The sequence below is a fragment of the Mucilaginibacter humi genome (genome assembly GCF_013087555.1).
Genome location: NZ_JABFCR010000013.1, coordinates 1 through 43,002 on the forward strand (window position 1 = coordinate 1; position 43,002 = coordinate 43,002).

54 protein-coding genes and 10 pseudogenes are annotated in these 43,002 nt (G+C 43.3%); 33 read left to right on the forward strand and 31 right to left on the reverse strand.

All coding sequences use genetic code 11. The annotated features are described in order from the left end of the window. From HK413_RS04015 to radA, 3 genes and pseudogenes are all read left to right on the forward strand, one after another. A partial coding sequence (locus tag HK413_RS04015) for an ABC transporter permease (protein ID WP_217452054.1) occupies positions 1 to 371 on the forward strand: 371 nt, incomplete at its 5' end. Positions 372 to 647: 276 nt separating this feature from the next. Next, positions 648 to 2,183 (forward strand): FtsX-like permease family protein, encoded by a 1,536-nt coding sequence (locus HK413_RS04020; RefSeq protein ID WP_317169273.1) that lies wholly within the window; start codon positions 648 to 650, stop codon positions 2,181 to 2,183. 127 nt (positions 2,184 to 2,310) lie between these two features. Next, a pseudogene (gene radA / locus HK413_RS04025) lies at positions 2,311 to 3,775 on the forward strand (DNA repair protein RadA). A gap of 200 nt (positions 3,776 to 3,975) precedes the next feature. Here the strand turns inward: radA and HK413_RS04030 are convergent. Together HK413_RS04030 and HK413_RS04035 are read right to left on the reverse strand one after the other, a co-directional pair. Continuing rightward, a complete protein-coding gene (locus HK413_RS04030; RefSeq protein WP_217452055.1) occupies positions 3,976 to 4,467 on the reverse strand; it encodes an NHL repeat-containing protein in 492 nt (163 codons plus the stop codon). Further along, entirely contained in the window at positions 4,464 to 5,264 is an 801-nt protein-coding gene (locus tag HK413_RS04035) for a hypothetical protein (protein WP_175269224.1), read from the reverse strand. The genes HK413_RS04030 and HK413_RS04035 overlap by 4 nt, the downstream gene beginning before the upstream one ends. A 496-nt stretch (positions 5,265 to 5,760) precedes the next feature. Between HK413_RS04035 and HK413_RS04040 the strand changes: the two genes are divergently transcribed. Next, a complete protein-coding gene (locus HK413_RS04040) occupies positions 5,761 to 6,081 on the forward strand; it encodes a DUF4920 domain-containing protein (RefSeq protein ID WP_175269225.1) in 321 nt (106 codons plus the stop codon). 4 nt (positions 6,082 to 6,085) lie between these two features. Here HK413_RS04040 and HK413_RS04045 read toward each other — a convergent pair whose 3' ends face one another. From HK413_RS04045 to HK413_RS20680, 7 genes and pseudogenes are all read right to left on the reverse strand, one after another. Continuing rightward, positions 6,086 to 7,012, reverse strand: coding sequence for an acyltransferase family protein (locus HK413_RS04045; protein ID WP_175269226.1), 927 nt, complete (start codon positions 7,010 to 7,012; stop codon positions 6,086 to 6,088). Next, positions 6,919 to 7,146 (reverse strand): acyltransferase family protein, encoded by a 228-nt coding sequence (locus HK413_RS04050; RefSeq protein WP_175269227.1) that lies wholly within the window; start codon positions 7,144 to 7,146, stop codon positions 6,919 to 6,921. Before HK413_RS04050 ends, HK413_RS04045 begins: the two co-directional genes overlap by 94 nt. Before the next feature lie 2 nt (positions 7,147 to 7,148). Next, a pseudogene (carB, locus tag HK413_RS20675) lies at positions 7,149 to 9,967 on the reverse strand (carbamoyl-phosphate synthase large subunit). 257 nt (positions 9,968 to 10,224) lie between these two features. Continuing rightward, positions 10,225 to 10,827: a DUF4397 domain-containing protein gene (locus HK413_RS04060; protein WP_175269228.1), complete on the reverse strand. Its 603-nt coding sequence runs from the start codon at positions 10,825 to 10,827 to the stop codon at positions 10,225 to 10,227. A gap of 191 nt (positions 10,828 to 11,018) precedes the next feature. After that, positions 11,019 to 11,369, reverse strand: coding sequence for an aspartate 1-decarboxylase (gene panD, locus HK413_RS04065; RefSeq protein ID WP_175269229.1), 351 nt, complete (start codon positions 11,367 to 11,369; stop codon positions 11,019 to 11,021). 106 nt (positions 11,370 to 11,475) lie between these two features. After that, positions 11,476 to 12,147 (reverse strand): 4-phosphopantoate--beta-alanine ligase, encoded by a 672-nt coding sequence (locus tag HK413_RS04070; RefSeq protein ID WP_317169274.1) that lies wholly within the window; start codon positions 12,145 to 12,147, stop codon positions 11,476 to 11,478. Beyond that, a complete protein-coding gene (locus tag HK413_RS20680) occupies positions 12,080 to 12,313 on the reverse strand; it encodes a pantoate--beta-alanine ligase (RefSeq protein ID WP_317169275.1) in 234 nt (77 codons plus the stop codon). Before HK413_RS20680 ends, HK413_RS04070 begins: the two co-directional genes overlap by 68 nt. A 151-nt stretch (positions 12,314 to 12,464) precedes the next feature. On the opposite strand from HK413_RS20680, the gene HK413_RS04075 reads away from it, so the two are divergent. From HK413_RS04075 to HK413_RS04100, 7 genes and pseudogenes are all read left to right on the forward strand, one after another. Beyond that, entirely contained in the window at positions 12,465 to 13,289 is an 825-nt protein-coding gene (locus HK413_RS04075; protein ID WP_175269230.1) for a glycogen/starch synthase, read from the forward strand. Positions 13,290 to 13,307: 18 nt separating this feature from the next. After that, positions 13,308 to 13,538: a hypothetical protein gene (locus HK413_RS04080; RefSeq protein WP_175269231.1), complete on the forward strand. Its 231-nt coding sequence runs from the start codon at positions 13,308 to 13,310 to the stop codon at positions 13,536 to 13,538. A 16-nt stretch (positions 13,539 to 13,554) separates the two neighbouring features. Then, on the forward strand, positions 13,555 to 14,490 hold the full coding sequence (locus HK413_RS04085) for a DUF4270 family protein (RefSeq protein ID WP_175269232.1): 936 nt from the start codon (positions 13,555 to 13,557) through the stop codon (positions 14,488 to 14,490). 38 nt (positions 14,491 to 14,528) lie between these two features. Next, positions 14,529 to 14,687, forward strand: a complete 159-nt coding sequence (locus HK413_RS04090) for a hypothetical protein (protein ID WP_175269233.1) — start codon at positions 14,529 to 14,531, stop codon at positions 14,685 to 14,687. Positions 14,688 to 14,809: 122 nt separating this feature from the next. Continuing rightward, positions 14,810 to 16,153, forward strand: a complete 1,344-nt coding sequence (gene glmS / locus HK413_RS04095; RefSeq protein WP_262886782.1) for a glutamine--fructose-6-phosphate transaminase (isomerizing) — start codon at positions 14,810 to 14,812, stop codon at positions 16,151 to 16,153. Between the two features lie 66 nt (positions 16,154 to 16,219). After that, the gene (locus tag HK413_RS19315) at positions 16,220 to 16,645 is read left to right on the forward strand and encodes an SIS domain-containing protein (RefSeq protein WP_317169282.1); all 426 of its coding nucleotides are present in this window, start codon (positions 16,220 to 16,222) and stop codon (positions 16,643 to 16,645) included. Positions 16,646 to 16,832: 187 nt separating this feature from the next. After that, a pseudogene (locus HK413_RS04100) lies at positions 16,833 to 17,769 on the forward strand (LysR substrate-binding domain-containing protein). A gap of 128 nt (positions 17,770 to 17,897) precedes the next feature. Here HK413_RS04100 and HK413_RS16655 read toward each other — a convergent pair. Both HK413_RS16655 and HK413_RS04110 read right to left on the reverse strand, forming a co-directional pair. After that, positions 17,898 to 18,255: pseudogene (locus HK413_RS16655) on the reverse strand (CAP domain-containing protein). Then, complete coding sequence (locus HK413_RS04110) at positions 18,182 to 18,853, reverse strand: CvpA family protein (RefSeq protein WP_175269235.1); 672 nt, start codon at positions 18,851 to 18,853, stop codon at positions 18,182 to 18,184. Before HK413_RS04110 ends, HK413_RS16655 begins: the two are co-directional and overlap by 74 nt. A 231-nt stretch (positions 18,854 to 19,084) precedes the next feature. Between HK413_RS04110 and HK413_RS04115 the strand changes: the two genes are divergently transcribed. From HK413_RS04115 to HK413_RS19325, 5 genes and pseudogenes are all read left to right on the forward strand, one after another. Next, a complete protein-coding gene (locus tag HK413_RS04115; protein WP_175269236.1) occupies positions 19,085 to 19,504 on the forward strand; it encodes a very short patch repair endonuclease in 420 nt (139 codons plus the stop codon). A 69-nt stretch (positions 19,505 to 19,573) separates the two neighbouring features. Beyond that, complete coding sequence (locus HK413_RS21945) at positions 19,574 to 19,750, forward strand: helix-turn-helix domain-containing protein (RefSeq protein ID WP_217452056.1); 177 nt, start codon at positions 19,574 to 19,576, stop codon at positions 19,748 to 19,750. Positions 19,751 to 20,101: 351 nt separating this feature from the next. Next, positions 20,102 to 20,403 (forward strand): annotated as a pseudogene (locus HK413_RS21950) (DNA cytosine methyltransferase); the annotation flags it as partial. Between the two features lie 7 nt (positions 20,404 to 20,410). Continuing rightward, complete coding sequence (locus HK413_RS21955; RefSeq protein WP_394353128.1) at positions 20,411 to 20,575, forward strand: DNA cytosine methyltransferase; 165 nt, start codon at positions 20,411 to 20,413, stop codon at positions 20,573 to 20,575. Positions 20,576 to 20,661: 86 nt separating this feature from the next. After that, the gene (locus HK413_RS19325; RefSeq protein ID WP_262886786.1) at positions 20,662 to 21,027 is read left to right on the forward strand and encodes a DNA cytosine methyltransferase; all 366 of its coding nucleotides are present in this window, start codon (positions 20,662 to 20,664) and stop codon (positions 21,025 to 21,027) included. On the opposite strand, the gene HK413_RS04130 is transcribed toward HK413_RS19325, so the two are convergent. From HK413_RS04130 to HK413_RS04145, 5 genes are all read right to left on the reverse strand, one after another. Further along, on the reverse strand, positions 21,016 to 22,155 hold the full coding sequence (locus tag HK413_RS04130; protein ID WP_217452057.1) for an MvaI/BcnI family restriction endonuclease: 1,140 nt from the start codon (positions 22,153 to 22,155) through the stop codon (positions 21,016 to 21,018). The two genes, HK413_RS19325 and HK413_RS04130, sit on opposite strands and share 12 nt — an antisense overlap. Beyond that, the gene (locus tag HK413_RS14825; protein WP_217452058.1) at positions 22,110 to 22,325 is read right to left on the reverse strand and encodes a hypothetical protein; all 216 of its coding nucleotides are present in this window, start codon (positions 22,323 to 22,325) and stop codon (positions 22,110 to 22,112) included. Before HK413_RS14825 ends, HK413_RS04130 begins: the two co-directional genes overlap by 46 nt. Positions 22,326 to 22,715: 390 nt before the next feature. After that, positions 22,716 to 22,964, reverse strand: coding sequence for a pentapeptide repeat-containing protein (locus HK413_RS04135; RefSeq protein WP_175269237.1), 249 nt, complete (start codon positions 22,962 to 22,964; stop codon positions 22,716 to 22,718). Beyond that, the gene (locus HK413_RS21960; protein ID WP_394353129.1) at positions 22,958 to 23,050 is read right to left on the reverse strand and encodes a pentapeptide repeat-containing protein; all 93 of its coding nucleotides are present in this window, start codon (positions 23,048 to 23,050) and stop codon (positions 22,958 to 22,960) included. Before HK413_RS21960 ends, HK413_RS04135 begins: the two co-directional genes overlap by 7 nt. A 25-nt stretch (positions 23,051 to 23,075) precedes the next feature. Next, a complete protein-coding gene (locus tag HK413_RS04145) occupies positions 23,076 to 23,579 on the reverse strand; it encodes a helix-turn-helix domain-containing protein (RefSeq protein ID WP_175269238.1) in 504 nt (167 codons plus the stop codon). Positions 23,580 to 23,892: 313 nt separating this feature from the next. Here HK413_RS04145 and HK413_RS04150 point away from each other — a divergent pair. The 5 genes and pseudogenes from HK413_RS04150 (at position 23,893) to HK413_RS19330 (ending at position 26,023) form a co-directional block, all read left to right on the forward strand. Further along, positions 23,893 to 24,980 (forward strand): annotated as a pseudogene (locus HK413_RS04150) (Mrp/NBP35 family ATP-binding protein). A 25-nt stretch (positions 24,981 to 25,005) separates the two neighbouring features. Then, positions 25,006 to 25,283 (forward strand): annotated as a pseudogene (locus HK413_RS04155) (NifU family protein). Between the two features lie 116 nt (positions 25,284 to 25,399). Beyond that, positions 25,400 to 25,654, forward strand: a complete 255-nt coding sequence (locus HK413_RS04160; RefSeq protein WP_175269239.1) for a hypothetical protein — start codon at positions 25,400 to 25,402, stop codon at positions 25,652 to 25,654. A gap of 40 nt (positions 25,655 to 25,694) precedes the next feature. Next, positions 25,695 to 25,835 (forward strand): hypothetical protein, encoded by a 141-nt coding sequence (locus HK413_RS04165; RefSeq protein ID WP_175269240.1) that lies wholly within the window; start codon positions 25,695 to 25,697, stop codon positions 25,833 to 25,835. Positions 25,836 to 25,897: 62 nt separating this feature from the next. Beyond that, the gene (locus HK413_RS19330) at positions 25,898 to 26,023 is read left to right on the forward strand and encodes a hypothetical protein (protein ID WP_262886784.1); all 126 of its coding nucleotides are present in this window, start codon (positions 25,898 to 25,900) and stop codon (positions 26,021 to 26,023) included. A 3-nt stretch (positions 26,024 to 26,026) separates the two neighbouring features. Here the strand turns inward: HK413_RS19330 and def are convergent, their stop codons facing one another. The 5 genes and pseudogenes from def to HK413_RS20700 all read right to left on the reverse strand — a co-directional run bounded on the left by def (position 26,027) and on the right by HK413_RS20700 (position 27,848). Continuing rightward, complete coding sequence (gene def, locus HK413_RS04170) at positions 26,027 to 26,599, reverse strand: peptide deformylase (RefSeq protein ID WP_175269241.1); 573 nt, start codon at positions 26,597 to 26,599, stop codon at positions 26,027 to 26,029. A gap of 18 nt (positions 26,600 to 26,617) precedes the next feature. Beyond that, entirely contained in the window at positions 26,618 to 26,854 is a 237-nt protein-coding gene (locus HK413_RS20685) for a hypothetical protein (protein WP_317169276.1), read from the reverse strand. Between the two features lie 36 nt (positions 26,855 to 26,890). Then, positions 26,891 to 27,022 (reverse strand): annotated as a pseudogene (locus HK413_RS20690) (insulinase family protein); the annotation flags it as partial. Continuing rightward, positions 26,968 to 27,186 carry a hypothetical protein gene (locus tag HK413_RS20695; protein ID WP_317169277.1) on the reverse strand — a complete coding sequence of 73 codons (219 nt, stop codon included), beginning with the start codon at positions 27,184 to 27,186 and terminating at the stop codon, positions 26,968 to 26,970. The pseudogene HK413_RS20690 and the gene HK413_RS20695, both read right to left, overlap by 55 nt. 5 nt (positions 27,187 to 27,191) lie before the next feature. Continuing rightward, on the reverse strand, positions 27,192 to 27,848 hold the full coding sequence (locus tag HK413_RS20700) for a M16 family metallopeptidase (protein ID WP_317169278.1): 657 nt from the start codon (positions 27,846 to 27,848) through the stop codon (positions 27,192 to 27,194). A 170-nt stretch (positions 27,849 to 28,018) separates the two neighbouring features. Between HK413_RS20700 and hpt the strand changes: the two genes are divergently transcribed. Both hpt and HK413_RS20705 read left to right on the forward strand, forming a co-directional pair. Continuing rightward, complete coding sequence (hpt, locus tag HK413_RS04180) at positions 28,019 to 28,558, forward strand: hypoxanthine phosphoribosyltransferase (RefSeq protein ID WP_175269242.1); 540 nt, start codon at positions 28,019 to 28,021, stop codon at positions 28,556 to 28,558. 251 nt (positions 28,559 to 28,809) lie between these two features. After that, positions 28,810 to 29,007: pseudogene (locus tag HK413_RS20705) on the forward strand (GIY-YIG nuclease family protein); the annotation flags it as partial. Between the two features lie 97 nt (positions 29,008 to 29,104). Here the strand turns inward: HK413_RS20705 and mfd are convergent. The 3 genes and pseudogenes from mfd to HK413_RS04195 all read right to left on the reverse strand — a co-directional run bounded on the left by mfd (position 29,105) and on the right by HK413_RS04195 (position 33,799). Then, positions 29,105 to 32,447 (reverse strand): annotated as a pseudogene (gene mfd / locus HK413_RS04185) (transcription-repair coupling factor). Positions 32,448 to 32,489: 42 nt separating this feature from the next. Then, positions 32,490 to 32,849: a tetratricopeptide repeat protein gene (locus HK413_RS04190; RefSeq protein ID WP_317169284.1), complete on the reverse strand. Its 360-nt coding sequence runs from the start codon at positions 32,847 to 32,849 to the stop codon at positions 32,490 to 32,492. After that, positions 32,840 to 33,799 (reverse strand): tetratricopeptide repeat protein, encoded by a 960-nt coding sequence (locus HK413_RS04195; RefSeq protein ID WP_175269244.1) that lies wholly within the window; start codon positions 33,797 to 33,799, stop codon positions 32,840 to 32,842. The genes HK413_RS04190 and HK413_RS04195 overlap by 10 nt, the downstream gene beginning before the upstream one ends. 256 nt (positions 33,800 to 34,055) lie before the next feature. On the opposite strand from HK413_RS04195, the gene HK413_RS21965 reads away from it, so the two are divergent. From HK413_RS21965 to HK413_RS04230, 9 genes are all read left to right on the forward strand, one after another. Beyond that, positions 34,056 to 34,247: a hypothetical protein gene (locus HK413_RS21965; RefSeq protein ID WP_394353130.1), complete on the forward strand. Its 192-nt coding sequence runs from the start codon at positions 34,056 to 34,058 to the stop codon at positions 34,245 to 34,247. Beyond that, positions 34,193 to 34,393, forward strand: coding sequence for a hypothetical protein (locus tag HK413_RS04205; RefSeq protein WP_175269220.1), 201 nt, complete (start codon positions 34,193 to 34,195; stop codon positions 34,391 to 34,393). The genes HK413_RS21965 and HK413_RS04205 overlap by 55 nt, the downstream gene beginning before the upstream one ends. 43 nt (positions 34,394 to 34,436) lie before the next feature. After that, the gene (locus tag HK413_RS04210) at positions 34,437 to 34,688 is read left to right on the forward strand and encodes a DUF2752 domain-containing protein (protein ID WP_246229729.1); all 252 of its coding nucleotides are present in this window, start codon (positions 34,437 to 34,439) and stop codon (positions 34,686 to 34,688) included. 267 nt (positions 34,689 to 34,955) lie between these two features. Further along, complete coding sequence (locus tag HK413_RS04215) at positions 34,956 to 35,318, forward strand: TM2 domain-containing protein (RefSeq protein WP_246229731.1); 363 nt, start codon at positions 34,956 to 34,958, stop codon at positions 35,316 to 35,318. Positions 35,319 to 35,436: 118 nt separating this feature from the next. Next, a complete protein-coding gene (locus tag HK413_RS20710) occupies positions 35,437 to 35,589 on the forward strand; it encodes a Nif3-like dinuclear metal center hexameric protein (protein WP_317169279.1) in 153 nt (50 codons plus the stop codon). After that, on the forward strand, positions 35,573 to 35,869 hold the full coding sequence (locus tag HK413_RS20715; RefSeq protein WP_317169280.1) for a Nif3-like dinuclear metal center hexameric protein: 297 nt from the start codon (positions 35,573 to 35,575) through the stop codon (positions 35,867 to 35,869). The genes HK413_RS20710 and HK413_RS20715 overlap by 17 nt, the downstream gene beginning before the upstream one ends. Further along, positions 35,851 to 36,534 (forward strand): Nif3-like dinuclear metal center hexameric protein, encoded by a 684-nt coding sequence (locus HK413_RS20720; RefSeq protein WP_317169281.1) that lies wholly within the window; start codon positions 35,851 to 35,853, stop codon positions 36,532 to 36,534. The genes HK413_RS20715 and HK413_RS20720 overlap by 19 nt, the downstream gene beginning before the upstream one ends. 140 nt (positions 36,535 to 36,674) lie before the next feature. After that, positions 36,675 to 37,424: a zinc ribbon domain-containing protein gene (locus HK413_RS04225; RefSeq protein WP_175269246.1), complete on the forward strand. Its 750-nt coding sequence runs from the start codon at positions 36,675 to 36,677 to the stop codon at positions 37,422 to 37,424. Positions 37,425 to 37,598: 174 nt separating this feature from the next. After that, positions 37,599 to 37,910, forward strand: a complete 312-nt coding sequence (locus tag HK413_RS04230) for a ribosomal maturation YjgA family protein (RefSeq protein WP_175269247.1) — start codon at positions 37,599 to 37,601, stop codon at positions 37,908 to 37,910. A gap of 26 nt (positions 37,911 to 37,936) precedes the next feature. Here HK413_RS04230 and HK413_RS04235 read toward each other — a convergent pair whose 3' ends face one another. From HK413_RS04235 to HK413_RS04265, 7 genes are all read right to left on the reverse strand, one after another. After that, positions 37,937 to 38,920 carry a PA0069 family radical SAM protein gene (locus tag HK413_RS04235; RefSeq protein ID WP_246229741.1) on the reverse strand — a complete coding sequence of 328 codons (984 nt, stop codon included), beginning with the start codon at positions 38,918 to 38,920 and terminating at the stop codon, positions 37,937 to 37,939. Between the two features lie 116 nt (positions 38,921 to 39,036). Then, the gene (locus HK413_RS04240) at positions 39,037 to 39,672 is read right to left on the reverse strand and encodes a response regulator transcription factor (protein WP_175269248.1); all 636 of its coding nucleotides are present in this window, start codon (positions 39,670 to 39,672) and stop codon (positions 39,037 to 39,039) included. After that, positions 39,644 to 39,883, reverse strand: a complete 240-nt coding sequence (locus HK413_RS04245; RefSeq protein WP_246229732.1) for a sensor histidine kinase — start codon at positions 39,881 to 39,883, stop codon at positions 39,644 to 39,646. Before HK413_RS04245 ends, HK413_RS04240 begins: the two co-directional genes overlap by 29 nt. Next, positions 39,853 to 40,143, reverse strand: coding sequence for a sensor histidine kinase (locus HK413_RS04250; protein WP_175269249.1), 291 nt, complete (start codon positions 40,141 to 40,143; stop codon positions 39,853 to 39,855). The genes HK413_RS04245 and HK413_RS04250 overlap by 31 nt, the downstream gene beginning before the upstream one ends. A 291-nt stretch (positions 40,144 to 40,434) precedes the next feature. After that, a complete protein-coding gene (locus HK413_RS04255; RefSeq protein ID WP_175269250.1) occupies positions 40,435 to 40,791 on the reverse strand; it encodes a hypothetical protein in 357 nt (118 codons plus the stop codon). A gap of 330 nt (positions 40,792 to 41,121) precedes the next feature. Then, a complete protein-coding gene (locus tag HK413_RS04260; RefSeq protein ID WP_175269251.1) occupies positions 41,122 to 41,625 on the reverse strand; it encodes a hypothetical protein in 504 nt (167 codons plus the stop codon). Then, positions 41,615 to 42,088: a hypothetical protein gene (locus tag HK413_RS04265; RefSeq protein ID WP_217452061.1), complete on the reverse strand. Its 474-nt coding sequence runs from the start codon at positions 42,086 to 42,088 to the stop codon at positions 41,615 to 41,617. Before HK413_RS04265 ends, HK413_RS04260 begins: the two co-directional genes overlap by 11 nt. Before the next feature lie 220 nt (positions 42,089 to 42,308). Between HK413_RS04265 and HK413_RS04270 the strand changes: the two genes are divergently transcribed. Then, a complete protein-coding gene (locus HK413_RS04270; protein ID WP_175269253.1) occupies positions 42,309 to 42,638 on the forward strand; it encodes a hypothetical protein in 330 nt (109 codons plus the stop codon). Positions 42,639 to 43,002 lie beyond the last annotated feature (364 nt).

Sequence of the window (43,002 nt, forward strand, 5' to 3'; positions counted from 1 at the left end):
CGCAGCTGGAACAAGTGGCCCAGATTTATGCAAGCCATAATGATGAATTACAGGTAGTTGATGCTAACGGAATCCCGGTAAAGAATTTTAAAGAGCAAAGTGGTGTGTTTTATACAGAGCCGTCATTCTTCAATATTTTTAAGTTCCCGCTGCTTGTCGGGTCGTATGCCTCGTTAAAAGATCCAAATAATGTATTACTTACTAAAGAAATTGCGGAAACGTATTTTGGTGACTGGACAAAAGCAATGGGTAAAACCATTAAGCTGACAGGATATTATAGTATGGGGGCAGCATTGTTCCAGTTTCCGCCGATGGCATTAAAAGTATCGGGCATCCGGCAACCATACCCGCAAATACAGACTTCCGCCTAAAACTGGTGATTGCCGGGGAACAAATTTTACCGGTGATAAACAATATGGATTTCAGCAACTTTGGTTGGAAAGGAACATCAGCCGATTTTGGTTGTTATGTTTTGCTGCCCCTAATGTTGCTGTTGATAACCTGAATAAACAGCTAAGAACGTACTCACGAAAAGTACTGCCCCGGATAATAAAGACAGCCATATTTTACAGCCATTAACAGCTGTACATTATGATGCAGAAGCCGGCAATTACAGTAACAAAACAATCAGTCATAAATTGCTTAATGTGTTGTGGCTTATTGCGGCATTCATCCTATTAATTGCCTGTGTAAACTTTATCAACCTATCTACAGCCCGGGCGGTTAATCGCGCAAAAGAGGTTGGGGTGCGAAAAGTTTTGGGAAGCAGTAAATCACAATTACAGATCCAATTTATTGTGGAGACATTTTTGATAGTTACGTGTGCCGTACTGTTTGCCACAGTTATTTCCTTAATTGCATTGCCCTACATTAATCAACTTTTAGAGCTTTCTCTGTCATTTAATATATTCACTAATCCTGCAATTATTTTATTCCTTTTAGCGGTAACTATCGTTGTAACCGCACTTGCCGGTTTTTATCCTTCTATTGTTTTATCGCGTTTTAATCCCGTTAATGCTTTAAAGAGTAAACTAACCGTTAACGAAAATGGGATTTCATTAAGAAGAGGGCTGGTGGTATTTCAATTTATCATCGCACAAGCGCTAATCATCGGGACACTCATCATTGTACAGCAGATGAAGTATTTTATGAATCGGCCGTTGGGTTTTGATAAAGATGCGATCGTCAATGTTCCTTTCCGCCCGGACAGTACCGGCGGCAAAATGACGGATTATTTAAAGCAGCAGTTGTTATTAAAAGGGGCACTGGCGGTAACCTTTAGTTCTAACTCGCCACTTGAAGATGATAATAATAGGTTTACCTCGCTCAAGTTTGACAATGCGTTAAAAGAAGCAGGTTTTGAGGCTATTGTTAAATTCGCAGATCATGACTATGTGCCAACGTATAAGTTACAATTGGTAGCCGGCAAAAATTTGCAGCCATCCGGTTGGACAAAAGAGTTTCTGGTGAACGAAGCCTTTGTGAAAAGCTTAGGATTGAAACGGCCGGAAGATATTTTAAACAAAGAAGTAAGTATAATGGACGGCCTGATAAAATGCCCGGTTGTCGGCGTGCTGAAGGATTTTAATGACCGGTCATTACGCAATAATCTGGCGCCTTTACTTATAGCGACAAACAGCACTATGTACCGCCAGGCGTCCATAAAACTCTCTACCACAAACATGGCTGCTACCATGCTGTCCGTCAAAAAATTATGGGAGCAAACATTTCCGTGTCTGGTTTACGATTACCAGTTTTTAGATGAAAAGATTGCCAGCTTTTATAAACAGGAAAACCAGCTGGCCCAACTATATAAGATTTTTGCTACCATCGCGATATTCCTCAGTTGCCTTGGTTTGTATGGCTTAGCCTCATTTATGGCGGTGCAGCGGGTAAAAGAAGTAGGCATCCGTAAAGTACTTGGCGCAAGTGTGGCCAATATTGTTTACCTGTTTTCAAAAGAATTTATGGCGCTTATTGCCATCGCTTTTGCCATTGCCGCCCCCATTGCCTGGTATTACATGCACCAATGGCTGCAAGCCTACGTTTATCGCATCAATATTAGCCTGTGGCTGTTTGCGGCTGGTGGTATGGCTTCCATCATCATCGCGTTAGCAACCATAAGCTTTAAGGCAATAAAAGCAGCGATAGCCAACCCGGTAAAGAGTTTGAGGAGCGAATAATTGTTTTAGGCTTTATTTAATTTATGGCAGCGTTTTGCTAATTAATTTAGCAAAACGCTTTGCCGTTATATATTAAATCCGCACATTTGCTTAATCGTAAATCTTAATTCTAAAATCGTAAATCAAATTGGCTAAATCTAAGATCGCGTATTTCTGTCAAAGCTGTGGGTTCGAGTCGGCAAAGTGGCTGGGTAAATGCCCATCGTGCCAGCAATGGAACACTTTTGTTGAGGAGGTTATTGAAAAGGATAACAAAGCTGTACCCACGGAAGGTAAGCAGCAGCACCACGCAGCAACGGGCCAATAAACCGGTTGAGTTAGCGAGATCACTTTCCGTGAAGAGGACCGCCTGTTAACACCCGATAAAGAATTTAACCGTGTACTGGGTGGCGGCATAGTCGCCGGCTCATTGGTACTGATTGGCGGCGAGCCGGGTATTGGTAAATCAACCCTGATGCTGCAACTGGCGCTGAATATGCCAAATCTCAAAGTCCTTTATATATCGGGCGAGGAAAGCGAGAAGCAGATCAAGATGCGGGCGGAAAGGCTTTTGGAAGTCGGAAATCGAAATGCCGAAGTCGGAAGTAAAAATTTAAACTCCGCAATCAACGCTCCGCATTCCGAACTCAATAAAGGATGCTTTATTTTAACCGAAACATCAACCCAAAACATATTTAAGCAGATTGAAGAGCTGGAGCCCGACCTGGTGGTGGTCGACTCGATCCAGACACTTCATTCATCACATATAGAATCCACGCCGGGCAGTGTATCGCAGGTGCGCGAGTGTACCGCCGAGCTTTTGCGTTTTGCCAAAGAAAGCGCCACGCCGGTATTCCTGATCGGCCATATTACTAAAGACGGCATGATAGCCGGCCCTAAAATACTGGAGCATATGGTTGATACCGTTTTACAGTTTGAGGGCGACAGGCACCATGTTTACCGCATATTACGCACGGTGAAGAACAGGTTCGGTTCGGCATCAGAGCTGGGGATCTATGAGATGCTGGGCGAGGGCTTGCGCGAGGTGTCTAATCCCTCAGAAATTTTATTATCGCAACGCGATGAACCATTGAGTGGCATAACCATATCAGCCACTTTAGAGGGCATGAGACCGATGCTGATAGAAACCCAGGCATTGGTAAGCACATCGGTATATGGAACGCCCCAGCGCAACGCAAATGGCTTTGACGCCAAACGAATGAGCATGCTGCTTGCCGTGTTAGAGAAGCGCTGCGGATTTAAACTGGGCGCGCAGGATGTTTTCCTGAACATTACCGGCGGCATAAAGGTGGAGGACCCGGCGATAGACGGGGCTGGCTGCCGCCATTATCTCATCCTATCAAAATATTCCTATCCCAACAAAAACCTGTTTCGCGGGCGAGATCGGTTTATCCGGCGAGATCCGAGCGGTTAACCGGGTGGAGCAACGCATTGCCGAAGCGCAGAAATTAGGCTTCGAGCAAATTTATATCTCCAAATACAATATGCCATCGGCGGCCCGGGACAAAAAACGCATGGACTTGTCGCGTTATACCATCGATATAAAAATGGTAGCTAATATTGAGGAGGTTTTTGAGCTGTTGTTTGGGTGATAATAACACAACAGCAATGTCATTTCGAAACGGGGAACGAGTGGGAACTTCTCTCTTGAGCGTAGCGAAAAAAATCTTAAATAAGCGGACTATAGCTAAACGTTTAAGATTTCTCGCTACGCTTCGAAATGACATGCTGTTAAAACGAAAGAGCCGTGTTATTACAACACGGCTCTTTTGTTTTAATGCGGATTCGATATTTATTGAACCGCTATGGTAATTTTACGGATAACGTTATTGTTAAAATCAGCCACGTATAAATTACCTTGCCCGTCAAGCGTTAATGATTGCGGATTGTTGAAACGTGCGGCGGCACCAACACCATTTACATAGCCGCTGCTTTTTGCCGCCCCGGCCAATACATATAATACTTTGTTGGCTGTTATTTCGATAATACGGCCACTGGCTTCTGATATAAACATATTGCCCCGGGCATCCAATACAACACCTGTAGGGTTACCTAACATTGCCGGAAAGTATATGCCACCGGCATAGGTTGAAACCACACCCGCCGGGGTAACTTTACGGATAGCATTGTTTTTATAATCGGCTACATAAATATTGCCTGTAGCATCCATAGTTAAAGCTACCGGATTATTAAACAAGGCTGTTCCCGGGTCGCCGTCGTAGTATCCCGGTACGGTTGTTTGCGAATACCCGCCTGTGGCCTTGTATCCTGCCAATGTGCTCACCACACCTGCAGTTGTAATTTTGCGGATAAGATTTTACTTCTATCTGCAACATAAACATTTCCTGATGCATCAACAGCTGTAGCGCTTGGGTTATAAAACTCTGCCTTAGTAGCAGCGCCCTCAATAAAGCCGGCAATGGTATTACCGGCTAAAGTAGTTACTGCGCCTGTTGTCGCAATTTTGCGGATAACGTTATTACCAAGGTCGGCAAGGTACGCGTTTCCGGCCGCGTCAAACGATAAGCCTTTGGGTCCATAAAACTGCGCGGCAGCTAAGTTGCCGTCTGCATATCCAATAACCGCCTTTGATACTACACTTGTAGCACCGGTAGTAGTAATCGTCCGGATGCTATTATTAAATGATTCTGTAACATACAATTTGCCTGTGGCAGCGTTAAACGCGATGCTTTGCGGGCCATCAAACAAAGCATTTGTTCCGGTGCCTTCTGCATAACCTGATGTACCGGCCGTGCTACCCGCAAAAGTGGTTACCGTGCCGGTTGGCACAGCTGCTGTAGCATTGGTTTTAAATGTTAAAACATCGCTGTAACCAACACCTAAACTACTTTTGGCGTATGCCCTTACATAATAAGTAGTATTTGGACTTAGGCCGGTTAGGGTATTTTCCCAGCGCGCGGCAAGGGTATCGCTAATAAATATATCATTTACGGTAGGGGTTGGATTGCTTGGGCTAAAGCAGATCCCGTCTTCGGTAACCAGGCTGGATGATCCTAAACGGCCGCCCACAGTGGCTGTAGTAGCTGTTACGTTTGTAATTATAGGGTTAATTATAGGCACAGGTATTGGTACCGTTTGATCATTCTTTTGTTACAGCCGGTTATAGCTGCCATAGTCGTAATAAAAAGTATAATTAAAAAGTGCCTTGTAGCGATTTTTTCATGCTGGTATATTATTTCAAATTTATTCGTTCGTCCCGCCGTTTCCATTCAGGCCGCATGGTATTTAATGCGGCTGCAAAGATAGCTTATTATATAATTTTTAAATATAATTTATTCATGGGTTAATTATGTACAAGATGAGCATAGCAGACCTGTTTTTAACAATTATTAACATAATGGCGGTGTTAAAACGGCTTAACCGTCCCCATTAGTGTGCCGCATAAAACCAAGTTTGTAATTTCTTGTTCAGTTAATATGAAATACCGTTTATTGCTGCTTTGTCTTTATATCTCGCTAACTGCCGCCGCACAACATACACCCCTGCCCCATGGTATGGTTTATGGCGCAAAGCCTGATACCACCAGGTAATACCTGCCTGGCGCATTGAGGCATTTATGGATAAGAAAGTACGCATCAGCACCACGATTCGCGGGCGTATTATAAAAGTAACCAAACCTAAGGGCGGCTGGTTTGAGCTGGATGCCGGCAAAGGCAAGATCATCGCCGCGCATTTTAAAAATTACAACATCAAGCTACCCGCGGCCTTAACCGGTAAAATAGTATTTGTTGAAGGCGTGGCCCAAAAACAATTTATAGCCGACGACCTGCAGCATTTTGCGGGTGATACGGTGCGGGGCAAGAAGCAACATACAGTTAAAACCGACCCCAGGCGCAGGTTAACTTTTGAGGTTAGGGGTTTAATGGTGGATCAATAAGTATTTATAGGGTAACTGCAGCTGGTATTTGTGTATGATTTGAGTGCAGTTTTTTACGCAAATATTTTGTAGCCGGCACTTCAACTAACCTATTAATAAGATAGGCTAATAAGATCACAAGCAACAGCGTAACCCCAAAAGCTAACGTCCAATTAATATATTGTTGTAAAAAAGAGATGACAGCTGCTCCAATTGTTTGGTGTATTAAATAAAGGCTAAACGATAGGTTCCCCAAAAAAACGGTTACACGGTTTACTATAAACTTAAGTTTGTTCACAGCAAATAAATAAAGCAAGCCGAAGTATATTGACAGTATAAACGCGTATTCATAAACATTTATAAAAAACCGGCTCTTTCCTCCGGTCTTAAACACAAAAACCTGCGCAATAAAGCAAACCAACAAATAAAAATATCGCCGTTTGGTAGCAGCTGTGAATTTGATATTGTAAAAAATTATTCCGGAGCAAAATAATGGAAAATGATTGATAAGGGGGATGTAAGACAACCCATTATATAGAGAGTGTGCTTTTGGATAAAGGGCTAATAAACCATAAACAAATACAAAAAATAATAATCTTACAGAAATCCGTTCTATATCATCTAATTTTTTTATCAAAAAAATAAAAAGCATATACACATAAAATAACAGTTCAACTGTCATGGTCCAATAAGCTTCGTCCAGATGGGGCTGCAACAGGTAATATTGCAACATGGTCATATTACTCAAGTAAAGTATAACCAGCTTTGATTTAATAATATCGCCAAAAAGAAAAAGAAAAACAGCCGTGATGGTTACACAGGCCCAATAGGTAGGGTACAGTCGCGAGAACCGGTTAATCAGGAAAATTTTCCAGTTTTTGTGTTTTTCAGTGTTAGCAGTATTACAAAACCACTTATCATGAAAAACAAATCTACCCCGGTTACACCCCATTGAAGAGAAAGCTTATCTCTTAATGGTATATTAAAATGAAAGGCTACCACCAACAATGCGGCAATGCCTCTTAACGCGTCCAGCTCTAATATTCTGTTAGGGTTAGATGCGTTAAGAGATTGACCGCTTGCCATACTTATTTACTTAAATACATTGATTTCTCTTTGTACAAATGCCTGAAGTATGGGTCCTGCAAATCTGGGATAAAGCGGATGGCCTCACCGGTTGATTTCATTTCGGGGCCCAGTTGTTTTTCAACTTCGGGGAACTTATCGTAAGAGAATACCGGCTCTTTTATAGCATAACCTTTTGGCTTGCGTACAATGGTAAAGTCTTTCAGTTTATTAGCGCCCAGCATAACTTTAGCAGCTATATTGATATAAGGCACATCATATGCTTTAGCGATGAATGGTACCGTACGCGATGCACGCGGGTTGGCCTCAATCACATAAACATCTTCATTTTTAATAGCAAACTGGATATTTAATAAACCGCGCACATTTAATGCTTTCGCAATTTTAGCGGTGTATTCTTCCATTTTTGCTATAACAGTGTCAGAAAGATCGAATGGTGGCAATACCGCATATGAGTCGCCCGAGTGGATACCGGCAGGCTCGATGTGTTCCATTAAACCAACTATATGCACATCGTCACCATCGCTGATAGAGTCAGATTCCGCTTCGGATGCACGGTCAAGGAAGTGATCAATCAACACACGGTTGCCCGGCAAATTTTTCAGTAAGCCAACAACCGCTTTCTCCAGGTCCTCGTCATTAATTACAATGCTCATTCCCCACGGCCGCCTAATACATAGCTTGGGCGTACCAATACCGGATAGCCTACGTGGTGCGCAACTTCAATTGCCTCTTCGGCACTTTCGGCAACGCCATATTTAGGGTATGGGATATCAAGGTCTTTCAACAGATCAGAGAAACGGCCGCGGTCCTCGGCAATGTCCATGTCATCAAACGATGTACCAATAATCTTGATGCCATGCTCGTGCATTTTTGGGCCATTTTTAAGGCTGTTTGGCCACCTAACTGAACGATGACCCCAACTGGTTTTTCCAGTTCGATGATCTCGCGCACATGCTCCCAGAATACCGGCTCGAAGTATAACTTATCAGCCATGTTAAAGTCGGTTGATACCGTCTCGGGGTTACAGTTAACCATGATGGCTTCAAAACCGGCTTCTTTTGCGGCTAATAACCCGTGTACACAGCTATAATCAAACTCAATACCCTGGCCAATACGGTTAGGGCCCGAGCCTAATACAACTATCTTTTTTCTGTCAGACGAGATAGATTCATTCTCGCCCTCGTAAGTTGAATAGTAATAAGGCGTTTTTGCAGGGAACTCGGCGGCGCAGGTATCAACCATTTTGTAAACACGCTTAATACCAAGTTCTTTACGGCGCTGGTAAACATCCTCCTCGGTTGTGTTATTGTGCAGGATGTAAGCTATCTGCGCATCAGAGAATCCTTTTTGTTTCAAGGTGTACAAGAAATCAGGAGGGATGTTACCTACCGAGTAGCGGCGCAATTCAGTCTCCAGGTTAACGATATCACGGATCTGGTTCAGGAACCAGCGGTCTATCTTAGTTGCCTTGCGGATAGACTCCATTGGCACACCTAAACTCATGGCATCATAAATATGGAACAACCTGTCCCAGCTTGGGTGTTCCGGGCTATGCATAATTTCGTCGAGGTTGCGGCTTTGCTTACCATCTGCACCTAAACCTGCGCGGCCTATCTCAAGGCTCTGACAAGCTTTTTGCAATGCCTCAATAAAGCTGCGGCCAATCCCCATAACTTCGCCTACTGATTTCATTTGTAAGCCCAACTCGCGGTTAGCGCCTTTAAATTTATCAAAGTTCCAGCGTGGGATCTTAACTATCACGTAGTCCAGCGTCGGCTCAAAATAAGCTGAAGTTGTTTTGGTGATCTGGTTCTCTATTTCGTCAAGGTTATAACCTATAGCTAATTTCGCAGCAATTTTGGCAATAGGGTAACCTGTTGCTTTTGATGCTAATGCTGATGAGCGGGATACACGCGGGTTGATCTCGATAGCTATAATTTTTCATCGGCCGGGTTAACAGAGAATTGCACGTTACAACCACCAGCGAAATTACCAATGGCGCGCATCATTTTTATGGCCTGGTTACGCATTTCTGGTAGCAGCGGTCGCTCAGGGTCATGGCCGGGGCTACGGTTATCGAGTCGCCGGTATGGATACCCATCGGGTCAAAGTTCTCTATCGAGCAGATAATGATCACGTTGTCGTTGCTGTCGCGCAGCAACTCCAGCTCGTATTCTTTCCAGCCTAAAACAGCCTGCTCTACCAGTACCTCGTGGGTTGGCGATGCCTGCAGGCCACGGCTTAGCGCTGCGTCAAAATCTTCTTTTTTGTGTACAAAGCCTGCGCCTTTACCTCCTAAAGTATAGCTTGGGCGGATAACCAGCGGGAAACCAATTTCCTGCGCGGCTTCTTTACCTTCAAGGAAAGAGTTGGCTATTTTTGAAGTAGCCACACCCACACCAATATCAACCATTAACTGGCGAAATGCTTCGCGGTTCTCGGTTTTTTCTATCGCGTCTAAATCAACACCAACAATTTTAACACCGTATTTTTCCCAAATACCACGCTCGGCACAGCTAATGCAAAGGTTAAGCGCAGTTTGGCCGCCCATGGTAGGCAATACAGCATCAATTTTTTGTTCCTGCAGTATCTTTTCAATACTTTCGGGTTCAAGCGGCAGCAGGTACACATTATCGGCAATTACATTATCCGTCATAATCGTTGCCGGATTACTGTTGATAATAGATACCGTAATGCCTTCGTCTTTTAATGATAACGAAGCTTGTGAGCCGGCATAATCAAACTCGCAGGCCTGGCCAATAATAATAGGACCGGAACCGATAATAAGGATGTGTTTAATGGAGGTGTCTTTGGGCATAGTTTTTTAAGTCTTGAGTCTTAAGTCCTTAGTCTTAAGCCTCAACCAACATCAAATGACTATGGATTATGACTATCAACTATGGACTGGATACTATGCGCTGATAGCAGGAATCCCGACCTCAGCGTCGGGGTGCAAAGATAGAATTTATATAGCTACTTTTTGTTCTTTTTTAAAAAAACATACAGGCATTTGTCAAAGTTTACAGATAGTTGCAGCCATGGCGACAACTATCTGTAAAATGGCTATATATAGTATTAGTTTTGAAGGATAGCGTTACCGTAAATTTCGGTTGCCGAAGCGCCGCTTAACCAAATGGTATAGATTTTACCGGCCTGCAGGTTAAAATCCATAACCGGCGAGGTAGTTACTCCTGTTGCTGATGCTTGAAATTTAGTTCCCGGGTCAACCTCATAATAAGTAGATGCTGTAGAAAATTGTAATGAAGTAAACAGGTTGCTGCCGCCCACAACCGTCATAACCATTGCGTTTGTTAAGTTATAATCAAGGTTAATAAACCTAACCCTTGCTTTGCCGGTAGCCGGTGGGGTCATGTTATCTTTTATACCCCCTGCTGATAAGCCGCCCTGCATATTGCCGTAAAAATAAAAAGTTGCATAATCGCCAATATCCGACCCATAATCTTCAGAGGCCTGGCTTATGTGTGTAATTCCATCAACAAATACTATTTGGCTGATACCGGCCTGATATGTAATATAGGATGTGTAGGCACCATAAGGTATTTTACCGCTGCTTACCAATACGTTGTTAATATATACATCCTGCGATGGCGAACCCACAACCGCGTTTACAAACCGTATATGAGCATCGCCGGTAGGTGCCTCTTTTGTTTTACACACGATGATGCTAACAATACAGCCGCACTAAGGGCCACAAGTAAAAATCTTTTCATCTGTTTTTTATATTTTATGATCTATAAATAGTGGCACATGGCCAAGTGCTAAAATATTGAATAAAACCTTTATCCGTAAATATTTAACATATCGTTAACGTTTTGGCAGGAAGATAATTGCAGGGGTCTGCAGAATTTTTACTTCAACAGCTTATTATCCGTATCCGGGAAAACCAAAATAGGCTCATAGGTACGCGCCTCATCCATCTCCATATAAGCGTAGGATACAATGATCACAATATCGCCCACCTGCACCAGCCGCGCGGCCGCGCCGTTTAAGCATACGGTACCACTGCCCCGTTCCCCCTTAATAACATAGGTCTCAAAACGCGATCCGTTGTTATTATTTACAATCTGCACTTTCTCATTGGCAATAATATTTGCCGCATCCATCAAATCTTCATCAATAGTAATACTGCCAACATAGTTTAATTCGGCCTGTGTTACTTTAACGCGGTGAAGCTTTGATTTTAATACTTCAATAATCATGATGCAAAGTTAGTGTTATTTTTAGTCCATAGTCAATAGTCCATGGTCCATGGTTTGTAAAATGTTGTAGCATAATGGCCATCATCTATAGTCTATCAACTATAGGCTAACGTATAATCACATTATCAATCAACCTTGTTTTACCAACTGTTGCGGCTACAAGTGCTACAACATTCTTGGTATTTTTGTTGGCCGGATGCAGGGTATCGCCATCAACAATTTCAAAATAGCCCAACTTTACACCCGGCTCGTTATTAATAGCAGCCTGTGCATCTTGTATTAATTGCTCAATATGGTTACTATCAAAATTAACCTTTACGTTGTTTAATGTTTTTGAAAGGATAAGCGCGTGTTGCCTGTCATCGGCTGTTAAATGGATATTGCGCGAACTCATGGCCGGGCCATCTGCCTCACGCTCTATAGGGCACATCACCAATTTAACCGGCATATTTAACAGTTTAACCATTTGGGTTATCACCAATACCTGCTGATAATCTTTTTGTCCAAAGAATGCCGGGTGGGGTTTTACAATATCAAACAATTTAAACACCACTTGTGTAACGCCCCGGTAATGGCCCGGCCGAAATTCCCCTTCCAGTAAACCCTCCAGCTCGCCTATAGCTAAATGCCATTTTTCATTATCGGCATACATTTCGGTAACATCGGGATTAAAAAGCACATCGCAGCCAGCCTGTGTTAATTTGGCAATATCATCCTGTATCGGGCGGGGATAGATCTCCCAGGTCCTTTGGGTCGTTAAACTGGGTGGGGTTAACAAAAATACTGCACACTACTATGTCGCATTGCTGCTGGGCCTGTTTTATTAATGACAGGTGCCCGGCGTGTAAAGCTCCCATAGTAGGTACAAAGCCAATAACAGCACCACCGCCTCTAAGGCTTTCAAGGTGTTGCTGCAGTTGTACTTTTTTAGTAAAGTTTTTCAATATTATAGCTTACAAAAAGTGGGCGAAGTTGCACAATTGATACAAAATTACCAAAACTACTTGCATAATTGATTGATACTTCATATATAATGTGTATATTTGCACACTCAAATTTTTTGAGGTGTTACAAAATTTAAATTCTGATTTGGAGATGGGTAAATCTAAGCTTTTGTTTATAACTCATGAAATGTCACCTTTCCTTGAACTCTCTAAAATTTCTGAAATAACACGCCAGCTTCCGCAGGCTATGCAGGAAAAAGGTTACGAGATCCGTATCCTTATGCCGCGTTTTGGAAATATTAATGAGCGCAGGAACAGACTTCATGAAGTGATCAGGTTATCGGGCATGAACATTATCATTAATGATAACGATAATCCGCTGATCATAAAAGTTGCATCTATCCCGGCAGCACGCATGCAGGTATATTTTTTAGATAATGAAGAGTATTTCCAACGCAAGCATGTGTTTGAGGATAAGGACGGCAAATTTTACGCTGATAACGATGAGCGTATGATCTTCTTTTGCAAAGGGGCATTAGAAACGGTTAAGAAATTAGGCTGGGCGCCTGACGTAATACACTGCCACGGCTGGATGAGCGCATTGGTACCGGCTTATTTAAAAACAACTTATAAAGACGATCCTACTTTTAAAAACTCAAAAGTGGTTTACTCTATTTATGAGAATGATTTTAAAGGCGATATGGGCGCTGAATTTGCGCATAAAGCCGTTATGGGCGACATGACCGAAAAGCATACCGATGTTTATAAAAACGGTACAAATACAGCCTTATACGAAGGGGCCATTCATTATAGCGACGCCATAGTATTAGGAAGTGAAAACATTGATGAGGATGTGTTAAATAATGTTAAAAACAGCCAAAAATCGGTGTTAGAATTTAATTCGACTGCAGATTTCGAAAATTATTACAATTTTTACGACGAAATTGCCAGTGAGGAATTGGCGAACGTTGTATAAGCTTTGAGAGATCGATATATGAAATTTTATAGATTAGACTTATTAACGCTGTTGATAAGTCTTTTTATTTTGAACAGTTGTAAGAACCAGGATACTATTGGTTTGGGTGTAGTAAATTCAAACCGGGTAAATGGCAGCCTTATAGACACTTCTACCATTGTTATCAATACAGTGCCCGAAGACAGTGTACAAACCAATGCCCGGCGCATAGCGCGCTGTCTTATTTCAAGGACCCTGTTTTTGGCATAACCGAATCCAACCGGCTATGGACCTTAATTTGCCGGGCTTGACTTCTTATAGTATCCCTACAGGAACAATAACCGTCGATTCGGCTTTGCTGGTTATCAAATACGCACGTAATAGTTTTTATGGCGACTCGCTTACCTCAAGGTACAAAGCAAACGTATACCAGCTTAAGGAGCGCGTGCTTTCTCAGTTGTATTATAATACCAAAACCTGGAGCGTAGATAAGTCAACCCTACTGGGCAGTAAATCTTTCGTAGCAAAAACAAGCGATAGTGTACAAATAATAACTCCTATTGCCAACAAGCCCGATACGCTTGTAAAAGTTTCGCCGCAATTAAGAATACCTATCAGCACTGCTTTTATTAATAAAATTCTTTACAACGCAACAAAAGATCAGCTTAACTCAAACCTTGTATTTAAAAACAATGTAAAGGGCTTGTATGTAACGCTTGATCAAAATCAAACCGGCCCGGGTGGTACCGTAATGTTCGCGCTTGACTCTGCCGCTTCTGTACAGATCTATTATAAACACAGTGATGGAACTGTTATTGATACCGGTGTATTAGTTTTGCCAAGCGTAACACATGCTATCGAGGTAAAACACACCCGCTCTGCAGCTGTACAAACCGAACTTGCCAACACAACCACCGGCCGAAAAAGCTTTTATATACAAGGGCTTGGCGGGTTAAGAACTAAAATAAGTTTCCCTTATCTTAAAAACATTATTAAAACTATAGGTGGGGATGTTGTTATTAACCGGGCGGAGCTTGTTGTTACACCAATGCCCGGTTCGACAGTACCGTTTGCACCATTACCAAAGTTGTCGTTATACCAGTTAGATCTTGCCAAACAGCGCCAGTCCGTTCAGGATGCTTCGCCTACCGACGTACGCTCATTTGGTCGAACCGTCCTGGGGGCTTCTATGACAAACAACAACAGCAATATCATTTTGTAATTACCGCTTATATACAAGACCTTTTAAGCGGCAAAAGCGTGGATTATGGCACCTACATCGGCGCTTCAGTACTTACACAACAACCGAATATTGCCCCAACTGCCGAGATAGATGGCCGGACCCCGGCCGTAGGCTTTGATACAACCTCGCCGTATCGTATAAAACTTAATCTTTTCTATACAAAAGTAGTTAAATAGCATTTCTGACAACCCATAATTAATATTGAAAATTAATTATGGGTTGCTCTTGTTATTAACATATACCTGATTATTTTTGCTGATCACTACATTATTTTTGCTAATTACTAATTTACTTATTTATGTGTGGAATTGTAGGCTACATAGGCTATAGAGAAGCCTACCCAATAATTATTAAAGGGTTACACCGGCTGGAGTACCGCGGTTATGATAGCGCAGGTATAGCCCTTTATGATAAAGAGCTTAAGGTTTATAAAAAAGCCGGAAAAGTTAGTGATCTTGAAAACTTTGTTAAAGATGTAAGTCTTTCCGGCTCGGTTGGCATGGGCCATACCCGCTGGGCCACCCACGGTGCCCCAAGCGACCGTAACTCGCACCCACACTCATCAAACGACAGGAAATTAACCATTATACATAACGGCATCATTGAAAACTACGGGATCATTAAAGAAACCCTGTTAGCCAAGGGCCATGTATTTAAAAGTGATACCGATACTGAGGTTTTAATACACCTGGTAGAAGATATCCAAAAAGAAACCGGCCTTGACCTTTTAGAGGCGGTTAGGATAACCCTGACAAAAGTAATAGGCGCCTACGCCATCGTTATCATGAGTGCCGATGAGCCTGATACCCTGATTGCAGCCCGCAAAGGCAGCCCAATGGTAATAGGCGTTGGCAAAGGCGAATACTTTATCGCATCAGATGCTACACCTATTGTAGAGTACACCAAAAACGTTATCTACCTGAATGATAATGAGATTGCTTTTGTTAAGCGCGATGAGTTGCTGATTAAGAATATTGATAATACCATACAAACACCATACATCCATGAGTTAGATATGAAGCTGGAGTCGCTTGAAAAAGGCGGGTATGACCACTTCATGTTGAAAGAGATCTACGAGCAGGCGCGATCTATCCGTGATTGCCTGCGTGGCCGCATTTATCCGTCGCAAGGAAAGGTACAGTTAGGTGGAATTGGCGAGTATGCCGAAAAGCTTAAAAACGTAGATCGTATAATTATTGTAGCCTGCGGTACCTCATGGCATGCCGGCCTGGTTGGCGAATATTTGATTGAAGAATATGCCCGCATACCTGTAGAGGTTGAGTATGCGTCAGAATTCAGGTATCGCAACCCTATTATTACCGACAAAGACATTGTAATAGCCATATCGCAATCAGGCGAAACGGCCGATACGATGGCAGCGCTTGAAATCGCTAAAGAGCGCGGGGCAACTATATTTGGTATCTGTAACGTAGTTGGCGCATCCATCCCCCGCCTTACAGATGCCGGTCTTTATACACACGCCGGACCAGAAATTGGTGTGGCATCAACCAAGGCTTTTACCGGGCAGGTTACCGCTCTAACCATTGTGGCGTTCTTCCTGGCGCAGCAACGTGGTACCATTACCAAAAGCAAGCTCATAGAATATCTAACTGAACTTGAAGGCATACCCGCCCCTGGTTGAAGAAACATTAAAATGTAACGATCGCGTTGAAAAAATTGCCGCCCGTTTCAAAGATGCCAACAATGCATTGTTCCGGGCAGAGGAAGCTCTTTCCCGGTGGCCTTAGAGGGCGCTTTAAAGCTTAAGGAGATCTCGTATGTACACGCCGAGGGTTATCCTGCCGCCGAAATGAAACACGGCCCTATCGCCTTAATTGACGAGGATTTGCCGGTTATCTTCATCGCAACCAAAAACGCGTCGTACGAGAAAGTGGTGAGCAATATCCAGGAAGTTAAGGCCCGCGGCGGTAAAATCATCGCCATAGTAACTGAAGGCGATACCGAAGTACGCGACATGGCCGATTATGTAATAGAGATCCCGCATACCGACGATGCTTTCGTTCCGTTGCTGGCTACCATACCGCTACAATTCTTATCCTACCATATAGCCGTTATGCGTGGTTGTAATGTCGATCAGCCACGTAATTTGGCTAAATCGGTGACGGTGGAGTAGAGAGATTAGTGATTGGAGGTTAGAGATTAGTCTAAACATATAGTAAAGCCGCTTAGCAACCTAAGCGGCTTTTTTGTTGTCCGTCCGCCCATGTTAACAGACACCGTGGACAATCCTGACATAACATATAGCCAAATTCAATAAATTACTATATTTACATAGATTTACTCTATAACACATTAACACCATGACGATAACCCAGCTTGAATACATCGTAGCCGTTGATACCTACCGCAGTTTTGTAGCCGCCGCCGATAAGTGTTTTGTTACCCAGCCTACCCTGAGCATGCAGATCCAGAAGCTGGAGGATACCACGGGAGTAAAATTGTTCGACCGCAGTAAACAACCTGTAACGCCTACGGAGATAGGCATAGATATTATTAACCAGGCCCGCGTATTATTAGCCGAGAGCGAGAAGATCAAAGAGATCATATCAGACCGTCAAAAAGAACTTTCGGGCGAGCTGAAGGTGGGTATCATCCCCACCGTATCCCCTTATATCCTGCCTAAAATATTACACGGCTTCATTCAGAAATATCCGCAGGTAAAGCTCATCGTATGGGAACAAACTACCGAGCAGATCATCCAGCAGTTAAAGCTGGGCACTTTAGACTGCGGCATCCTGAGCACCCCGCTGCACGAAACCAGCCTCATAGAGATCCCCGTGTTTTACGAAAACTTTGTGGCCTACGCCAGCAAGCACAGCAAGCTGTATAAAAAGAAAACCATTAACCCGGATGATATTGATATGGAAGAGATCTGGGTGCTAAACGAAGGCCATTGCATGCGCGAGCAGGTGCTAAACATTTGCCAGCGCCGCAAATCAACCCGTGGTTTCCAGCATTTCGAATACAATACCGGTAGTGTGGAGACCCTGAAACGCATGGTAGACCAAAACAATGGCGCCACCATACTGCCCGAGCTTGCCCCTGGCCGACCTGACCGACAAACAGCTCGACCGCGTACGCTACTTCAAATCGCCCGAGCCGGCGCGCGAGGTAAGCATCGTCATCCAGCGCAATTACCTAAAGCGCCGCATGATAGAGGCCCTGAAAGCAGAGATCCCGGAGTTCGTCCCCAAACGCATGAAAAACAGGAAGAAGAAGGAAGTGATGGAGTTTTGATAGTTCATTGGTTCATTAGCTCACTGGTTCATTGGTGGTATAGCGGATATGTCGAAGCGAGCCTAATGGACAATCAGGCTAATAAACCACCCACCAATAAACTAATGAACCACTGAACTAATGAACCACTAATTCCTAAATGCCTGCGTAATCATCAACCCATACCAGCCGGCATCCAGTATGCCTATGCCTAACCGCCCGAAAGCCGGGTTAAGGATATTGGCCCTATGCCCCGGCGAGTTCATTAGCCCCGTGTGCGCCATGGGCAGGGTTTGGGTAATAGCTATGTTTTCGCCAGCGGTTAAAAAGCGTACGCCGTCGTTTCGCATCCTGTCGAACGGATCCAACCCCTCGGGGGTAGTGTGAGAAGTAGCCGCGCTGCAGCATATCTACCGAATGGTCGCGCGCTACCTTAGTTAGTTCCGGGTCGGGTTTTAGGGTTTGCAGGCCGCGTTTGCGGCGCTCCCGGTTCACCAGCTCCAGCATCCGGGCTTCCGAGGTCGGGGCGGGGTTTGGCCGTTACCGACCGGAACGGCAGCGTTATCATCCGCTCGTGGCTCACCATAGCCGTGCCTGTGCCTTTCAGTTGCATCAGCGCGTCGGTAAATATCGGCGAGAGGCGCTCGTTAATCAGCCCCACGTTGCCGGCCAGCTGTTTGGCTACCGGGCTTTTGCGCGCCTCGCGCATAAACACATTATCCAGCGGGTACACCACCAAAAAGGTAGCTATCAGTATCGCCCATATGTAGCCGTTTATCAGCCCCGGCACGGTGCCCAGCACCAGGTTTGTACGGCTTTCGGTAATCCGTTCGGGAACGCGGTTAAGCAGCCAGTGCACCAGCCGGTCGATAACCGCCTGCGCCAGTATAATGGTGATAATAAACCCCAGCGCCGGCGACCATACCCCCGTTTTAGGCAGCACCTTTAACAGCACGCCGCTAACGGGCTTATACAACACCAACGCCAGCCCAAGCGTAGTAACCCACGACAACAGTATCAACCCCGACAGGATAAACCCCCGCTGGTACCCCGTCCACACGCTAACCAGCACCACCACAATTATCAATAGGTCTACTATGTTCATATAGGTTATAACCAAATATACCAGATTTTTTGTTTTACAAAGCGGGCTATAAAATGAAGTGACAGTAACCTAATCTGTAATCCACCAATCACTATTCAACTTACATGGGCGTTGCCTGCGGCCCGGGCTGTCCATTCATACGCCTGCAGGCATTAGGTGCGAAGGGGCCGGTATACATTGCCATCCCTAACGCAAGACAAATCAATTCTGTAACTTTACCGTTATTACATTATGGCAGATGTGCACAGCAAAGAAACCCGCAGCTACAACATGTCGCGGATCAAAAGTAAGAATACCAAACCCGAGATGCTGGTACGCCAGTTCCTGCACAAAAACGGTTTCCGCTACCGCCTGCATGTAAAAGACCTGCCCGGCAAACCCGACATTGTACTCCCCAAATATAAAACCGTAATTTTTATACACGGCTGCTTTTGGCATGGTCATGAGGGGTGTAGATACTATGTTGTGCCGAAGACAAGGACAGAGTGGTGGTTGAATAAAATACAGGGAAATGCTACTAATGACACCAAAGCCGAGGCCTTGCTAAAAGAGAGCGGGTGGAAAATTGTTAAGATTTGGGAATGTGAATTAAAGAAGCTTTTATCTGAAAAAACTTTGGCTCAACTACTGCTAAATCTGGCTCCGGAATAATTCTCCACAATCGCAAAAGTTCACTTATATCCGATTGACTTATAGTCGAATAGGCGATAGCTTGCAGCTATGGATATTCGCAAGAAAATCGGCCTTCGTATAAAGGAATACCGGACAAATTTAAAACTCACCCAAGAAGCTTTAGCCTTTAAAGCTGAGATAGATAAGACTTATGTAAACGAGGTTGAAAACGGAAAAAGAAACATTTCCGTTATCAATCTTGAAAAAATTGATTTGTGCACTTGATATAACTGTTAGAGAGTTTTTTGACAGCAAGTCTTTTGAAGGAGGCGTTGAATAATGGCTCTTAAATCTTCAAAGGCTAATTCGCCTCTTGTACCTAATGAATTAGATTCGGCGGTACTTACACATTATGTTGTAACGAAAAACAAAGTTTATAAAGACAAAGCATACGAAATTGCTGAAAATAACCCCAGCGAGTTTCATGAGCCGGAAGCCTTATATCAAGCCGTACAAAAAAGCTTATTTGATGTTACCGATATTCCCTTTCCCGGACCACCAAAAGGAAAAGAAAAATTCACCTTTATTGATTTGTTTGCCGGCATAGGCGGCTTTCGGTTGGCTTTGCAAAATTTAGGGGGCTTTGTGTATATAGCTCAGAGTATGACAAATTCGCTCAAAAAACATATTTCGCCAACTTTGGTGAAACACCATTCGGTGATATTACTAAAGACGAAACTAAAGCTTTTATACCGCCGAAATTCGATATTCTTTGCGGTGGCTTTCCTTGCCAGCCGTTTTCTATAGCTGGTGTATCCAAGAAAAATAGTTTAGGTAGGAAACATGGATTCGAAGACGAAAAACAGGGAAATTTATTTTTCCATGTTGCTGATATAATCGAAAAGCATCGCCCAAAGGCTTTTTTCTTGAAAATGTAAAAACCTTGTGTCACACGATAAAGGAAATACATTTAAGGTAATTAAATCTACATTGGAAGATTTGGGTTATTCGTTTAATCATCGAGTATTAAACGGTAAACATTTTGTTCCCCAACACCGGGACAGAACTATAATGGTTGGTTTTGATAAGGAGTTTTTGGACCCGATATAAGTTTCGATTTCAATCTGGTAGAATTACCTGAAGCTGATAAAACGATAAAAACTATTCTTGAAAAAGACATAGATCCGAAATATACGCTGTCCGATAAACTTTGGAATTTTCTTCAAGAATATTCTAAAAAGCATAAATTGAAAGGCAATGGCTTTGGATATGGCCTAACTAATTTAGATGGCATTTCGAGAACAATTAGCGCAAGGTATTATAAAGATGGTTCTGAAATACTTATACCTCAGGCTAATTCAAATCCACGCAGATTAACGCCTAATGAATGTGCAGCATTACAGGGCTATCCTGTTAACGCTGGAAACAAAAGTTTTAGAATTGCCGTATCTGACAACCAAGCTTACAAGCAGTTTGGAAACTCTGTTGTTACGCCGTTAATCCAAGCTGTGGGAAAAGAGGTTGCAAATGTTATAACGACACATAAGAAGCTATCGATTTAACAGATCGATAGTTTCACTTTGTTTATACAGATGTGTAAGGTTTCCTGATTTTATCCTGAATTGGCTTCGCCTTTTAATAGCCGGTTTGGAGCTAGATGCCAATTCCATTTTAATTCCGGGATCGTAATAAATATTACCTAATGCCATTTGCATTAAGAACAGTTGAAAATCGGTACCCTCACCAAGAAGAACTTTGTTGCCATACTGATACTGTTGAGAAGGCGCTTTTATAGATTTAGAAGGTATATAGCAAGCCTGATTGTGTTTTTTATTCCAGTGTTTTATTAGCGATGCAAAGCTCCAGCTCGAAGCTTCATTACCTCGACTATCTATTAAGGATATCGACCCACTAACATTTTTAATTTTTGAGCTCTCGATATCAAATCCAACCAATTCTAAGGTTAAACCTGTAAGGGGTTGATTAACCCCCATTTTGTGTATACCTCCAAAATTCAGCCTATCAACTATTCCATTTTTATCTGCATATCCGTACGTCCGAATAAAAGCATCAATCCCATTTGTGTACAAACCGCCAGTAGGTTCAGGCGTCATCAGAGTTATAACCTCATTCGATATCCTATCAAAGTTAGCCGCTTTGAATTGTTTGATTTCATATCCTAAATAATCTGGTTCAGAATAGCCATTGGCGGAAATACCCAATTCGGCTTCTAATGTATATCCACCGCAATTAGATGTCAGGCAGGGTAATAAGTTTCCCGATTTATGTAGCCTTTTAGAATCAATCCAACCTAATGAATGGATTCGTAACAGTTCTTTCAATAATAACTCTCTATAATTAATTTGTGATACAAGGCTAATAATTTTAAAAACACCAAGCTCATTATCTAAATTTAATTTATTAACGGCTTGCGCTATTTCTGATTCCGGATGAGTAACATAACCTAATGTTTCTCCGTCTTTTGCTACAGCTAAAAACAATAATCTTCCCGGGAGTCTCTGCGTCATTAATTCGGATGGAGCATTTTCACATCGCGCCAGAAACCCAGAAAAACGAACTTCTGGATATTTTGGATATAGAATAAACTGGGATTGGGGAGCATCATAAACGCTTCCTTCTTCTGTTATCCACCCAAACCTGATAGTTGCTTTGAACCTTTCTTTTGCCAATCTCCAGATGGTTCTTCTTTAACTTCAGAAATCGGGAAAATATTTAGGATGTCATAGCTTCCGCTTAGATAAACCTGATTCTTTGAATTATCATTCGCCGATAGAGTTTTGATATAAACCTTATCGCAACCATGTGCAATGAAAATATTCTTTAGTTTCTCTAAGGTCATTGTCAGGTGATTTTCAAAAATAAACATAAGGATTTATTTTCATATCATTACCTAATCATGTAGAGATTGATACTCTATCGCTCGCAAAGACGTAGCGGAGTAGGTTATAAATCCACGTCATCCTGAACTTGTTTCAGGATCCCACAGGACAGGTAACGACTCAGCGCATGGGATGCCGAAACAAGTTCGGCATGACGGTTGGGTAGCCGCGTTAGCGATTGCAACGGATACCGGCCCCGTCGAGGGCCCTAGGGCAATCGCGCTTAAGGCCTGCAGGCGTATGAGTGGAAAGCACGGGCCGCAGGCAACGCCCGCCACCCCAACGTAAAACGTATTACGTATAACGTCCAACCTAACCCGTCAAAACGTTATACGTAACACGTTACGGCATTAAACTAAGGTAATCCCGCCCAGGTCTGCTTTGCCGCTTTTCAGGAACTCGTAGGTCATGCGGTCGGCCTGGCAGTTGATGAATTTGATGCTTTTTAGCTTGCTGTTTTTAAAGAAGGTGTTAACCAGCGTCGCGTTTTGAAAGGTCACCCGCAGGAAGCCGCAGTTCTCGAAAGCGCAGTCGTTCAAGCTGCCTTCAAAAACCATATCGTCCATATGCGAGCCGTTAAAGGCGGTATGTTTTAACACCGCGTTGGTGAGCGTGCTTTTTGCACGGCCGAGCCTCTAAAAACTGTTCCGGTTAGGTCGGCACCCGTAAAATCGCAGTTCTTGATATGGCTTCTTAAAAATTCGGCGCCTTTAAGCTGGCAATTGGTAAACTGGTTGCTTTCGGTGCGAGCCCTGTATGCGGGCGTTGCTCAGGTCGGATGCGGAGAAGTCGCAGCTTTCTACATGGTTGCTTTTAAGCAACAGCCCCTGCATGGCCGAGCCCGCGAATTTGCAGCGCTGCATGTTTGACGAGCTGAACTTTTCGTGCAGGTTGTTGAGGCCCGAGAAGTCGGCATCCACCCATTTGCCGTTGGACATATCCCAGCTTAGCTTTTTCTCTGGCATCGGGGTAGCCGGTTGGCCCGCTGCCGCGTCGCCGGTTGCCGGCCGGGTGTTATCAGAGAAATAGTTAAGGTCGACACCGGTAATTTCGGCCAGGCGGTTTAAGGTGATGATGTCGGGCATGGATTCGCCGCGCTCCCATTTACCCACGGCCTGCGGGCTGATGAACAGGCGTACAGCCAGCTGGGCCTGCGATAGGTTGATCTGTTGTCGTGCTTTGGCAATTTTGCTGCCGATGGTTTTTGTTTCCATAGTTACTGTCTTTTTTGTTTTAATTTCGACACAGCAAATGTATTTAGCCGGGCATTTGTCAGCCCTAAAAATGCCGCCACTATTAGTTGTAATATCGCTACATATGGTTGTTATTTAGCAACTAAAGGTAGCAGCTGCCTAAATTGCAACGGCCGGGCGTTATAACGGCATCCTAAGGTACAAAGTTAAGGGCTTATATTTCAAGGATGAGGCCGGTGCGCACGCCAAACGTACCACGCGCAAACGTTCTCACATTATGATGACACTACTTCGCCCCGTTTTAGTAATTTTGCTACTAATTACGCGCGTTATTATGCCCATTACCAAAGAACAAGTACTGCAAGCCCTTAGCAATGTTGAGGAACCGGATTTGAAGAAAGACCACGGTTACGCTTAACATGATCCAGGATATCGTGATAGACGGCAATAGCCTTAGCTTCTCGGTTATCCTTACTACGCCTGCCTGCCCCCTAAAGGCGCTGATAGAAAATGCCTGCCGCAATGCGATAAGCCATTTCATAAGCAAAGACATACAGGTTACGATTAACATGACGTCGCGCGTTACCACGCAGAAGAACACCGGCGTGCCGGGGGTTAAGAACATCATAGCCGTTGCCAGCGGCAAGGGTGGTGTGGGCAAAAGCACCGTGGCGGTTAACCTGGCGCTGGGCGGCTAAAAGTGGTGCCAAAGTGGGGCTGATAGACGCGGATATTTACGGACCAAGCATCCCGATAATGTTCGGCCACGGAGGGCGCCAAACCAAGGGCAAGTAATGAGAATGGCAAAACACGCATTGAGCCGATAGAGAAATACGGTATCAAGCTGCTAAGCATAGGGTTCTTTACCGATCCTAACCAACCCGTACCATGGCGCGGACCAATGGTATCAACCGCCGTTAAACAGCTTTTTAATGATGCCGACTGGGGCGAGCTTGACTACCCGGTAGTAGATCTTCCACCCGGTACCGGCGATATCCATATCACCATAACACAGACATTTCCGGTTACGGGGGCGGTTATCGTAACCACTCCGCAGGCCGTTGCGCTGGCTGATGCCAAAAAGGGCATAGGTATGTTTTTGATGGAGAGCATAAACGTACCGCTATTGGGTATTGTTGAAAACATGGCCTACTTTACCCCTGCCGAGCTGCCTGATAACAAGTATTACATCTTCGGCCGGGGAGGCGGCAAGAAACTGGCAGAGCAGCTGGAGGTGCCTTTCTGGGTGAGATACCGCTGATTAAAGGCATAAGCGATAGCGGCGACGCGGGTAAACCTATTGTTTTAAACGAGGAGCATGAGCTGATGGTTAACGCTTTTACCGAAATGGCAAATCGTGTGGCACAGCAGGTATCCATCAATAATGCAATGGCATTTGGCAACAATATTGTAAATAATTAATAACTTTACTTATAAATTAGTAAAAATGAGTTTATTAGAAAGGGTTGAAGAAGCGTTAGATACGATACGACCGTACCGGAAACAGACGGCGGCAATGTATCGGTTGAGGAGATAACACCCGAAGGTATAGTGAGATTGAAGCTGTTAGGGTCGTGCGGATCATGCCCCATGAGCATCATGACGCTTAAGGCGGGCATTGAAGGTGCCATTATGAAAGCAGTGCCCGAAATTACCGGTATAGAGGCCATAAACCTTACCGATATTGACGACCCTAACGCGGTACTCCCCGAAAACTTGCGCTAACTAAATGTTAAGTATTGTTAAAATGCCTCCGGGCGTAAATGCAATACCGTTAGTTTAGAAACTAAAAACTATTTTTACCCGTTAACAGTAATTATAGTAAAAGGCTTAACCGCTAAATGAAATACCTGATTGGCATATTATTCTTATTGGCTACAGCAACGGCATTCGGCCAAACTACCGACAAGCCGCTGGTGCAGTTTACCGGTATTACCCGCAATACTGATACTACCCACGCTATAGTACCCTACGTTAATATTACCAACGTTACTACAAAAAACAGGTTTATATATCTAATTACCAAGGCTATTTCTCTTTCGTGGCGCACGAGCAGGATACCCTGCGCTTTAGCAGCGTGGGCTATGTGCCGGTAACTATTGTTATCCCGGCCCATGTAAAAACCAAAGCCTGGTAATGAATGTGCTGTTAAAGCCGCAAATTATTAACCTGCCGCTTGTAAGGTTGTTCCCATGGGCCACTACAGATGAGTTCAGGAAAGATTTTTTGGCGATGAAGATTGCTGATGATGACCGGAGATTGCCCGTAAAAACCTGAACCCGGCCTATATACGCGCTGCCGAGGCGGCTTTACCTAATTATGGCTATGGCGGCATCAACGTGCAGGAACTGCATAACAGTATTGTTAACTCGCACTCAATTACCAACCCGCTGCTTAACCCGTTTGCACGGGGCAGCCTGATTCGTGATATTGCCGCCGGCGATAAAGCTATCGGAAGTAAGTAGCGCTTAACGGCCTTTTTTAACCGCCGGGAACTTCATTTTATATTCTACGTCCACAATTCCTTTCGAGATATCGTTCAGTCGTTTTTCAAGCATGCGTTTGCGTAGCGGGCTTAACCTGTCGGTAAACAGCTTGCCTTCTATATGGTCGTACTCGTGCTGTATAACACGTGCAGCAAGGCCGCTGAAGGTTTCTTCATGGTGCTTCCAGTTCTCGTCGTAATAGGATAACCGTATGGTTGATTTACGGGTAACGTCTTCCCTAACATCGGGTATGCTTAAACAACCTTCATTAAAGCTCCATTCCGCCCCGCTTTCTTCCTCAATACACGCGTTAATGAAAACTTTTTTGAAGTTTTTTAACTCGGGTTCATCATCCTCAAACGGAGTAGCATCTATAACAAACAAACGCATAGATAAACCAACCTGCGGCGCAGCCAAACCAACACCACGTGCAGCATACATAGTTTCGAACAGATCATCGCATAATTGTTTGATATGCGGATACTCTGCTGGCTCGATAGCCGTTGCTTTTCGTCTTAATACCGGGTCGCCGTAGGCTACAATAGGAAATTTCATGGTTACAAAATTACAGCTTTATTGCTTAGGCTCAAATAGTAGCGCAATCATTTTACTTTCATCAAATATTTCATTGCTGATCTCCAGCAACTGCTCTGCCGTTACAGCATTTATCTTCTCGAACAATTGCGGCAGTGTATCAACATAATTAAAGTCGATGAGGCTTTTGGCCATGGATATAATCAGGCTCATTCGGTTCTCTTCGGCTAAGGCTATCTGCCCAATAAACTTTTGCTTGGTTTGATGTAGTTGCAAGGTGCCCAATTTCTGCTCGCGTAGTTTCTTTAGTTCTTTATATACCAGCTTAGCAGCTTTATCGGCTTTTTCCGTATCAGTACCAAAGTAAATAGAGAAGATACCGGTATCGGTTAGCGCGGTATAATTTGATTCGATAGTGTAGGCAATGCCATGCTTCTCGCGGATCTCCGGTTAAGCCGGTTACTCATCCCCATGCCGCCTAACAGGTTATTCAGCAACAACAAACCGGTTTTATGGTGATGTGATGACGAGTAAGCCTGGTTGCCAATAACACAATGCGTTTGCGATATGGGCTTATGGATGATGTGGTTCCCGGTGACATTGACCACCGGGGTTATCCTGCTCTTTTATTATAATTAGGTTGGATATGCCCGAAATACTTATCGCCGAGCTTACTTACTTTTTTAAAATCGTAATCGCCTATTACGGCGAAGATGATCTCGTTAGTATTATAATTTGCAGCGATGAACTGCTTCATGTCATCGCGGCTTAATGCGCCAACGGTTTCGGTAGTGCCTAATATATTTTTTCCTATCGGATGATCTTTAAACAACAGTTCCTCAAAATCATCCTGGATAGCTTCCTCGGGCTGATCAAGATAGGATGCGATCTCATCCCGGATCACTCCGCGCTCTTTCTCCAGCTCATCTTCAGGGAAGGTAGAGTGGAATACAATGTCCTCGAACAGATCGATTGCGCGCTCTAAATAAGGGTTTAAAAACGATGCGTGGATGCAGGTATATTCCTTGGTGGTATAAGCGTTCAGGTCGGCACCTACAATTTCCAGCCTGTTTAATATCTGGTTGGTACTGCGGCGTTCGGTTTCTTTAAACAGCAGGTGCTCAATAAAATGGGCCAGGCCCTCCTTGTTGGGTAATTCATCGCGCGAACCCGCATTAACCAGCAGGCAGCAATGTGTAACCGCCGAAGGCGCATATTTGTACATTATCCGGATGCCGTTGGATAGGGTATAGAGCTGGTATTCCATCATTTGAGGGGCAAAGATAGGGAATAAATAAACAGCTAATCATCAGCTATAAATCATAATAGCGTCGCTTAAAATAAATACATTTATTACATTCGTCAATGTTTCGCAAACAGTCCGGCGTGTCTAATCATACCCGGCAACTGGCGGACGGACATCCTTAACAATACATCGTAATGAACATCAAAATAGCCGATCTCGAATTTGAACCGCTGATCTCTCCCGAAGATATCCAAACCCGCATCAAACAAATAGCTGCCGGGCTAAACGCAGAGTATAAAGACAAGACCCCCATCTTTGTTGGTGTGCTTAACGGCTGCTTTATGTTTATGGCCGACCTGGTAAGGCATATCAACGTACCCTGCGAAACCGCTTTTACCAAACTATCATCCTACCACGGCGGTACAACCAGCTCGCGTAAAATAAGTCATGATGTTGAACTGATGGTTGATATTGCCAACCGACACGTTATTGTGGTTGAAGACATTGTAGATACCGGCAACACGCTCGACTACCTGGTCGACAAGCTAAAGCAGCGTAACCCGGCCTCCATCACCGTAGTTGCCTTACTGCTAAAACCAGAAGCTATTGAATTTAGCGTTGAAGAGTTGCAACACGTAGCGTTTCAGATCCCTAATGAGTTTGTGGTTGGATATGGTTTGGATTATATGGAGCTGGGGAGGAATTTTGAGGGGATTTATAAGCGGGTGGTGTAAATATCCCATTTGTCATCCTGAGCATATATCTTGTATATTGACAGCAAGCGTTGCACAAATCGCTCGTAGAAGATCCTTCACTATGTTCAGGATGACAAACTAACTAATGTTTATATGCGCTCTCACAATTACTATACCTACATATTAACCACTTCAACCAAAAAGGTATTGTATACCGGCGTAATCAATAACCGGAAAGAAGATTATATGAGCATTATTTTGGCACAAACGCCAAGGATAATTTCACAACAAAGTATAAGTGTTATTATTTAGTTTGGTTTGAAAGATACCAATATGTTAATCACGCTATAGAGCGGGAAAAAGAAATCAAAGGCTGGCTGAGAGATAAAAAAATAAAGCTTATCGAATCGGAAAATCCGGAGTGGCGTTTTCTTAATAGCGATTTGATGGAATGGCCGCCAAGATCCGAAGATAGTTTGTCATTCTGAGCGATAGCGAAGAATCTTGTATGATTGATAAGTAAACGTCGTATTTATCGCTTTTAGAAGATCCTTCGCTATGCTCAGGATGACAAATTAGCGAGTATTAAACCTGATCCAGCATCCCACCCAACAATTCCACAGCTTCATCAATACCATTCACACCCTCAATACTTAAACGCAGGGTATCTTTTACTTCTTTTAAATTAGTACGGCGCGGATTAGCCTGCACAAACGTGAGCACGTTGCGGAACGTGGCTGTTTCGAAATATGGCGATTGCTGGTTGGTAATAAAGTAACCGCGTAGTACGCCTTTTTTAACGAGATCTTTTCAAAGCCGATAGCCTTGCCCATCCATTGCAGGCGCATGGTGTTTAGCAGGTCATTTACCTGTGGCGGGATAGGGCCAAAGCGATCATGCAGTTGTTGCTGGAATGCTTGTAGTTCGGCTTCATTTTCCAGCTTCGACAGATCAGAATATAAGTTATACCGCTCTGATAAGCTGGTTACATACTCGTTGGGGATCAGGATCTCCGTGTCGGTATCTATTTGCGTAAACGCGATGAACGGTCGCGGCTTATCATCAGGGAACAGGCCTTTAAACTCATCATCCTTTAACTCGTGGATAGCTTCATCCAGGATCTTATGGTACATCTCGAAACCAATCTCGGCAATAAAACCGCTTTGCTCGGCGCCTAATAAGTTACCGCTGCCGCGGATATCGAGATCGCGCATAGCCACATTAAAGCCGCTGCCCAGGTCACTAAATTCTTCAATAGCGCTCAGGCGTTTTCGGGCCTCATTGGTTAAGGTTGATAACGGGGGACTCAATAAATAACAATAAGCCTTTTTATTGCTCCGCCCCACACGGCCACGCATTTGGTGCAGATCGCTCAGGCCAAACATGTGGGCGTGGTTGATGATGATGGTATTGGCATTAGGGATATCCAAGCCGGCCTCAATGATGGTTGTCGCCACCAGTACATCGTATTCGTGGTTAACAAATTTCAGCATTACATCTTCCGGGCATCGCCCTCTAACTGGCCGTGGGCTATGCCTACACGTGCGCCCGGCACCAATTTATGGATCAATGCACCTAATTGCGGCAGATCTGCAACCCGGTTATGGATAAAGAATACCTGGCCATTACGCTCCAATTCAAACGCCACGGCATCTTTTATCAGCGTATCATTAAACACATGCAACTCGGTAACTACCGGCTGTCGGTTTGGCGGCGGGGTTGATATGATGGATAAATCGCGCGCGCCCATTAGCGAAAAATGCAGCGTACGCGGGATAGGTGTCGCAGTCAGCGTCAGCGTATCCACATTGGCGCGCATTTGTTTCAGTTTCTCTTTAGTGCTTACACCAAACTTTTGCTCCTCGTCAATGATCATCAGGCCAAGGTCCTTAAACTTTACATCCTTGCTCACTAAGCGGTGAGTACCTATGATGATGTCAACCTTACCTTCTTTCAGCTTCTCTAAAGTTTCCTTTATCTGTTTACTCGATTTAAAGCGGTTAACATAATCTATATTGCAAGGGAAGCCTTTTAACCGCTCGCTAAACGTTTTATAATGCTGGGCGGCAAGAATAGTTGTAGGTACTAATATGGCTACCTGTTTGCTGTCGGCAACAGCCTTGAAGGCTGCGCGGACGGCCACCTCGGTTTTGCCAAAACCCACATCACCGCATATCAGGCGGTCCATAGGGTGCGGGGCCTCCATATCCTTTTTAAAGTCGGTGGTGGCTTTTTCCTGGTCGGGGGTGTCCTCGTAAATAAAGGATGCCTCCAGCTCGGTTTGCAGATAACTATCCGGAGAAAAAGCGTTTCCGACCTGCGATTTGCGCAGAGCGTAAAGCTTGATCAGGTCGCGGGCTATGTCTTTAACTTTTTTTTTTGTGGTTTTCTTCAGCTTCTCCCGGTATCGGTACCCAGCTTGTTCATGCGGGGCACGGTACCTTCTTTGCCGCTGTATTTAGAGATCCGGTTAAGCGAGTTGATGTTTACATACAACAGGTCATTATCGGCATAGATCAGGCGGATCATTTCCTGCTGCTTACCAGCAACTTCTACTTTTTCCAGGCCGGCATATTTGCCTATGCCGTGGTCAATATGGGTTACGTAATCGCCGGGCTTAAGCTCGCGCAGTTCTTTCAGGGTGATGGCCTGCGAGCGCTGGTAGCCTTTTTTAAGCTTGTATTTATAATAGCGATCAAAGATCTGGTGATCGGTATAGGCGGCAAGGTGCTGCTCCCTGTCCACGAAACCTTCGCGGATGCTGATGCTTATCGGCGTAAATTTTACGGTTTTATCCAGGTCCTCTAATATGGCGTATAGGCGCTCCACCTGCCGTGCCGAATCCGTTAGGATAAAATTCTCGATCTTCTCGGATTCGTTGTTTTTAAAATTATGGATCAGCAGGCTAAAGTCTTTATTGAACGATGGCTGCGGTCGCATATCAAAACTAATGGTCTCGTCGGCCTGGTAAAAAAACTGCTTACCAAATTCTACAATCGCAAAATCGCGCAGCTGGTCGGCAATTAGTTTTTCATCGGTAAAGCCAAACTTGGGGTCAATCCAATCAGGGTTCTGGTTCTTTTCATCAGCCGACAAAGCGTTCCACAACTGGGTGGCTTTTTTATAACCCGATTGGATAATATCAAACGTAAACTGTACATCTTTTATCCAGATCTGGGTATCATCATCAATATATTCTAACAGCGATATATTGCTTTCCGTTAAAAATTTAGATTGCACGTTAGGCACAATGGTAATGCTCTTAACCTGCTCTACGGACAGTTGACTCTCGATCTCGAAGGTGCGGATAGACTCGATCATATCGCCCCAAAACTCAACCCTGTAAGGCAACTCATGCGAGAAGGAGAAGATATCAACGATACCGCCGCGAATAGAGAACTGGCCGGGCTCGTACACAAAATCAACCCGTTCAAAATCATACTCTACCAAAAACTCATTGATAAAATCAATGCTCAGTTTATTGGTTACGGCTATCTCTAAAGTGTTTTTTCAAGGGACGCGCGGTCTATCACCTTCTCGGCCGGGGCCTCGGGATAGGTTACTATCAGTTGCCCAAATTCGCTGGAGTGGTTAAGTTCGTTCAAAACCTCGGCACGCGCTAAAACATTGCTGCTGTCGGGCTGGGTAAATTCAAAGGGTTTACGGTATGATGAGGGGAAAAGCAGTACTTCTTTACCGGTCAAATTTTCCGTGTCGGCACGGAAATAACCGGCTTCTTCGCGCTCGGGCAATACAAACACCATATGCTTGTGCTGCAAAAATACAATGCTACCGCCATGGTCGCATCACCCGATCCGACCAAACCACGAAGCTGTATCCTTGGGTTTTTACCGGCATTTATGGCTTTCGCCAGCGCCTTAACCCTGTCATCAGCTTTATATCTGTCTAATATATCACGGATGTTCAAAACGCTGCAAATATAGGTAAAGAGTTTTATACACGACTGGCGTTATCTGCAATATCGTGCCAAACTGGCCTTAGCTCCCGAAAAACCTAACGAGGCCGCCTTGTTTATATCAACACATGCCCCCTTTTTATCACCATAAAAGTATTTAGCAATGCCACGGGTATTATAAGCGTTGGCATAGTCGGGATTAAGTTTAATAGCTTCATTATAGTATTGTATAGCCGTACCATAATTGGCCGAAAAGATATAGGAGTTTCCTAAATTTACATAAGCAACCGCGTCGTTTGGATTTATGGCAAGCGCTTTTTTAAGATCCGCAATTGCCCCTTTATAATCTTTATGCTGGTTTTTTGCCAAACCCCTGTTGCTATAAGCTATCGCCGTGGTATCTGTTATGGAAATGGCTTTATTACAATCAGTAAGGGCGCCGGCAAAATCGCCCTTAGCGTTTTTGCAGTTGCCCTGTTGGCATAGGCTTCGGCACTGTTAGGGTTTAGCGCAAGCGCCTTATCAAAATTAGCCATCGCGTCATTATAATTTCCTGTTGATGCCTGTATGGTTGCTAATTTAACGTAAGCCTTTTCATTTTTTTCGTCCAAAGTAATGGCTTTGTTATAATCGGCTGTAGCGCCCGTAAGATCTTTCAGATCAGCCTTTATAATACCCCTGTTGTAATAAGCATACGGTTGTTCGGGGTCTTCATCTATAGACTTGGAAAAATCCGAAATAGCGCCACTTTTATCATTAAGTTTTGCTTTCAGTAATCCTCTGATCATGTAAATGTCCGCCCGGGGTTTTAATTCGATCAGACGGGTATAATCGGCTATCGCAGCAGCGTAGTCCTTTATATATTTTTCGGCAATGGCTCTATTAACATAAGCATCAACAAATTGCGGATTATACCTGATAGCCTGAGTGTAATCTTTAATAGCATCGCTATAGTTATTAAGCGCTGCCTTTGTCGCGCCCCTGTTATAATATGCTACCGAGTTGGTTGAATCTAACTTTATCGCGGTATCATAATCTGCCATTGCACCTGGTATATCATCGTTATATCGCTTTGCGCTGCCTCTATGGTCAAACATAACCGAGTTGTGGTTCATAATAGAGATGGCAGATGTATAGTCCTTTATAGCGCCCGGGTAGTCTTTAAGTTCAAACCTTGCCAGCCCGCGATGATAGTAAGCGTCGCCAAAACCTTTATCAGCTACAATAGCCTTGTCAAATAATTTAACGGCTTCTGCATAGTCCTTTTTGTTAAATTCATCGTATCCTTTTTTATCATATTGATCGGCGGTTTGGGCAGATGATATTAACGGTAGTATTAATAATAACAGCAGTAATTTTTTCATAACCATAAGCTTGTTAAAGGTATTAAATTTTAAAAGCCGTTTTATTTACTCATCAAAAATATCACCTATCTAAAACAAAATCACCTATAAAACGCTTTTGTATGATAGTTTAAACAACGTATGGCATTTATTAAACGTATTTAAATTACAACTCACAACTTTTAACCTAATACTTAAAAAAATGAAAAATGCATTGATATGGGGGGGCGCTGTTATAGGCGTACTTAGCGCGGCCTGGTTATTTCTTACACACGCAATGGGTTATGATACTCAAAACGACAACACTGCACCCTACGAATACTTTTCGATATTGATACCGATAATAGGTTTGTTTTTTGGCATATTAAACTATCGCAACGTTGAATGTAATGGCCAGATGGGTTTCTGGAAGCTTTGGTACAAAGCTTTAAAATTTTATTATTTGGCGGTATCCTGGCGGTATTTGTAGCCATTGTTTATATTAATTATATCCAACCAGGCGGTGTTAACTTTATGGCATTCTCGGGCCGTATGTTTGGCGCTTTGTTAATTGGATTATTATCGGCTTTAGGCGTATCTTTGGTTTTGGCAACAAAATCAAACAAAGTTGATTAAGTTTTTAAAGACAAATTTCGAACTTATTTTTTGGATTGCGGCTTTGATAGCATTGGGCGTAAGTAACCCTGCTGCGGAGTCGCAATATTCTTTATGTCCGTTTAAGGCCGTGGGTATAACGTGGTGCCCCGGCTGCGGCATTGGGCATGCTATATCGTGGTTGTTGCATGGCGATTTAGCCAGATCTTGGCAGTCGCACTGGCTGGGTGCGCCGGCTTTATTAATAATAGGTTATCGTATTTATGTGTTGGGACGACGTATGTTTATACCCAAACAGGAGTATAAGTTTGAATAGTTCGATAGCCTTACCTAAATCCTCTCCTTTGGAGAGGATTTCGATGCAAAATGTTTAATATTAATCCGATTAAAAGCCCCTCTCCTTTGGAGAGGGTTGGGGTGAGGCGTTCACAGACATCCTTAATCCACCCGCCATTTTCACCGCCTAAATTCCCGCGCTTACCGAGTTGTTTACCCGCCCTGCCCATTTTGCATAGGCCAATATTTAGTTCTATATTAGTTTTGGGGTATAAATAATAAACAATCACACTAAAAACTAAAGATCATGGATATGTATCAAAACCCGTATATGAGCCTTCCGGGCATTTCATCTGAAGAATTAGCTCTGCTACAACAAGCAACTTCTGGCTTAACCGACGACCAGAAAAAGTATTTCTTTATGAGCTACTCCGGTAAAAGAAAAACACCGCAGGACGTATTAATATTTACCCTGATAGGTTTCTTCGGCGTAGCGGGTATACAACGCTTTTTGTTAGGACAGGTCGGTATGGGTTTACTGTATTTCTTTACCGGTGGCTTTTGCTTAATAGGTACCATTGTCGACCTGGTAAACCATAAAAAGTTAGCTTTAGAGTACAACCAGAAAATGGCTTTCGAAAGCTTTAACCTTGCCAAAATGGGTAACTAATCATCCGTAGGGCGCACAACCCGATCTATCATATATTGGAAACGTGAAGACGCAAAAGACATTTGCGTCTTTACTTGTTTAAACGGATTTTTGGTACTTTTATCCAAATCTGCGATCAATGAAACTATCCCAACTCACCACCTACCTTGAAAGCATTGCCCCGCTGGCTTACCGGGAAGATTATGATAACGCCGGCCTTATTGTAGGGAATCCCGACCGGGGAAATTCAACAGGTCCTGATCTCGCTGGATTGTGTGGAGGCAGTGGTTGATGAAGCTATTGCTACCAATTGCCAGGTTATTATATCGCACCACCCCATAGTTTTTAAAGGATTAAAAAGGTTTAACGGCAAAACCTATGTGGAACGCGTGGTTGAGAAAGCCATCCGTAATAATATTGCCATTTATGCTATCCATACCAATTTAGACAGCGTGCTAACGGGTGTTAACGCCAAAATTTGCGAAACCCCGGGTTTAGAAAACAGCCACATCCTGTCGCCTAAGCATGGTATCTTAAAAAGTTGGTTACTTATGTGCCTACCAGCCATGTAGACCAAGTGCGGAACGCGTTGTTCCACGCCGGTGCCGGCAATATTGGTAATTACAGCGAATGTAGTTTTAACGCCGAAGGTACCGGCACGTTTAAAGGAAACGAGGACAGCGACCCATACGTAGGCGAACCCGGCGTACGCCATACCGAAGAGGAAACCCGTATAGAAACTGTTTACCCCGCCAATTTAGAAAGTAAGATACTAATGGCGCTGATACTGGCGCACCCCTACGAGGAAGTGGCTTATGATCTTTACGCGTTAACCAATCAGCATCAGCAGGTAGGCTCGGGTATGATAGGCGAGCTTGACCAGCCCATGGATGCCGAAGAGTTTTTATATCACCTTAAAGAAAAAATGCACGCGCAGGTAATAAGGCACACCGCTTTTACCGGCGGGCAAATTAAAAAAGTGGCGGTTTGCGGTGGTTCGGGTGGGTTTTTGCTGAAACAGGCCATTGGCGCCGGCGCGGATATTTTTATCACCGCCGACTATAAATATCATGAGTTTTTTGATGCCGACGGCAAGATCATTATTGCCGATATCGGCCATTTTGAAAGCGAGCAATTTACCCAGCAGCTATTGCATGAAATGATACAGAAGCGCTTTGCTGATTTGCCCTTACGGTTAACCAGTGTGAATACTAATCCGGTTAAATATTTTATGTAAACCAAGGCTTAACCCCTCTCTTTTTGAAAGGGGTTTGGGGTGAGGCACAGCAATTTACAATTGAATTATAAAATATTTTAAAAAGTTGTATCTTTGCCATCCGTTTATAAAAAGAAATAAGTATAAATCCCGTCAAAATAATGGAACAAACCGTAGAACAAAAGCTTAAAGCGTTATACGAATTACAAACCATCCACACTAAAATTGATAAAATTCGCCAGATTAGAGGTGAATTACCTATGGAAGTTGCTGATTTGGAAGATGATGTTGCTGGTTTGGAAACCCGTATACAAAAAATTAAAAGTGAGCTTGATGATTTGGAGGATGATATTGTTACCCGCAAAAACCTGATAAAAGAAGCTCAGGCAAATATTAAAAAATACGAAACACAGCTTAACGAAGTAAAGAACAACCGCGAGTATGACGCGATTTCAAAAGAGATCGAGATACAAGGGTTAGATATACAAGTAAGTGAGAAAAAAATCCGCGAATATGGTTTTGAGATCACTTCAAAAACCCAGGTTTATGAAAAAGCGCTTGCTGACTTAGAGGCCCGCAAAAGCGACCTTGAAGCTAAAAAAGATGAACTGGGTACTATTACTGCCGAAACTGAAAAAGACGAAAGCGAATTAACTGCACAGGCAGAAAAAGCTATCCCTAACATCGAAGAACGTTTGTTGGTTGCTTACAACCGTTTGCGCCAAAACGCTAAAAATGGTTTAGCTGTAGTTACTATCTCCCGCGATTCATGTTCAGGTTGCTTTAACCAGATCCCACCTCAGCGTCAGTCTGATATCCGTCAACGCAAAAAAATTATTGTTTGCGAGCATTGCGGTCGTATCCTGATAGATGAAGTAATGGCTTTAGAAGCAGAAACTGCAACCGCTTAATAATAATTAATCAAAAAATATAAAAGCGCCTTTGGGCGCTTTTTTGTTCGCAGACTTTGCCTCTTGTAAAATATATATATATTTAACCATGTTAAAGGCGCGACTGATCTATTTATTCCTTATTGTTGTAACCGTTATTGTGGGCTGGTATCGCGCGAGCTGTCTTCGGCAGTTGTGCCCTTATTTGTTGGCGATATTTTATGGGGGTTAGCGGTATTTCTTTTAATGCGGTTTATATTTATAGCGAAGCCATTATCTTTTATCGTAATAATAAGTGTAATTTATGCTTACGCTACCGAACTTACCCAGCTATACAGTGCGCCATGGATAGATAACCTTCGCCAGACATTTTTTGGCAAGGTAATGCTTGGCGAAACCTTTTACCTTGGCGATATTGCCAGCTATACCATTGGCATTGGCACGGGTGTTTTGGTTGAGCTTTCGCTGCGTACACTGGTAAGAAGCATGTATCCTGAAGTGGATTAAACCTCTTTTCTCTTCTTGTCGGCGATTTAAAACATAGTCGTCTGCTTACCTCCTTTTGGTGTAAATAAAGTATAATCGTACTCAGGCATTTCGCGGCCGGCTAAAAAGCGGTTACACGCCATTTTATATAACTGACTGATAGATTGGGCAACCGGTCCATCGCCGCGCATCCGGCGGCCAAATTCGCTATCGTTTAGCTTACCATCATGGCAGGCTTTGATCATATTTAAAACTTTCTCGGCCCGGTCGGGATAGGCTTTATGGATCCAGTCGGTAAATATTTCGCCGATGCTTCCGTTCAATCGCACAATAGTAAAGCCTGCCGACAGCGCGCCACGGTCGGCTGCAGCTTTAATAATATCAGGGATCTCATTACTGTTTAACCCGGGAATTATCGGCGCGGCCATCACCCGTACCGGCACTCCCTTTTCTGATAGTTTTTGGATAACCCCAAGCCTCCCGCTTGCCGTTACTGTACGGGGCTCCAGCTTTTGCCTTAGCGATTCGTTTAACGAGGTGATAGAAACATTAACATGGATCAAATTCAATTTAGCCAGTTCGGTAATAATATCCAGGTCGCGGATGATGACGTTGTTTTTGGTAATAATGCTTACCGGGTTTTTATATTGCAAAAATACTTCCAGCAATCCGCGGGTAATTTTTAAGCGACGCTCTATGGGCTGGTAACAATCTGTATTGCCAGATAGTAATATTGTTACCGGCTGGTAATTGCGCTTGTTAAAATACTTCTCAAGCAACTCGGGCGCACTGCGTTTAACGATGATCTTACGTTCAAAATCCAACCCGGCACTAAAGCCATAGTATTCGTGCGAATTACGGGCGTAACAATATATACAGCCATGCTCGCAGCCCTGATAAGGATTAATGGAATACATGTTGCTCAGATCTGGGCTGTTTGATTCGCTTACAATCTTTTTAGGCGACTCCTCAAACAATTGGGTCGCGCTATTTTCAAGCAGCGGTTCATCCAACCCTTCTATATGATCCAGTACATATTTGCGCTTTAAAAACTTATTATCGGTATTAACCTGCGCGCCGCGCCCCTTAAAAACTCCGGATTATCCTGATGTGCCATAGCACAAATATTGCTAATATTTTTAGCAAATTATAATTCTATCAGGTTATTTTTTATGGCGTATAATACCAGCCCTACTCGGCTTTTAATCTGTAGTTTCTCGAAAAGCTGGTCGCGATAGCCGTCAACGGTACGCACACTTATACACATCTGCTCGGCAATTTCTTTGTAGGTAAGTTCGGTGCCCGATAGTTTTAAAAACTCCAGCTCGCGGCTATTCAGTTTAACCAGCTCTGTTTGTTTATTAAAGTTGCTCACCAGGTGTTTGGTTACAAATTCGGGGTAGTAAACCTCATTGTTCGATACTTTGTTTAAAGCCTCTTCAAACTCATCGGGTTCGGCATCTTTTAACAAATACCCTTTTACGCCAATTTTAATCATGGTCAACACTTTTTCGGCATCCTCAAACATTGATAATACAATAATATGCACATCAGGATAATTAGTACAGATCCACCGGGCAGTATCAATACCGTCCCATTTTGGCATATTAATATCTAATAATATAATGTGGGGCTTTAATTTGGGGGTTAATTTCCGGCTCAGTTCTTCCCCATCACCGGCTTCAAAAAGTATTTTATATTGGGGCAGTTTATTGATGAGTGATGCTATTCCACTTCTAAAAAGACGGTGATCGTCAACCAAAGCTATCAGAATAGGTTCCATCGGGTTGTAAATTGTTTAAAGAGTTTAAGCTCACTGCAATACTGCAACCCTTGCCGGGTGTACTATTGATACTTACGGTACCGCCAATTAACGCTGCCCTGGTTTCAATGTTTTTTAATCCAAGCCCCCGTTTATCCTCAAAAACATCTGTCGAAAAACCATCACCGTCATCTGCGACTGTTAAATTAAACATTTGATCAGAATATTGCAAACTGATAGTGAGATGTTTAGCGTTAGCATGTTTAAGCGTATTGTTAACCGACTCTGGAAAATACGGAACAGCAACAACTCATGCTGGCCGCCCAAATTATATTCATCGCCGGCAACCGAAAAACTAACCGCTATTATGCCGCTCTTATTAATACGCTCTGCTTCAAGCTCAATAGTTTTAACCAGCCCCTTTGCCCTTATATGTTCAAAACTAAGGCTTTTTGAAAGGTCGCGCAGATCATATATCGTTTGTGCGATCAATTCCCGACTCTGTTTGATCTTTACCGACTTATCCTGCTCGGTAAGCTTACCTGTTAAGGCCAGGTTTAGTTTAACAAATGATAGTACCGGGTTATATTATCATGTATCTCGCGGCTGATATGGTTTAGGGTTTGTTCTGGATCTCAAACCGGGTTTTTAGTAATTCCGATTCGAAAGCAGCTTTCATTTTGTGTTTTTCTTCGATATGCTTTTTTTTCCGCCGGCTATATTTACTGATGTATATCACAATAGATAATGGCGCCAGCAGAAATATAAGGGTAGACAGTAAAATTATTTGTTTGATGTTATCCATCGCTTACAGATAAATGAATAGCTCCAGCAGCCATATAAAATAATAATCAGCACATCGCCTATATAAGTTAAATATACTGTATTGCCGGGAGAAACCTTTGTCAGCATATTATAAAACAAATTGCAGGCCGTACTGCCAAAGAAAAAGAACAAGGTACCGGTAACCCACCAAAAATCTGCAAGAGTTGTTATATCGGCATACTCTTCGGCACTAATCAGCAGATAATAATAATATAAGCTGTAGAATATAAACAGAACAGACATTACAGAAAAAGTATCGGCATTATAATTAAAGATCCCCGCCGGGAAAGTAAACAGATCATAAATATATATCACCAATAATAAAGCAAGCCCCCGATAATGAGGGGCTTACTACGGGTGTATTTATTAAGCAAATGGTAAAACATAAAGCTAAAGGCGCTTATTTGGATTAAAAGTAAAATATTATATATCCACGCGCTTGAGTTTGTAGGGATCGGATTATGCCGGTAAACAGCCTTTAGCGGTATTGCCCCCATTTCAACCATACAGGTTATTAGCATAAACAAAATCATCATGCGCCAGGTAAAATCCTTGTCATTAATAAGGCAAATAAAAGCTACAATTAAACAAACTAATTCGGCAATGGTGTATATGGTAAAATATTGAAGCATAGCAGCATGTATATTAGTTACAGTTGTTTGGGCATAAGCTACCGTTATTTTCAGGTGGCGGGAAGTGTGAATTGTACCTTACTTTATTGCCGCCTTTTTCTGTACTACGGGTATCGCTCTCACAGTAAAAATAGTCATTTCCAATATTGTCTACAGTTGTCAGCACAAAGGTGCTTTTCCCATTAGCGTTATATGTATCATCGTGGTAAGTCGCCATATAAATCCTTATGCCCGCAAAACCAGGTCCCTGTGCCATTTCATTAAGCCTTGCTGCATCAAACCAAACGGCGTGTGTAGTCATAACTTTTCCGTTAAAATTTTTCACCATCTTCTCTGCATAACTCCGCTTGATTGCACCCGGTCTGTTTAGAGCGGCACAAGACGGCTCAAAATCGCAATTACCACAAGGTTTGCGAAGCAATGCTCCAGCAGTGTTCTCAGATTCAACGGCTATTTTTAAGGGTACAGTTGATACATGTAGGGCCGATTGTAAATGATCATAATAATCATGGTGCATCTTGTCCGGGGGTAGAGGGAATGCCCGGTGGAGGAGGTATAAAAACTATGCTATCTTTTGTTGAAACTACAATCAGTCTGATATCTGGTGAGGAAAGGCTTTCTTTACCAAAATATATTCTTATGCCATCAGTGTGATAATTCCTGCCGCCGGTTAGTGGCGCGGCAATCTCACTTGCAAGCATTTTGTTAAGCAACATCACCATATCTTTCTTTATAAAAAAGCTCGTTTTCGGGTGTATTTCGTTAGCCGCGCTTGTCTGGAAATTTTTAATCATTGTTAAGGCATCAGTTTCTGACAGGCCGTCTAAAGTTTCATGAACAATAGCGCCAGCAGGCGGTGCTGCTAAAAATTTGGCAGACGTGGTACTTACAGAATCTGCTTTTGTTTTCGTTGTGCTGGCCTGATTACATCCCGCCATCACAAATGCGGCCAGGACGAGTGTTAATAATAATCTTTTCATTTTTCTGTGGGTTAGGGTGATAATTTTTTTGTCTAAAGTACAGCCTAAATAAAAAAAAACACCCCGTGTTTTCACGGTATTTTTTACGTGTAAAAACGTGATAAATACCGTGTTGTCCCCGTTAATTCAAATTGCTGGTTTACTCAACTTTGGGTTATTCAATCAAATATCTGGTTGTTGCGGTTAAGCCGAAAACGCAATAGAGTAGGCAATTCATATTATGAAAACAGACTTTAAAAATATATCTGACTTGAAACGCACAGTCGCAGACGATCCTAACTTTCAGGCAGAATTACAAAAAGACCCGGTAGGCGTAATTGCAAATATTCAAGATAGCCCATTAACAACTGATGTATGGATTTATCGAATAGTTGTAATCGCCCTAGGTACAACTATTTTATCACTGGTTCTGGGGGTATTAATATTGGTTGGCACCGGCCAGTTTAAAGACGACAAAGCAGTACCTACCATATTAACTGCTATTGGAAGCGCTGCAATTGGTGCATTAGCCGGGTTACTGGCCCCCTCACCACAAAAAACACCCAATTAAAAACGGTTAAGCCGAAAACGGAAAAGAGTAGGCATTAAAAAAATCATGAAAAGTATATTTGTAGACCCCTCAAAAAGCAAGCTATCTTGCAAAATAACCCCAAATAATTTACTATCTGGCAATACAGATTGTTACCAGCCCATAGAGCGTCACCGAACAATACCCGCGGATTGCTGGAAGTATTTTTGCAATATAAAAACCCGGTAAGCATTATTACCAAAAACAACGTCATCATCCGCGACATTATTACCGAACGTTTTCTATTAACGGCTTTATTACAGTATCGCGCAGCATGTAGGCGTGTGCTGATGTGATGGTAACGGAAGTGTTGCATAAGCGATGGATGGCATCAAGCAAATAATTT

Coding starts and splice junctions, on each gene's coding strand:
- HK413_RS04215 (WP_246229731.1), top strand. CDS start 34,956: ATGGATATGTATCAAAACCCGTATATGAGCCTTCCGGGCATTTCATCT.
- def (WP_175269241.1), bottom strand. CDS start 26,599: ATGAAATTTCCTATTGTAGCCTACGGCGACCCGGTATTAAGACGAAAA.
- panD (WP_175269229.1), bottom strand. CDS start 11,369: ATGATTATTGAAGTATTAAAATCAAAGCTTCACCGCGTTAAAGTAACA.
- HK413_RS04085 (WP_175269232.1), top strand. CDS start 13,555: ATGGACCTTAATTTGCCGGGCTTGACTTCTTATAGTATCCCTACAGGA.
- HK413_RS04075 (WP_175269230.1), top strand. CDS start 12,465: ATGGGTAAATCTAAGCTTTTGTTTATAACTCATGAAATGTCACCTTTC.
- HK413_RS21965 (WP_394353130.1), top strand. CDS start 34,056: ATGGGTTATGATACTCAAAACGACAACACTGCACCCTACGAATACTTT.
- HK413_RS04080 (WP_175269231.1), top strand. CDS start 13,308: ATGAAATTTTATAGATTAGACTTATTAACGCTGTTGATAAGTCTTTTT.
- HK413_RS04115 (WP_175269236.1), top strand. CDS start 19,085: ATGGCAGATGTGCACAGCAAAGAAACCCGCAGCTACAACATGTCGCGG.
- HK413_RS20710 (WP_317169279.1), top strand. CDS start 35,437: ATGAAACTATCCCAACTCACCACCTACCTTGAAAGCATTGCCCCGCTG.
- HK413_RS04265 (WP_217452061.1), bottom strand. CDS start 42,088: ATGAAAAGATTATTATTAACACTCGTCCTGGCCGCATTTGTGATGGCG.
- HK413_RS04160 (WP_175269239.1), top strand. CDS start 25,400: ATGAAATACCTGATTGGCATATTATTCTTATTGGCTACAGCAACGGCA.
- hpt (WP_175269242.1), top strand. CDS start 28,019: ATGAACATCAAAATAGCCGATCTCGAATTTGAACCGCTGATCTCTCCC.
- HK413_RS04165 (WP_175269240.1), top strand. CDS start 25,695: ATGAATGTGCTGTTAAAGCCGCAAATTATTAACCTGCCGCTTGTAAGG.
- glmS (WP_262886782.1), top strand. CDS start 14,810: ATGTGTGGAATTGTAGGCTACATAGGCTATAGAGAAGCCTACCCAATA.
- HK413_RS04195 (WP_175269244.1), bottom strand. CDS start 33,799: ATGAAAAAATTACTGCTGTTATTATTAATACTACCGTTAATATCATCT.
- HK413_RS04040 (WP_175269225.1), top strand. CDS start 5,761: ATGGATAAGAAAGTACGCATCAGCACCACGATTCGCGGGCGTATTATA.
- HK413_RS14825 (WP_217452058.1), bottom strand. CDS start 22,325: ATGACCTTAGAGAAACTAAAGAATATTTTCATTGCACATGGTTGCGAT.
- HK413_RS04260 (WP_175269251.1), bottom strand. CDS start 41,625: ATGCACCATGATTATTATGATCATTTACAATCGGCCCTACATGTATCA.
- HK413_RS04110 (WP_175269235.1), bottom strand. CDS start 18,853: ATGAACATAGTAGACCTATTGATAATTGTGGTGGTGCTGGTTAGCGTG.
- HK413_RS20700 (WP_317169278.1), bottom strand. CDS start 27,848: ATGATGGAATACCAGCTCTATACCCTATCCAACGGCATCCGGATAATG.
- HK413_RS04240 (WP_175269248.1), bottom strand. CDS start 39,672: ATGGAACCTATTCTGATAGCTTTGGTTGACGATCACCGTCTTTTTAGA.
- HK413_RS04050 (WP_175269227.1), bottom strand. CDS start 7,146: ATGGCAAGCGGTCAATCTCTTAACGCATCTAACCCTAACAGAATATTA.
- HK413_RS21945 (WP_217452056.1), top strand. CDS start 19,574: ATGGATATTCGCAAGAAAATCGGCCTTCGTATAAAGGAATACCGGACA.
- HK413_RS04225 (WP_175269246.1), top strand. CDS start 36,675: ATGGAACAAACCGTAGAACAAAAGCTTAAAGCGTTATACGAATTACAA.
- HK413_RS04270 (WP_175269253.1), top strand. CDS start 42,309: ATGAAAACAGACTTTAAAAATATATCTGACTTGAAACGCACAGTCGCA.
- HK413_RS04045 (WP_175269226.1), bottom strand. CDS start 7,012: ATGGGGTGTAACCGGGGTAGATTTGTTTTTCATGATAAGTGGTTTTGT.
- HK413_RS04145 (WP_175269238.1), bottom strand. CDS start 23,579: ATGGAAACAAAAACCATCGGCAGCAAAATTGCCAAAGCACGACAACAG.